Origin of the sequence: Mesorhizobium sp. WSM3864, from assembly GCF_002294955.1 — a bacterium.
Classification (GTDB): Bacteria; Pseudomonadota; Alphaproteobacteria; order Rhizobiales; family Rhizobiaceae; genus Mesorhizobium.
On record NZ_NSGD01000011.1, the window covers coordinates 1 to 57,401 of the forward strand.

Annotated in this window: 48 protein-coding genes and 3 pseudogenes (1 of these 51 running past the window's edge); 34 read left to right on the top strand and 17 right to left on the bottom strand. The window is 63.7% G+C overall.

What is annotated here, in order from left to right:
- The 5 genes from CK215_RS21105 to CK215_RS21125 form a co-directional block, all read left to right on the top strand.
- A partial coding sequence (locus CK215_RS21105) for a translocation/assembly module TamB domain-containing protein (protein ID WP_141245508.1) occupies positions 1-5,916 on the top strand: 5,916 nt, incomplete at its 5' end.
- A gap of 270 nt (positions 5,917-6,186) precedes the next feature.
- Positions 6,187-7,845: an ABC transporter substrate-binding protein gene (locus CK215_RS21110; protein WP_095779087.1), complete on the top strand. Its 1,659-nt coding sequence runs from the start codon at positions 6,187-6,189 to the stop codon at positions 7,843-7,845.
- 149 nt (positions 7,846-7,994) lie between these two features.
- Positions 7,995-9,029, top strand: a complete 1,035-nt coding sequence (locus tag CK215_RS21115) for an ABC transporter permease (protein WP_066990563.1) — start codon at positions 7,995-7,997, stop codon at positions 9,027-9,029.
- A gap of 13 nt (positions 9,030-9,042) precedes the next feature.
- Complete coding sequence (locus CK215_RS21120; protein ID WP_066990564.1) at positions 9,043-10,200, top strand: ABC transporter permease; 1,158 nt, start codon at positions 9,043-9,045, stop codon at positions 10,198-10,200.
- Positions 10,201-10,250: 50 nt separating this feature from the next.
- Positions 10,251-12,461: an ABC transporter ATP-binding protein gene (locus CK215_RS21125; protein WP_066990565.1), complete on the top strand. Its 2,211-nt coding sequence runs from the start codon at positions 10,251-10,253 to the stop codon at positions 12,459-12,461.
- Between the two features lie 20 nt (positions 12,462-12,481).
- Here CK215_RS21125 and CK215_RS21130 read toward each other — a convergent pair whose 3' ends face one another.
- Positions 12,482-13,072 carry a transglycosylase SLT domain-containing protein gene (locus CK215_RS21130; RefSeq protein WP_095832125.1) on the bottom strand — a complete coding sequence of 197 codons (591 nt, stop codon included), beginning with the start codon at positions 13,070-13,072 and terminating at the stop codon, positions 12,482-12,484.
- 212 nt (positions 13,073-13,284) lie between these two features.
- On the opposite strand from CK215_RS21130, the gene CK215_RS21135 reads away from it, so the two are divergent.
- Together CK215_RS21135 and CK215_RS21140 are read left to right on the top strand one after the other, a co-directional pair.
- The gene (locus tag CK215_RS21135; RefSeq protein ID WP_095832048.1) at positions 13,285-14,823 is read left to right on the top strand and encodes a trimethylamine methyltransferase family protein; all 1,539 of its coding nucleotides are present in this window, start codon (positions 13,285-13,287) and stop codon (positions 14,821-14,823) included.
- Positions 14,824-15,041: 218 nt separating this feature from the next.
- Positions 15,042-17,468, top strand: a complete 2,427-nt coding sequence (locus CK215_RS21140) for an FAD-dependent oxidoreductase (protein ID WP_095832049.1) — start codon at positions 15,042-15,044, stop codon at positions 17,466-17,468.
- Between the two features lie 27 nt (positions 17,469-17,495).
- Here the strand turns inward: CK215_RS21140 and CK215_RS21145 are convergent.
- Positions 17,496-17,889, bottom strand: a pseudogene (locus tag CK215_RS21145) (DoxX family protein).
- A 201-nt stretch (positions 17,890-18,090) separates the two neighbouring features.
- Here CK215_RS21145 and CK215_RS21150 point away from each other — a divergent pair.
- Positions 18,091-18,579 carry a hypothetical protein gene (locus CK215_RS21150; RefSeq protein WP_067328944.1) on the top strand — a complete coding sequence of 163 codons (489 nt, stop codon included), beginning with the start codon at positions 18,091-18,093 and terminating at the stop codon, positions 18,577-18,579.
- Positions 18,580-18,703: 124 nt separating this feature from the next.
- On the opposite strand, the gene CK215_RS21155 is transcribed toward CK215_RS21150, so the two are convergent.
- A complete protein-coding gene (locus tag CK215_RS21155) occupies positions 18,704-19,480 on the bottom strand; it encodes a VOC family protein (protein WP_095832050.1) in 777 nt (258 codons plus the stop codon).
- 173 nt (positions 19,481-19,653) lie between these two features.
- Here CK215_RS21155 and CK215_RS21160 point away from each other — a divergent pair.
- The 8 genes and pseudogenes from CK215_RS21160 to CK215_RS21190 all read left to right on the top strand — a co-directional run.
- Positions 19,654-19,908: pseudogene (locus CK215_RS21160) on the top strand (gamma-glutamylcyclotransferase); the annotation flags it as partial.
- 112 nt (positions 19,909-20,020) lie between these two features.
- Positions 20,021-21,385, top strand: a complete 1,365-nt coding sequence (locus CK215_RS21165; protein WP_095832051.1) for an NAD(P)-dependent oxidoreductase — start codon at positions 20,021-20,023, stop codon at positions 21,383-21,385.
- Positions 21,386-21,387: 2 nt separating this feature from the next.
- A complete protein-coding gene (gene preA, locus CK215_RS21170) occupies positions 21,388-22,701 on the top strand; it encodes an NAD-dependent dihydropyrimidine dehydrogenase subunit PreA (protein WP_067329150.1) in 1,314 nt (437 codons plus the stop codon).
- A gap of 110 nt (positions 22,702-22,811) precedes the next feature.
- On the top strand, positions 22,812-23,336 hold the full coding sequence (locus CK215_RS21175; protein WP_095832126.1) for an Rrf2 family transcriptional regulator: 525 nt from the start codon (positions 22,812-22,814) through the stop codon (positions 23,334-23,336).
- Positions 23,337-23,340: 4 nt separating this feature from the next.
- Positions 23,341-23,799, top strand: coding sequence for a carboxymuconolactone decarboxylase family protein (locus CK215_RS21180; RefSeq protein ID WP_067328952.1), 459 nt, complete (start codon positions 23,341-23,343; stop codon positions 23,797-23,799).
- Positions 23,800-23,862: 63 nt separating this feature from the next.
- Complete coding sequence (locus CK215_RS31845; protein ID WP_245418754.1) at positions 23,863-24,000, top strand: hypothetical protein; 138 nt, start codon at positions 23,863-23,865, stop codon at positions 23,998-24,000.
- A 52-nt stretch (positions 24,001-24,052) separates the two neighbouring features.
- Complete coding sequence (locus CK215_RS31850; RefSeq protein WP_245418755.1) at positions 24,053-24,238, top strand: hypothetical protein; 186 nt, start codon at positions 24,053-24,055, stop codon at positions 24,236-24,238.
- A gap of 100 nt (positions 24,239-24,338) precedes the next feature.
- Positions 24,339-24,833, top strand: coding sequence for a DUF3592 domain-containing protein (locus tag CK215_RS21190; RefSeq protein WP_095783848.1), 495 nt, complete (start codon positions 24,339-24,341; stop codon positions 24,831-24,833).
- A 5-nt stretch (positions 24,834-24,838) separates the two neighbouring features.
- Here CK215_RS21190 and CK215_RS21195 read toward each other — a convergent pair whose 3' ends face one another.
- Together CK215_RS21195 and CK215_RS21200 are read right to left on the bottom strand one after the other, a co-directional pair.
- Positions 24,839-25,555 (bottom strand): SDR family oxidoreductase, encoded by a 717-nt coding sequence (locus tag CK215_RS21195; protein WP_095832052.1) that lies wholly within the window; start codon positions 25,553-25,555, stop codon positions 24,839-24,841.
- Entirely contained in the window at positions 25,552-26,397 is an 846-nt protein-coding gene (locus tag CK215_RS21200; RefSeq protein WP_095832053.1) for an SDR family NAD(P)-dependent oxidoreductase, read from the bottom strand. The genes CK215_RS21195 and CK215_RS21200 overlap by 4 nt, the downstream gene beginning before the upstream one ends.
- Positions 26,398-26,499: 102 nt before the next feature.
- Here CK215_RS21200 and CK215_RS21205 point away from each other — a divergent pair, with 102 nt between their 5' ends.
- Positions 26,500-27,372: a helix-turn-helix transcriptional regulator gene (locus CK215_RS21205; protein WP_095832054.1), complete on the top strand. Its 873-nt coding sequence runs from the start codon at positions 26,500-26,502 to the stop codon at positions 27,370-27,372.
- Between the two features lie 12 nt (positions 27,373-27,384).
- Here the strand turns inward: CK215_RS21205 and CK215_RS21210 are convergent, their stop codons facing one another.
- Positions 27,385-28,014 carry a TetR family transcriptional regulator C-terminal domain-containing protein gene (locus CK215_RS21210; protein ID WP_095832127.1) on the bottom strand — a complete coding sequence of 210 codons (630 nt, stop codon included), beginning with the start codon at positions 28,012-28,014 and terminating at the stop codon, positions 27,385-27,387.
- Between the two features lie 254 nt (positions 28,015-28,268).
- Here CK215_RS21210 and CK215_RS21215 point away from each other — a divergent pair, with 254 nt between their 5' ends.
- The 4 genes from CK215_RS21215 (at position 28,269) to CK215_RS21230 (ending at position 32,813) form a co-directional block, all read left to right on the top strand.
- Entirely contained in the window at positions 28,269-29,597 is a 1,329-nt protein-coding gene (locus CK215_RS21215) for an aspartate aminotransferase family protein (protein ID WP_067328959.1), read from the top strand.
- Between the two features lie 69 nt (positions 29,598-29,666).
- Positions 29,667-30,917 carry a Zn-dependent hydrolase gene (locus CK215_RS21220; protein WP_095832055.1) on the top strand — a complete coding sequence of 417 codons (1,251 nt, stop codon included), beginning with the start codon at positions 29,667-29,669 and terminating at the stop codon, positions 30,915-30,917.
- Between the two features lie 64 nt (positions 30,918-30,981).
- On the top strand, positions 30,982-32,433 hold the full coding sequence (gene hydA, locus CK215_RS21225; protein ID WP_095832056.1) for a dihydropyrimidinase: 1,452 nt from the start codon (positions 30,982-30,984) through the stop codon (positions 32,431-32,433).
- Positions 32,434-32,435: 2 nt separating this feature from the next.
- The gene (locus CK215_RS21230; protein WP_095832057.1) at positions 32,436-32,813 is read left to right on the top strand and encodes a hypothetical protein; all 378 of its coding nucleotides are present in this window, start codon (positions 32,436-32,438) and stop codon (positions 32,811-32,813) included.
- Positions 32,814-32,830: 17 nt separating this feature from the next.
- Here the strand turns inward: CK215_RS21230 and CK215_RS21235 are convergent, their stop codons facing one another.
- Positions 32,831-33,241 (bottom strand): cupin domain-containing protein, encoded by a 411-nt coding sequence (locus CK215_RS21235; RefSeq protein WP_170950346.1) that lies wholly within the window; start codon positions 33,239-33,241, stop codon positions 32,831-32,833.
- A 110-nt stretch (positions 33,242-33,351) separates the two neighbouring features.
- On the opposite strand from CK215_RS21235, the gene CK215_RS21240 reads away from it, so the two are divergent.
- The 5 genes from CK215_RS21240 to CK215_RS21265 all read left to right on the top strand — a co-directional run bounded on the left by CK215_RS21240 (position 33,352) and on the right by CK215_RS21265 (position 38,167).
- Complete coding sequence (locus tag CK215_RS21240) at positions 33,352-34,143, top strand: ABC transporter ATP-binding protein (protein ID WP_095832058.1); 792 nt, start codon at positions 33,352-33,354, stop codon at positions 34,141-34,143.
- A 361-nt stretch (positions 34,144-34,504) separates the two neighbouring features.
- Entirely contained in the window at positions 34,505-35,383 is an 879-nt protein-coding gene (locus CK215_RS21250) for an ABC transporter permease (RefSeq protein ID WP_095832060.1), read from the top strand.
- Positions 35,380-36,534: an ABC transporter permease gene (locus CK215_RS21255; protein WP_095832061.1), complete on the top strand. Its 1,155-nt coding sequence runs from the start codon at positions 35,380-35,382 to the stop codon at positions 36,532-36,534. The genes CK215_RS21250 and CK215_RS21255 overlap by 4 nt, the downstream gene beginning before the upstream one ends.
- 39 nt (positions 36,535-36,573) lie before the next feature.
- Positions 36,574-37,545 (top strand): ABC transporter substrate-binding protein, encoded by a 972-nt coding sequence (locus CK215_RS21260; RefSeq protein ID WP_066990642.1) that lies wholly within the window; start codon positions 36,574-36,576, stop codon positions 37,543-37,545.
- A gap of 175 nt (positions 37,546-37,720) precedes the next feature.
- On the top strand, positions 37,721-38,167 hold the full coding sequence (locus CK215_RS21265; protein WP_066990644.1) for a CHRD domain-containing protein: 447 nt from the start codon (positions 37,721-37,723) through the stop codon (positions 38,165-38,167).
- A 51-nt stretch (positions 38,168-38,218) separates the two neighbouring features.
- On the opposite strand, the gene CK215_RS21270 is transcribed toward CK215_RS21265, so the two are convergent.
- The 3 genes from CK215_RS21270 to CK215_RS21280 form a co-directional block, all read right to left on the bottom strand.
- Positions 38,219-39,868, bottom strand: coding sequence for a thiamine pyrophosphate-binding protein (locus CK215_RS21270; RefSeq protein ID WP_095832062.1), 1,650 nt, complete (start codon positions 39,866-39,868; stop codon positions 38,219-38,221).
- On the bottom strand, positions 39,865-41,040 hold the full coding sequence (locus CK215_RS21275) for a CaiB/BaiF CoA-transferase family protein (RefSeq protein WP_095832063.1): 1,176 nt from the start codon (positions 41,038-41,040) through the stop codon (positions 39,865-39,867). Before CK215_RS21275 ends, CK215_RS21270 begins: the two co-directional genes overlap by 4 nt.
- Before the next feature lie 81 nt (positions 41,041-41,121).
- Entirely contained in the window at positions 41,122-42,054 is a 933-nt protein-coding gene (locus CK215_RS21280) for an alpha/beta hydrolase (RefSeq protein WP_095832064.1), read from the bottom strand.
- Between the two features lie 196 nt (positions 42,055-42,250).
- On the opposite strand from CK215_RS21280, the gene CK215_RS21285 reads away from it, so the two are divergent.
- From CK215_RS21285 to CK215_RS21300, 4 genes are all read left to right on the top strand, one after another.
- Positions 42,251-43,261: a ribonuclease gene (locus CK215_RS21285; RefSeq protein ID WP_066990652.1), complete on the top strand. Its 1,011-nt coding sequence runs from the start codon at positions 42,251-42,253 to the stop codon at positions 43,259-43,261.
- Between the two features lie 155 nt (positions 43,262-43,416).
- The gene (gene ettA / locus CK215_RS21290; protein ID WP_066990654.1) at positions 43,417-45,066 is read left to right on the top strand and encodes an energy-dependent translational throttle protein EttA; all 1,650 of its coding nucleotides are present in this window, start codon (positions 43,417-43,419) and stop codon (positions 45,064-45,066) included.
- Positions 45,067-45,104: 38 nt separating this feature from the next.
- Complete coding sequence (gene tam / locus CK215_RS21295) at positions 45,105-45,872, top strand: trans-aconitate 2-methyltransferase (RefSeq protein ID WP_095832065.1); 768 nt, start codon at positions 45,105-45,107, stop codon at positions 45,870-45,872.
- A 118-nt stretch (positions 45,873-45,990) separates the two neighbouring features.
- Positions 45,991-47,112, top strand: coding sequence for a beta-ketoacyl-ACP synthase III (locus CK215_RS21300; RefSeq protein WP_095832066.1), 1,122 nt, complete (start codon positions 45,991-45,993; stop codon positions 47,110-47,112).
- Between the two features lie 6 nt (positions 47,113-47,118).
- Here CK215_RS21300 and CK215_RS21305 read toward each other — a convergent pair whose 3' ends face one another.
- Positions 47,119-47,685 carry an isoprenylcysteine carboxylmethyltransferase family protein gene (locus CK215_RS21305; protein WP_066990664.1) on the bottom strand — a complete coding sequence of 189 codons (567 nt, stop codon included), beginning with the start codon at positions 47,683-47,685 and terminating at the stop codon, positions 47,119-47,121.
- Between the two features lie 180 nt (positions 47,686-47,865).
- Here CK215_RS21305 and CK215_RS21310 point away from each other — a divergent pair, with 180 nt between their 5' ends.
- Positions 47,866-48,495: an MOSC domain-containing protein gene (locus CK215_RS21310; RefSeq protein ID WP_066990667.1), complete on the top strand. Its 630-nt coding sequence runs from the start codon at positions 47,866-47,868 to the stop codon at positions 48,493-48,495.
- A gap of 70 nt (positions 48,496-48,565) precedes the next feature.
- Here the strand turns inward: CK215_RS21310 and CK215_RS21315 are convergent, their stop codons facing one another.
- The 3 genes from CK215_RS21315 to tsaA form a co-directional block, all read right to left on the bottom strand.
- The gene (locus tag CK215_RS21315) at positions 48,566-49,525 is read right to left on the bottom strand and encodes an aminotransferase class IV (RefSeq protein ID WP_095832067.1); all 960 of its coding nucleotides are present in this window, start codon (positions 49,523-49,525) and stop codon (positions 48,566-48,568) included.
- A 97-nt stretch (positions 49,526-49,622) separates the two neighbouring features.
- Positions 49,623-49,937 (bottom strand): DUF2293 domain-containing protein, encoded by a 315-nt coding sequence (locus tag CK215_RS21320; RefSeq protein WP_066990672.1) that lies wholly within the window; start codon positions 49,935-49,937, stop codon positions 49,623-49,625.
- Positions 49,934-50,440 carry a tRNA (N6-threonylcarbamoyladenosine(37)-N6)-methyltransferase TrmO gene (gene tsaA, locus CK215_RS21325; RefSeq protein WP_066990675.1) on the bottom strand — a complete coding sequence of 169 codons (507 nt, stop codon included), beginning with the start codon at positions 50,438-50,440 and terminating at the stop codon, positions 49,934-49,936. The genes CK215_RS21320 and tsaA overlap by 4 nt, the downstream gene beginning before the upstream one ends.
- Positions 50,441-50,581: 141 nt before the next feature.
- Here tsaA and CK215_RS21330 point away from each other — a divergent pair, with 141 nt between their 5' ends.
- Both CK215_RS21330 and metF read left to right on the top strand, forming a co-directional pair.
- Positions 50,582-51,589, top strand: coding sequence for a metalloregulator ArsR/SmtB family transcription factor (locus tag CK215_RS21330; RefSeq protein WP_067328997.1), 1,008 nt, complete (start codon positions 50,582-50,584; stop codon positions 51,587-51,589).
- Positions 51,589-52,506 carry a methylenetetrahydrofolate reductase [NAD(P)H] gene (metF, locus tag CK215_RS21335; protein ID WP_095828949.1) on the top strand — a complete coding sequence of 306 codons (918 nt, stop codon included), beginning with the start codon at positions 51,589-51,591 and terminating at the stop codon, positions 52,504-52,506. The genes CK215_RS21330 and metF overlap by 1 nt, the downstream gene beginning before the upstream one ends.
- A gap of 413 nt (positions 52,507-52,919) precedes the next feature.
- Here the strand turns inward: metF and CK215_RS21340 are convergent.
- Positions 52,920-53,838, bottom strand: a pseudogene (locus CK215_RS21340) (DMT family transporter).
- 216 nt (positions 53,839-54,054) lie between these two features.
- On the opposite strand from CK215_RS21340, the gene CK215_RS21345 reads away from it, so the two are divergent.
- Positions 54,055-55,275, top strand: a complete 1,221-nt coding sequence (locus CK215_RS21345; protein WP_095783861.1) for an alanine racemase — start codon at positions 54,055-54,057, stop codon at positions 55,273-55,275.
- Positions 55,276-55,312: 37 nt separating this feature from the next.
- On the opposite strand, the gene CK215_RS21350 is transcribed toward CK215_RS21345, so the two are convergent.
- Complete coding sequence (locus tag CK215_RS21350) at positions 55,313-56,491, bottom strand: lytic murein transglycosylase (protein ID WP_066990689.1); 1,179 nt, start codon at positions 56,489-56,491, stop codon at positions 55,313-55,315.
- 171 nt (positions 56,492-56,662) lie between these two features.
- Positions 56,663-57,401, bottom strand: the 3' portion of a protein-coding gene (locus CK215_RS21355) for a GH25 family lysozyme (protein ID WP_095832068.1). It continues 53 nt past the right edge of the window; the window shows 739 of its 792 coding nt (coding positions 54-792); the start codon falls outside the window, past its right edge; the stop codon is at positions 56,663-56,665.

The window sequence follows — 57,401 nt, forward strand, 5'->3', positions numbered from 1 at the left end:
TTCGTGCCGCTCGGCACGCTGACGCTGGCCGTTCCCGATGTCGGCCCGCTGGCGGCGCTTGGCGGCCAGACGGCGACCGGCGATATCAACGGCACGATCGCCTTCGCCAAGGATGGCGCGGCTCCGAACCTCACCATCAATGCGGCCAGCACATCGATCGCCCGCGGCGAACTGGCGGCGAAAGCGATCACCGTCAACGCGCTGATCGCCAATTATCTCAAGGGACCGGCAATTTCGGGCACGATCAAGGCCGACAGCGTCACTTCCGGCAAGACAGTGGTCAGCGGTATCGGCATCGACCTGAAGCGCGACGGCGACTGGACCAATTTTTCCGGCGGCGCGACGGCATCCGGAATTCCGGCCACCGCGACCGGGCGCGTGAAGATCGCCGACGGCAAGACCAGCGTCGAGATCGCGTCCGGCGAAGCGACCCTGCGCGGCATCAAGGCGGCGATCGCCGAGCCGTCGCGCCTTGCAATCGCCAACGGCGTCGCCAGCGTCGAGAAGCTTGCGCTCAATCTCGGCGGCGGCTCGGCGACCATTTCCGGCAGCGCCGGCCAGATCCTCGACCTGACGGCCAATTTCGCCGGCCTGCCTGCGGCGCTCGCCAATGATTTCGTGCTGGGCCTGGATGCTGCCGGAACGCTGGAAGGCACGGCACACGTCACGGGGCCGTCGGCCAATCCCGATATCGAGTTCGACGCCAAGCTTGCCGGCGCCGAGACCAGCCAGACCCGCCAGGCGGGACTTGGGCCGCTCAATCTGGATGCCGCCGGCAGCTATGGTCTGGCGAGCGGCCTGGCCCTGGACCATGCAACGCTTGCGGGCGACAAGATTTCCGGCAACGCCGCCGGCACCTTAAATCCGAACGGCGTCAGCGATTTTTCGCTCGATCTGACGTCATCCGGACCCAGCCTGCCGTTGACGATCGGCAGCGCCGAAAGCCCGGTCAAGATCGAGGTCCAGTCCTTGTCGGCAAAGATAGCCGGCCAAAGCACGCAGGCTCGCCTCGAGGCTTCCGCGATCCTGCCTTCGGTTGCCGCCAGCCAGGTGAATGTGGACGGCCTTGCCCTTGCGCTGCATTCGGATGCGTTCGATCTCAAGGGGCGGGCAGGCCCGGTCTCCGGGACGGTGTCGATCGACAGGATCGGCCTGGACAATCCGATGATCGCGCCGTTGGTTGCCGGCAAGGTCACGGCCGAGGTCAACGGCCGTTTGACGAGCGACGCCGTTGCCGTCAACAGCGGCTCGCTCAAGAGCGATGCGCTCAACAGCCAGGTCGCCGGCCGCATGTCGCTGCGCGACGGCGCCGTCGACCTCAATGTGAACGCCAATGTCGCTTCTTCCGCATTGCCGGCAGCGGTGCGCGGCATGCTGGGCGACAGCGCGCAATTGAGCGCCGCGCTGAAACGCGACGCCAACGGCAACGTCAATGTCTCCGGCTTGAAGCTCAACTCGGGCGCGCTGAGCGCCGACGGGCAGGCGAGCCTTGCCGACAACAAGCTTGCCGCCGACATCAGGGGGGCGTTGAACGACGTTTCGCTGCTGTCGAAAGACGCCAAGGGCGCCATCGCTTTTGGCCTGAATGCGCAAGGTCCGATCATGGCGCCCGATCTCTCGCTGACGGTGAACAGCGACAGGCTGTCCGTGGCGGCGCGCGAGATCACCGGACTGAAGCTCACCGCGACAGGCAAGGCCGATGCCGCCAATCCGGCGGCCGATGTGCAACTGACCGGCAATGTCGCCGGACAGCCGCTGCAGGGCAATGCGGTGCTTGCCACCGCCAATGGCAAGAGCGCGATCAACGGGCTTCTGCTGTCGCTGGGACCGAACAAGATCTCCGGCGACCTCGCGCTCGACGAAGCTTTCGTGCCGCTCGGCACGCTGACGCTGGCCGTTCCCGATGTCGGCCCGCTGGCGGCGCTAGGTGGCCAGACGGCGACCGGCGATATCAACGGCACGATCGCCTTCGCCAAGGATGGCGCGGCTCCGAACCTCACCATCAATGCGGCCAGCACATCGATCGCGCGCGGCGAACTGGCCGCGAAGGCGATCACCGTCAACGCGCTGATCGCCAATTATCTCAAGGGTCCGGCAATATCGGGCACGATCAAGGCCGACAGCGTCACTTCCGGCAAGACAGTGGTCAGCGGTATCGGCATCGACCTGAAGCGCGACGGCGACTGGACCAATTTTTCCGGCGGCGCGACGGCATCCGGAATTCCGGCCACCGCGACCGGGCGCGTGAAGATCGCCGACGGCAAGACCAGCGTCGAGATCGCGTCCGGCGAAGCGACCCTGCGCGGCATCAAGGCGGCGATCGCCGAGCCGTCGCGCCTTGCAATCGCCAACGGCGTCGCCAGCGTCGAGAAGCTTGCGCTCAATCTCGGCGGCGGCTCGGCGACCATTTCCGGCAGCGCCGGCCAGCTCCTCGACCTGACGGCCAATTTCGCCGGCCTGCCTGCGGCGCTCGCCAATGATTTCGTGCTGGGCCTGGATGCTGCCGGAACGCTGGAAGGCACGGCACACGTCACGGGGCCGTCGGCCAATCCCGATATCGAGTTCGACGCCAAGCTTGCCGGCGCCGAGACCAGCCAGACCCGCCAGGCGGGACTTGGGCCGCTCAATCTGGATGCCGCCGGCAGCTATGGTCTGGCGAGCGGCCTGGCCCTGGACCATGCAACGCTTGCGGGCGACAAGATTTCCGGCAACGCCGCCGGCACCTTAAATCCGAACGGCGTCAGCGATTTTTCGCTCGATCTGACGTCATCCGGACCCAGCCTGCCGTTGACGATCGGCAGCGCCGAAAGCCCGGTCAAGATCGAGGTCCAGTCCTTGTCGGCAAAGATAGCCGGCCAAAGCACGCAGGCTCGCCTCGAGGCTTCCGCGATCCTGCCTTCGGTTGCCGCCAGCCAGGTGAATGTGGACGGCCTTGCCCTTGCGCTGCATTCGGATGCGTTCGATCTCAAGGGGCGGGCAGGCCCGGTCTCCGGGACGGTGTCGATCGACAGGATCGGCCTGGACAATCCGATGATCGCGCCGTTGGTTGCCGGCAAGGTTACGGCCGAGGTCAACGGCCGTTTGACGAGCGACGCCGTTGCCGTCAACAGCGGCTCGCTCAAGAGCGATGCGCTCAACAGCCAGGTCGCCGGCCGCATGTCGCTGCGCGACGGCGCCGTCGACTTCAATGTGAACGCCAATGTCGCTTCTTCCGCATTGCCGGCGGCGGTGCGCGGCATGTTGGGCGACAGCGCGCAATTGAGCGCCGCGCTGAAACGCGACGCCAACGGCAACGTCAATGTCTCCGGCTTGAAGCTCAACTCGGGCGCGCTGAGCGCCGACGGGCAGGCGAGCCTTGCCGACAACAAGCTTGCCGCCGACATCAGGGGGGCGTTGAACGACGTTTCGCTGCTGTCGAAAGACGCCAAGGGCGCCATCGCTTTTGGCCTGAATGCGCAAGGTCCGATCATGGCGCCCGATCTCTCGCTGACGGTGAACAGCGACAGGCTGTCCGTGGCGGCGCGCGAGATCACCGGACTGAAGCTCACCGCGACAGGCAAGGCCGATGCCGCCAATCCGGCGGCCGATGTGCAACTGACCGGCAATGTCGCCGGACAGCCGCTGCAGGGCAATGCGGTGCTTGCCACCGCCAATGGCAAGAGCGCGATCAACGGGCTTCTGCTGTCGCTGGGACCGAACAAGATCTCCGGCGACCTCGCGCTCGACGATCAATTCGTGCCGGTGGGCACCGTGTCACTCGATCTCCCTGACATAGGGCCGCTGGCGGCGCTTGCGCTAGAAAAGGCGGAAGGCGACGTCCGCGGCGCGATCGCCTTCTCGAAGGCCGGCAACGCACCGAACGTCGCCGTCAAGGCAACCACGGCAGCGATCAGGCGCGGCGACCTCTCGGCCAAAAAAGTCGCCGTCGACGCCCAGATCGCCAATTACCTCGCAGCACCTGTCATCTCCGGCAAGATCCGCGCCGACAGCGTGACCTCCGGCGGCACTGCCGTTACCGGCATCGATGTCGACCTGAAGCGCGATGGCGACTGGACCGCCTTTTCCGGCGGCGCCACCGTGAAGAACATTCCGGCGAAAGCGGCCGGCCGGGTGAAAGTGGCGAACGGCACGACGACCGTCGAGCTCGCGTCGGGCCAAGCGACGGTGCAAGGCATCAAGGCGGCGATCGCGCAGGCCTCGACCGTGACCATCGCCAACGGCGCGACGACGCTCGACCGGCTGGTGCTCAATCTCGGCGGCGGCACGGCGACGGTGACGGGCAAGGTCACGCAGACGCTCGACATCAACGCCAATCTGGCCCGGGTGCCGGTCTCGCTCGCAAACAGTTTCTCGCCTGGCCTCGATGCGGCAGGCTCGATCTCGGGCACGGTCAAGGTCTCCGGCGCGCCGGCCACTCCGACGGTCGCCTTCAATGTCGATGCTTCGGGCGTGCAGACTTCGCAGACGCGGGGCGCAGGCCTCGGCGGCATGAACGTATCCTCGTCGGGAACCTTTGCCGGCAGCAAGCTTGCCTTCGACGCCAACATCAGCGACGGCGCCGGCCTTGGTCTCAAGGGCGGCGGCACGGTGACGACGGCAGGCGGGCCGACCCTGGCGCTCGATTTCAAAGGCAAGGTGCCGTTTTCCTTCCTTGCCTCGAAACTCGCCGTGCAAGGCCTGGCGCTCAACGGAACCGCCAATGTCGACGTGCAGGTGCGCGGTCCTGTATCCGCGCCGGTGATCAGCGGCAAAGTCACGACGTCGGGCGCCCGTCTCATCGACGCGCGCTCCGGGCTGGCGGTCAACGACATCGGGGCCGACGTCTCGATCGGCGGCGGCGTCGCCAGGATCACTCGCCTGACGGGCACGTTGTCGACGCGCGGCAGCCTTTCGGCGAGTGGCACCGTCGGCATCACGCCGGCGCAAGGTTTTCCGGCCGACCTGTCGATAAAACTCACCGACGCCCGCTACACCGACGGCAGGGTGGTGACCGCCAATCTCGGCGGCGACCTGACCATTAAAGGCCCGCTGGTGTCGGCGCCGGTGATCGCCGGCACCATCAATCTGGCGAGGACGGTCATCACCGTGCCGGACAAACTGCCCGGTTCGCTCTCGGAGTTGGATGTGAAGCATAAGAACCCGCCGCGCGCGGTGCGCGCGCAGGACAGGGCTCTGAACCCGCCGACATCCAGCAGCGGCGGCAGCAGCGGCAGCGGCCTTGTCCTCGACGTGACGGTCAACGCACCGAATCAGATCTTCATCCAGGGCAGGGGCGTCGACGCCGAGCTAGGCGGCTCGTTGAAGCTGACCGGCCCGGCATCCTCGCCGCAGGCCGTCGGAACCTTCACCTTGCAACGCGGCCGGCTGACGATCCTTGCCAAGCGGCTGACCTTCACCGAGGGCACCGTCGGGTTCCAGGGTTCGCTTGTGCCTTACCTCAACCTGACCGCGACCACGACGACCAGCAGCGCCACCGTCACCATCGTCGTTTCGGGTGAGGCGACCAACCCGAAGTTCAACTTCTCCTCCGCACCGGCGCTGCCAGAGGACGAGGTTCTGGCGCAACTGATCTTCGGCCGCTCGATGTCCAATCTCTCGCCGCTGCAGATCGCCCAGCTTGCCGACGCGGCCGCGCAATTGGCCGGGGCCGGCGGCACGACCTCGCTGCTCGACAACCTACGCAGCGCGATCGGCATCGACGATCTTGACGTGACGACCGACGAGAAGGGCGGCACCGCGGTTTCGGCCGGCAAGTACCTCAACGACCGTACCTATGTGACAATCCAGAAGGGCGACAAACCGGGCTCCGGCAAGGCGACGATCGATCTCAACGTCGGGAGGGGCGTGAAGCTGCGCGGCGAGGCCAACGACGCGGGCGAAGCCAAGGGCGGCGTCTTTTACGAACGCGAATATTGACGGTGTTGCCCGCCCCGGCGGGCTGAAGCGGACTTTTGGCGCGCCCGCGAGGCCCGGTCCGCCGACAATGTCTTGATTTGATTGCCCTGTTAATTTTTGGAAATGTGCTGTGGACTAACAAATTTGCGTCAAGGCTGTCGCTATCACGCCAACCGGCCCCATTCCAAAGTTGCACATTCCCCACCATGTTCCAATTCCAAACCGGCTTTTGACATCACGGCCTGGATGCGGAATGTTAAAAGGCAGAAAGCCAAACAATGGGAGTCAGTCATGGCAATCTACAAAAGTAACGGTGACCGCGTTCCGGACCACATCCTGGCGATGGCCGAAGCGGCCAAGTCGGGCACGGTGGACCGCCGTGAATTCCTGGCTTTGGCCAGCGTTTTCGGTGCATCGACGGCAATGGCTTACGGCATGCTCGGTCTCGCCGCGCCGACGCCGGCCAAGGCCGAGGACGTGCAGGGCAAGAAGGGCGGCGTGCTGAAGGTCGCCATGTCGATCAAGGATCCCAAGGATCCACGCACCGCCGACTGGTCGGAGATTGCGAATGCCGAGCGCCAGGCGCTCGAGCCGCTGGTGAAGTACACGAAGGAATACACCTTCGCGCCTTACCTGCTGGCAAGCTGGGACATCAACGACGACGCCACCGAATACACGCTGCATGTGCGGCCAGGCGTCGAATGGAATAACGGCGACAAGTTCACCGCCGACGACGTGATCTACAATTTCACCCGCTGGGCCGACAAGGCAGCGGAAGGCAACTCGATGCCTGGCCGCCTCGGCAGCCTGGTCGACGACGGCACCAAGAAGCTGCGCGAAGGCTCCGTGGTCAAGGTCGACGACATGACGGTCAAGCTCAAGCTGAGCAAGCCAGACATCGCGATCATCCCGAACATGTGCGATTACCCGGCACTGGTCGTGCACAAGACCTTCGATGAGAAGGGCGCCAACTTCAAGAATTGCCCGATCGGCACCGGCCCGTTCGAGCTTGTCTCCTACGATGTCGGCCAGAAGGTGGTCTACAAGCGCCGCGAGACCGGCAAGTGGTGGCAGGGCGAAGCTTTCCTCGACGGTGTCGAGTTCATCGATTACGGCACCGATCCGGCGGCGACGGTTTCGGCTTTCGAATCCGGCGAAGTCCAGACCAACCACGAAACGACCGCCGACTACATCAAGATCATCGCTGATGTCGGCGCGCCGGTTTCGGAGGTCGTCACGGCCGCCACCGTGGTGTCGCGCTTCAACATCACCCACAAGCCCTATGACAACCAGAAGGTTCGTCAGGCGATGTTGCTTGCGGTCGACAACGCCACGGTGCTGCAGCTCGGCTACGGCAATGCCGGCACCCCGGCTGAAAACCACCATGTCGCGCCGATCCATCCGGAATATGTCAAGCTGCCCGAGGTCAAGCGCGACATCGCCAAGGCCAAGCAGATGCTGACGGAAGCCGGCGTGATCGATTTCGAGCACGAACTGATCAGCAACGACGAAGACTATCACAAGAACACCACGGACGCGATCGCGGCCCAGCTGCGCGAAGCGGGCATCAAGGTGAAGCGCACCGTGCTGCCGAGCTCGACCTTCTGGAACGACTGGACGAAGTATCCGTTCTCGCAAACCAACTGGAACATGCGCCCGCTGGGCATCCAGGTCATCTCCATCGCCTATCGCTCCGGCGAAGCGTGGAACGAGACGGCCTACGCCAATCCCGACTTCGACAAGAAGGTCAACGAGGCGCTCGGCATCGCCGATGCGGAGAAGCGCAAGGTTGTGATGAAGGACATCGAGCAAACCCTGCAGGATTCCGGCATCATCATCCAGCCTTACTGGCGCAAGCTCTACATCAACATCAAGCCCGAGGTGAAGAACCACTCGATGCACCCGACCTATGAGCACGACTTCGGCAAGGTCTGGCTCGAACAGGCGTGATCCTTTTGCGATAAATATGAGGGGCGTCAGCCCCTCGTATTTGCAGCTTCGTCGCCGTTGCGTATTGTGCAACGGTGGCGGAGCCTCACAAGGTATCCGACACAGGGTTGAACCTATCTGACCCCAACCCGGCCGGCAGGGGAGCGCGCATGTTCTCATTCATTGCCAGACGCATCGGCACGATTCTGCTCACGATGCTATGCCTGACGCTGGTCGTCTTCTTTCTCGTCAATCTCGAGCCCAACTTGAAGAAGCTGGCGATCAGCCAGACCGAGATGCACACGTCGGCCGAACAGCTCGAAAGCTGGCTGGCCAATCACGGCTACCGGCAGAACTTCTTTGCGCGCTACGGCCAATGGCTGGGCGTCCTGCCCAAGCAGCCGATCACCGATCCTGCCACCGGCAAGGTGACGCAGCGCTTCTCCTTCTGCAACGATCCGGTCGAGCCGAAATTCTCCGGCGTGCTGCAGGGCGATTTCGGCTGTTCGACCAAGTTCAAGACGACGGTCGCGGCCAAGCTGTTTCCGGCACTCGGCGCCACCGGCATATTGATGTTCTGGGTGCTGGCCGTGATGGTGCCGATCTCGCTGCTCATCGGCATCCTTGCCGGCATGCGCGAAGGCTCGCGAACGGACCGGACCCTGTCGGTGGCCTCGATCGCCTCGACGGCGACGCCCGAATATGTGTCGGGCGTCATCTTCACCGTCATCTTCGCCTCGTGGCTTGGCTGGCTGAACGGCTCGGCGGCATCCGCCAGCCAGGGCATCACCTTCTACAATTTCACCCTGCCGGTGATCACGCTGGCGATCTACGGCACCGGCTATATCGCACGCATGACGCGGGCCTCGATGGTCGAGGTGATGACGCAGCAGTATATCCGCACGGCCCGCCTCAAGGGGCTCTCCTTCGGCAGTGTGGTGATCAAGCATGCGCTACGTAACGCGCTGATCGCGCCTTTCACCGTCATCATGCTGCAGTTCCCGTGGCTGCTCACCGGCGTCGTCATCGTCGAGGTGATGTTCCGCTACCAGGGCTTCGGCTACACGCTGGTCGAGGCCGCCGGCAACAACGACATCGACCTTCTGCTCGGCTGCTCGCTGGTCTCGGTGTTCATCGTGCTGATCACCCAACTCATCTCGGATGTCGGCTACGCGTTTCTCAATCCGCGCATCAGAGTTCAATAGGGGGGCAGGGCGGATGCAGATCGAATATATCGGTGCCTTCGATGTCGTGCTCGGCGTGCTTTGGCGCTTCTGGCCGGTATGGGTCGCGCTTGTCCTGGTGATGGGCGTTAGCTTTACCTACAAGAAGAAGCTCGGGCTCTACGGCCAGCTCTTTGACAGCGGCGTCGGCATTGCCGGCGTCGGCATCTGCCTGTTCTGGCTGTTCACGGCGATCTTCGCCTCGACCATCTCGCCTTTCGATCCGCTGGCCCAGGTGTCGATCATGAAGGATACGCTGCCCGGCGCGATCGAGCCGACTTCGAAGCTCGTCTACTATTTCGGCGGCGACAAGCTCGCCCGCGACGTGTTCTCGCGCATGGTCTATGGCAGCCAGATCGTGCTGATCATCGCGCCGGCGGCGACCGGTTTTGCGCTGATGGTCGGCATCACGCTCGGCCTGCCGGCCGGTTACTACGGCGGCAAGATCGACACGGTGCTGTCGTTCCTCGCCAATCTGGTGCTGGCCTTCCCGGTGATCCTTTTGTTCTACCTGCTGGTGACGCCAGGCATCATGGATACGCCTATCCCGTACGCCCTGGCGGGGCTGTTCTTCCTGTTCCCGATCATCTTCTTCTGCGTGCTGTTCTGGACCCGCTACAAGAACCGACCGGACCGGCTCTATATCCTGCTCGGCCTGACGCTCGTCATCGGGGGCTGGATCTATACGGGCCTCGTCTTCGACAAGGATCCGCTGAGGATCGTCCACATCGATCCCAACCAGCTCAACATTTTCGTGGCGGTGGTGTTCGCTTCCAGCCCCGGCGTGTTCCGCATCGTGCGCGGGCTGACCATGGATATCAAGACGCGCGACTACGTGGCGGCGGCGCAGACACGCGGTGAATCGCCCTGGTACATCATGCTGTGGGAAATCCTGCCCAATGCACGCGGACCGCTGATCGTCGATGCCTGCCTGCGCATCGGCTATACGACGATCCTGCTCGGCACGCTGGGTTATTTCGGCCTGGGGCTGGCGCCCGAGAGTCCCGACTGGGGCACCGCGATCAAGGATGCCAGCCGGCTCTTGCGCTCCTTCATCCACCCGGCGCTGCCGCCGACGATCGCGCTGATGTCGTTCGTGCTGGGCCTGAACCTTTTGGCGGATTCGCTGCGCGAACAGTCGATGAAGGATTGATGGCGGGGCTTCGGGCCCCATCTTCCAGGAAGCAAGGATTGGAGCGACCCATGAACGAGGCAGTTCGAGATCCAGCCAAGACGACCAATGGGCCGATCATCGAGATCGAGAACCTCTCGATCTCCTTCTTCACCCGCAAGGGCGAGATCCCGGCGGTGATGGACTTTTCCTGCACGGTCATGCCCGGCGAGGCGATGGGCATCGTCGGCGAATCCGGCTGCGGCAAGTCGACCGTGTCGCTCGGCATCATGCGCGACCTCTCAAACATCGGAAAGATCGTCGGCGGCCGCATCAAGTTCCAGGGCAGGGACATGGGCGAGATGTCCGACGAGGAGCTTCGGGCCATCCGTGGCAACAAGATCGCCATGATCTATCAGGAGCCGATGGCGAGCCTCAATCCGGCGATGAAGGTCGGCCAGCAATTGATGGAAGTGCCGCTGATCCACGACAAGGTCTCGAAGGAAGAGGCCCATAATCGTGCACTGGAGATGGTGCGCGCGGTCAAGCTGCCCGATCCGGAGCGCATGATGCGCTCCTATCCCCACCAGCTTTCGGGCGGCCAGCAGCAGCGCATCGTCATCGCCATGGCGCTGCTGTCGAAACCGGCGCTGCTGCTCCTCGACGAGCCGACGACGGCGCTCGACGTCACGGTCGAGGCCGGAATTGTCGAACTGGTCAAGGGACTGGGCCAGAAGTTCGGCACCTCGATGATCTTCGTGTCGCACAATCTCGGCCTCATTCTCGAGACCTGCGACAAGATCACGGTGATGTATTCCGGCGAGGCCGTCGAGACCGGCAAGATCGAGGACGTGTTCGACCGGATGCGCCACCCCTATACGCAAGGGCTGTTCCGCTCGATTCCGCTGCCCGGCGCCGACAAGAATTCGCGGCCGCTGATCTCCATTCCCGGCCAATTGCCGCTGCCGCATGAGCGGCCGAAGGGATGCAATTTCGGACCCCGCTGTCACCATTTCGTCGAGGGCGTCTGCAATGCCGCCGAAATTCCGATGGTTGCCGTCGAGGGGCATGAGGGCCATTTTTCGCGCTGCGTGCGCTTCAACGAGATCGACTGGGAAGCGCTGCCGCCCGGCGCCAAGAAGGTCAACGAAAAGGTCGAGCCCGGCGCGCCGGTGCTCAAGATCGACAATCTCAAGAAGTACTACAAGGTCGGCGGCAGCGAGGTGTTCGGCTCGAGCGAAGGCCGCGTCGTCAAGGCCAACGAGACGATTTCGTTCACCGCGCGCGAGTCCGAAACGGTCGCGATCGTCGGCGAGTCCGGCTGCGGGAAATCGACGCTCGCCAAGGTGCTTTTGGGGCTTGAGACCGCAAGCTCGGGCACCGTGACGCTGGGCAACAAGGAGATCCAGTCTACCGGCATCGAGAGCCGCAATGTCGAGACAGTGTCGTCGATCCAGATGGTTTTCCAGAACCCGTTCGACACGCTGAACCCCAGCCATACGGTCGGCTCGCAGATCATCCGCACGCTGGAGAAGTTCAATGTCGGCAAGACCGTCGCCGAGCGGCGCAAGCGCATGCTGGAGCTGCTCGACCTGGTGAAGCTGCCGCGGGCCTTCGAGACCCGCAAGCCGCGCCAGCTCTCAGGCGGCCAGAAGCAGCGCATCGGCGTGGCCCGCGCCTTCGCTGGCGACGCCAAGGTGGTGGTGGCCGACGAGCCGGTCTCGGCGCTCGACGTCTCGGTGCAGGCGGCGGTGACCGAGCTCTTGATGGACATTCAGCGCAAGAACAAGACGACCATGCTGTTCATCAGCCACGACCTGTCCGTGGTGCGCTACATCGCCGACCGCGTCGTCGTCATGTATCTCGGCTATATCGTCGAGCAGGGCACGACGGACCAGATCTTCTCGCCGCCCTACCATCCCTACACCGAGGCGCTGCTCTCGGCGATACCGATCGCCGACACCAGCGTGGTCAAGAAGCACATCGTGCTCGAAGGCGATATCCCATCGGCGATGAACCCGCCGACCGGCTGCCCCTTTCAGACGCGCTGCGGCTACAAGAAGCTGGTGCCGGACAATCTCTGCGAGACGACGGTGCCGCCGGTGAAGAATCTCGGCAACGGCCATATGAGCCTGTGCTGGCTGTCGGACGATGTCTTGGCGAAGATGGAGCCGGTCATCAAGTTCGACAAGGAGCATGCGGCACATGAAGGCGTGCCGGACGACGCGCCGCACGGCACTGGGCCGGGCTTTGCCGGCACCCCGCCCAAGCGCCCGAGGGGCAAGAGGCCGAAGCCGAACTAAAACTTCGCCGGGCCCCGGCCTCAGTTCCCACATTGCCGCAACTGGGCGGCGTAGTCGCGGGCCATTTGGTCCGTGGCGCGCGCGTAGTTCTGCACGCCGGCATCGCCGCGATTGCCGCGGCCGTAGGCCGACCAGCCGAGATAGTAGGCGAGATAGAGACTGTAGGTGTCGTTGCGGGCGACGCCGAAAGTGTCGACGGTCTTGGAATGATACCATCCGACGAAGTCGATGGCGTCGGCGAAACGGCTGCGGCGCGCCGCCCAGTTGCCGGTCTCCATCTGATATTGCGACCAGGTGCCGTCTAGCGCCTGCGAATAGCCCGCGGCGGTGGAGACATGTTTCCAGGGAATGAAGCCGAGCAGCTTGGTGCGCGGTGGCCGGGCGTTGCTCTTGAAGCCGGATTCCTTGCGCACCGTCGCCATCAGCACCGGAACGGGAATGCCGTATTTTTGTTCGGTGCGCTCGGCGGCGGACTGCCAGTTGTCGAACCAGCCGTCATTCTGGTCGAAGACGGCGCAGACATTGTTGATGTGGCTGGGCGCCGTCGCGCAGGCCGAAAGCGCAAGCAGCACAGAGACACCGACAATTTTACTAAAACTCGACCTAGGCATCGGAAACGAATAGGGCGAAATCATAAAGGGAGTCTTTCGAGCTTTCTTAACTCCGACCGAGGCGCCTCGATCTGGGCTCCTATCGATATTTCGACGTCGTGCGTCGTATTTGTCTTCATCAGAATGAAAAAATGCCGCCTTGGCTAAAATCACGCCGGCAAATGGCGAATTCCTGACAGCTCGCGCCTGAACGTCGGCGCTCTGATAGACGCATGACCGAACCAAGACGAAAACGCGGCGCCGAACGGACCAGCAACCGCGGGCCCGCCGCCATTCCGCAGCTGCCGCCACGGCGCGTGGTCAACCCTTACCCGCCGATGGCGGTGCTTTCGGCCGACCAGATCGAGGCCATTCATCAGGCCTCGATGCATATTCTCGAAAATTTCGGCATCGAGGTGATGAGCCCGCGAGCGCTCGCGCTGTTCGAACGCGCCGGCGCGAAGGTCGATCACAGCTCGATGAATGTGCGCCTCGATCGGGGCATGGTCGACGAAGCGCTGAGGACGACACAGGCCGGCTACACACTTACGCCACGCAACCCGGCTCACGCCGTTTATCTCGGCGGCAACACGATCAACTTCACGCTGGTGGCCGGGCCGCCCAATGTGCACGACATGGAGCGCGGCCGCCGCGCCGGCAATCTCGCCGACTATTGCGATCTCGTCCGGCTGGCGCAGCATTTCAACTGCATCCATATGCTGGGGAACCAGGTCTGCGCGCCGATCGAGCTACCGGCGAATTCGCGGCACCTCGACACCTACTTCGCCAATCTGACGCTGACCGACAAATGCTTCCATGTCTCGGCGATCGGCCGGGGCAGGGCGCTGGACGGCATCGAGATGATGGCGATCGCGCGTGGCTTGACTCTCGACCAGATCGGCCGGGATCCCGGCGTCACCACCATCATTTCCGTCAACTCGCCGCGCCGCTTCGACGAGATGATGGCCGAAGGGCTGATGACCATGGCCGAGTTCGGCCAGTCGGTGGCGGTGACGCCGTTCACGCTGATGGGCGCGATGAGCCCGGTGACGCTTGCCGGCGCGCTGGCGCAGCAAAATGCCGAGGCACTGTTCGGCATCGTGCTGACCCAGTTGGTGCGGCCCGGCGCGCCGGTGATGTATGGCGCCTTCACTTCCAATGTCGACATGAAGTCCGGCGCGCCGGCCTTCGGCACGCCGGAGAACACCAAGGCCAACATCGCCTCCGGGCAATTGGCGCGGCGCTACAATCTGCCGTACCGCACGACGCCGGGCTCGGCGTCCAATGCCGCCGATGCGCAAGGCGCCTACGAGACGCTGATGGCGCTGTGGGGTGCCGTGCTTGGCCACGGCAACCTCGTCTATCATGCCGCCGGCTGGCAGGAGGGCGGACTGACGGCCTCATTCGAAAAACTCATCATCGATGTCGAGATGATGCAGCACATGATGGAATTCCTGCGACCGATCGTGGTCGACGAAGGCGAATTGGCGGTCGACGCATTGGGCGCCGTGCCCACCGGCGGCCACTTCTTCGGCGAGCCGCATACGCTTGAACGCTATGCCACCGCCTTCTATCAGCCGATGCTCTCCAACTGGCAGAACTACGAGGCTTGGCAGGAGGCCGGCGCGCTTGACACGACGGCGCGCGCGACCCGGCTCTGGAAGAAGGCGCTGGGAGAGTACGTTCAGCCGACAATGGACCCAGCCGTGCGCGAGGCACTTGAAGTCTATATGGCGCGCCGCAAGGAAGCGATCGGGCAGGGCGAGCCGTGACGGTTTTGGAACGCTGGCGCCGCCCCTCATCCGCCTTCCGGCACCTTCTCCCCGTGAAGGACGGGGAGAAGGGAAGCGCTACAGCGCTGGCGACCCCTCTCCCCGTTTTTCACGGGGAGAGGGCAAGGTGAGGGGCAGCGCCGACGTTTGAGGAGAGACATGCCTCTCATCCTGAATCCACTCAGTCATCCAACTCACTGAAACAACGAGAAGAACCCATGAAGTCGCATGCAAAGGTCGTGGTCATCGGCGGCGGTGTTGTAGGATGTTCCGTGCTGTTCCATCTTGCCCGCCACGGCTGGACGGACGTGGTGCTTCTGGAGCGCGATGAGCTGACCTCGGGCTCGACCTGGCACGCGGCCGGCGGCATGCACACCATCAACGGCGATCCCAACGTCGCCAAGCTGCAGAAATACACGATCTCGCTCTACAAGGAGATCGAGGAGCTTTCCGGCCAGGCGACGGGGGTGCATCTGACCGGCGGCGTGCTCTTGGCAGCAACCGAGGCGCGGCTCGACTGGCTGCGCGGCGTCGTCTCCAAGGGCCGCTATCTCGGCATCGACCTCGAGGTGATCTCGGCGAAGGAAGCGGCCGAGTTGATGCCGCTCATCGATCCGAAGCAATTCGTCGGCGCCGTGCGCAACAAGGAGGACGGCCATCTCGATCCCTCCGGCGTCACCCACGCTTACGCCAAGGCGGCGCGGAAGCTGGGCGCGGAAGTGGAGCGCTTCACCAAGGTCGAGGACATCGTGCGCCGGCCCGACGGGCTGTGGCGGGTCATCACCAACAAGGGCGATGTGATCACCGAGCATGTCGTCAACGCCGGCGGGCTTTGGGCGCGCGAGGTCGGCCGCATGGTCGGGCTCGAACTGCCGGTGCTCGCCATGGAGCACATGTATCTGATCACCGAGGACATGCCGGAGGTCGCCGACTGGAACAAGAAGACCGGCACGGAAATCATCCATGCGGTCGACTTCGACGGCGAGCTCTATCTGCGCCAGGAGCGCGGCGGCATGCTGATGGGCACCTACGAGAAAGCCAACAAGGTCTGGTCCGAATTCTCCACACCCTGGAATTTCGGCCATGAGCTCTTGGAGCCGGATATCGACCGTATCGCGCCCTCGCTCGAAATCGGCTTCCGTCACTTCCCGGCCTTTCAGAAAACCGGGATCAAGCAGATCATCAATGGCCCGTTCACCTTTGCGCCGGATGGCAATCCGCTGGTCGGTCCGGTGCGCGGCCTGCCGGGCTTCTGGGTCGCCTGCGGCGTCATGGCGGGTTTTTCTCAAGGCGGCGGTGTTGGCCTGGCGCTCTCAAACTGGATGATCGAGGGTGATCCCGGCGCCGATATCTGGGCGATGGACGTGGCGCGCTACGGCGACTGGGCGACGATGGCCTATACCAATGCCAAGGTGCGCGAGAATTACTCGCGCCGCTTCTCGATCCGCTTCCCGAACGAGGAACTGCCGGCCGGACGGCCGCTGAAGACAACGCCCCTTTACGACACATTGTCGGCCAAAGGCGCGCAATGGGGCGTCGCCTTTGGGCTGGAAGTGCCGCTCTGGTATGCGCCCGAAGGCGGCAAGGACGAGTTCACGTGGCGGCGGTCGACCGATTTCGACCATGTCGGCAGCGAAGTGGCCGCCGTCCGCAACGGCGTCGGCCTCTCGGAGATCTCGAGCTTTGCCAAGTACAAGGTGACGGGCGAGGGGGCGGCAGCCTGGCTCGACCGTCTGCTTGCCTGCAGGCTGCCCAAGCCCGGCCGCATGACGCTGGCGCCGATGCTGAAGGAAGACGGCAAGCTGATCGGCGATTTCACGCTCGCCAATGTCGGCGAGGGCGACTGGTTCGTCGCCGGCTCCGGCGTCGCCGAGCAGTACCATATGCGCTGGTTCGAGGCGCATCTGCCGAAGGACGGCTCGGTGCGTATCGAGGCGCTGGGGCAGAGGCTCACCGGCCTTGCCATCGCCGGACCGAAGGCGAGGGCGGTGCTGGCCAAGGTCACCCGCGCGGACGTCTCCAACGCGGCATTCTCCTTCATGGCCGTCGCCAGGATCGATATCGGCATGGCGCCGTGTCTTGTCGGCCGCGTCAGCTACACCGGCGATCTCGGCTACGAGATCTGGATGGCGCCGGAGTATCAGCGCGCCGCCTACCAGGCGCTGATCACGGCCGGCGAGGAATTCGGCATCGGCCTGTTCGGGTCGCGCGCGCTCAATGCGCTCAGGCTCGAAAAGAACTACGGCTCATGGGCGCGCGAATACCGGCCGATCTACGGACCGCTCGAGGCCGGGCTCGACCGTTTCGTCGCCTACGGCAAGGAGGCCGACTTCATTGGCAAGGAACCCGCCATTGCCGAGCGCAAGCAAGGTGGCAAGCTCCGGCTGCGCGCCTTCATCGTCGAGGCCACTGATGCCGACGTCATCGGCGACGAGGCGATCTGGCACGACGGCGTCGTGCGCGGTTGGGTGACGTCCGGCGGCTATGCGCACAATGCAAAAAAGTCGATCGCCATGGGCTACGTGCCGAAGGAGATCGCCGACAGGCCCGACGGCTTCGAGATCGAGATCCTCGGCAAGCGCCACGCCGCGCGCATTCAGGCAACGCCGCTGTTCGATGCCAATTTCGAGCGGATGCGCGCCTGAAAAACAGGCGCGCGTCCGCACAGGGCATCAGGCGCTGCGGCGGTTGTCGAGCGCGAAAGCGCCGGGACCGGCAAAGACCAGATAGAGGAAAATGAAGCAGAACGAGATCGCCGCGTCGCCGCCATTGTTGACGGGGAAGAAGTCGCGCGGGAAATGCGCCATGAAATAAGGCGATGGCCATTTCGCCGCAGAGCAGGAACGCCACGGGGCGGGTCAACAGCCCCAGCGCCAGCAGGATGCCACCGGCGAATTCAAGGATTGCGGATGTCAGCGCGAGCCCCGTCAGCGCCCCGGCATGGGCGCCGGCGGGGAAATTGAACAGCTTCTGGGTGCCGTGCTCGGTGAACTGCAGCGCCGTCATGATGCGAAGCACGCCCAGCGCCTGCGGCTGATAGCGGGAGAGACCTTCAAAAAGCTTCATCTAAACTCCATCTTGCCCTTCTCGACCCGCCATAAATTATCGCTCGGAAGCGGACCATTCACTTCCCATGCCCTGCCATCAACAATCGGTGAGTGGGCATGAGTTCACCTCTTCCGGTTCATTCTCGCCGTGGTTGCAATTGTCTCCTATAAGTTGTATTGATGCGTGGATACACCAAACCATCCGGGGAATCCATTCGCCATGAAAAAATTCGCCATCAGCCTCTTCGCATTCCTTGCAGGCACCAGCTTCGCCATAGCTGCCGATGCCGGTTGTGATGCCTTCAAATGGCCGGTGACACGCGAGCAGGCCCTGTTTCCGTCAGCGTCCGCCGCCCAGTCCGGCGCGGCCCTGACAGTCGGGCAAGCGGCGGATTTCTCACTTGCAGCGGTCGACACGATCGGCTTCGAAGTTCCGCCTGGACGTGCACCGGCAGCCGGCACGTTCGGCGCGATGGCAAGCGTGACCGTACCGGCTGAAGGCGAGCTCCAGTTCAGCCTGTCCGATGAGGTCTGGATCGATGTCGTCCAAGACGGCCGCGCCGTGAAGTCGGCGGGCTTCAGCCGCGCAAAGACCTGCCCGGGCATTCGCAAGAGCGTGCGCTTCAAGCTGTCCGCCGGTCCGGCCACCGTGCAGCTCAGCGGCGCCAAGAAGGCCGATCTCAAAGTGGCGGTGCTGACGCCGGAGTGACGCCCAAGAGGGCGACGCCGGCGCCGGGCCAGCGCTCCCCTCTGCCCGGCCCGACCTCCGCGCAGCTGCGCCGCGGCTGCGGAGGATGGACCGGACATCTGCCCCACAAGGGGGGCGGCAGTTTCTATCGCCCAGGCGCCAGCAGCGCGAAATGCGCGCCCTGCGGGTCCTGGCATTGGATGATCCACTGCGCGCTCGGCACCTCCATCGGTCCCATCAATACCTTGCCGCCATTGTCGGTGACGCGCTTGGCGGCGGCGTCGATCGCGTCGACGTTGAAATAGAACTGCCAGACCGGGACCGGGATCTGCGGCGGCTTGTTCATCATGCCGCCGCCGGATTCGGGGCCGGCGCCGAAGGTCTGGTAGATGCCCATCTCGCCCATGTCGAACTGACCGGCGCTCTCCCAGCCGAACTGGCTGGAATAGAAGTCGAAAGCGGCTTTCCAGTCCGAGGTGTAGAGCTCGTGCCAGCCAACATGGCCGCGCGTGGTAGCGGGTACCGGCGGCTGCTCGGGCTGGTTGGGCTGCAGGAACATGAAGGTCGCGCCCTGCGGGTCGGCGACGACGGCGAAGCGACCGACGCCGGGAATATCATCCGGCGCGCGATGAACGGCACCGCCAGCGTCCTTGAGCGCCTTCGTCGAGGCATCGACGTCCTCGGTGTAGATGTAACCGAGCCAGGCCGGCGGCATGCCCATCTTGGCGGCATCCTCCGGCATCGTCATCAATCCGCCGACGCCGCGCAGGCTGGAATTCACCACGATATAGCGCGGCATGCCCGGCGCCTTGTCGAAGGGCTCGGCCCGCCAGCCGACGACAGCAGTATAAAAAGCCTCGGCGGCGTCGAGGTCGGTGGTCATCAGTTCGTACCAGAAGAAGGGTTTTGCGGCATTCGGCATGGTCGGTCTCCTCACCGGTTCAGGCAGCGATCGCGGTTCCGATCCATCATAGGACGATCTCGGCGACAGAAATCCGACATCTGGACTAGAAATCGAGAACGGCAAGGCGCTCATGCATGTCACTCAAAAATGCGCAGCGGTTTTGGGCGACCGACACGCATCAAATACGGAGCTTCTGGATCGGGGTGACGGGTAGGGGCACGTCGCTCAGGCAGCCGCTCGAAAGGGTGGCAAAGACACTGGCACGCGCATGCGGCCATGTCGGTTCCGGCGCCGAATATCTTTACAACACCGTCAGCCACCTCGAAACATTCGGCATCCATGACCGCAATCTGTGGCGCCTGCAGGAACTCGTGGCAGACGAGATCAGGTCGATCCATCCCTCCAGGATTGAAAGCGCGACAGACATCGGCGTGGCGATAACATGACTGATATTATCATGTTTTTATGCAAGCAATACAGCAGCTTGGCCGAAAATTGACCAATTGATAAAAAAATAAAACGTGCTAGCCTTCCTCAAAACAAACAAGGGGAACTGGAATGGCGACTGGTCATTTCATCGAAGGCATAGCCGGCGGCCGGCTGTCTGCCGAGCAGTATGCCGATAACTTTTCCGACCTGCACCCGCCGCTCGATCATCACGAGGCGCTGGTCGAGTCCGATCGCTGCTATTTCTGCTACGATGCGCCGTGCATGAATGCATGCCCGACCTCGATCGATATCCCGATGTTCATCCGGCAGATCGCGACCGGCAATCCGCTGGGCTCGGCCAAGACCATTTTCGACCGGAACATTCTTGGCGGCATGTGCGCCCGCGTCTGCCCGACGGAGACGCTGTGCGAAGAGGTCTGCGTGCGCGAGGTCGCGGAGGGCAAGCCGGTGCAGATCGGCCGGCTGCAGCGCTATGCGACCGATGTCGCGATGGATGAGGGCAAGCAGTTCTACAAGCGCGCCGAACCGACCGGAAAAACGGTCGCCGTGGTCGGCGCCGGGCCAGCGGGCCTGGCGGCGGCGCATCGCTTGGCCCGCCACGGCCACGATGTGACGATCCTCGAAGCGCGGCCGAAGGCCGGCGGCCTCAATGAATACGGCATCGCGGCTTACAAGAGCGTCGACGATTTCGCTCAGGCCGAGGTCGACTACGTCACCGCGATCGGCGGCATCGACATCCAGAACGGCAAAGCGCTCGGACGGGACTTCCAGCTTTCCGACCTGATCCGCAACTACGATGCGGTGTTCCTTGGCCTCGGGCTCGGCGGCGTCAATGCGCTGCGCGCCGAAGGCGAGGATACGGATGGCGTCGCCAACGCAGTCGAGTTCATCGCCGAACTCAGGCAGGCAAACGACCTTTCCAGCCTGCCGGTCGGCCGCCGCGTCGTCGTCATCGGCGGCGGCATGACGGCGATCGACGCCGCGGTGCAGTCGAAGCTGCTCGGCGCCGAGGAGGTGACGATCTGCTACCGGCGCGGCCAGGAGCATATGAATGCCTCCGGCTTCGAGCAGGATCTGGCCGCCGCGAACGGCGTCACGATCCGCCACTGGCTGCAGCCGAAGCGCGTCATCGCCGAGAACGGCAAAGTGTCGGCGATCGAGCTCGAATACACAGCCATGAATGGCGACAAGCTCGCCGGTACCGGCGAAACGCTGAGGCTCAACGCCGACCAGGTGTTCAAGGCGATTGGCCAGAGCTTTGTGCCGGCTCATCTCAACGGCAGCGTTGCCTCCATCGAGCTCGATGGCGGCCGCATCAGGGTCGATGCCGAGGGCCGCACCTCGCTGGCGAAAGTCTGGGCGGGCGGCGACTGCATCTTCGGCGGCGACGACCTGACGGTCTCGGCCGTGGCGCAAGGCCGCGACGCCGCCGAATCCATCCACCGGGCACTGACCTCTAACGGGAGGGCATGAGCATGGCAGACATCCGCAACACCTTCGTCGGCATCAAGTCGCCAAATCCGTTCTGGCTGGCTTCGGCGCCGCCGACCGACAAGGCCTATAATGTCGAACGCGCCTTCAAAGCCGGCTGGGGCGGCGTGGTCTGGAAGACGCTTGGCGAAGAGGGCCCGCCGGTCGTCAACGTCAACGGCCCGCGCTACGGCGCGATCTGGGGCGCCGACCGCCGGCTGCTCGGCCTGAACAATATCGAGCTGATCACCGACCGCGACCTGCAGACCAATCTGCGCGAGATGAAGCAGGTGAAGATGAACTGGCCGGATCGGGCGCTGGTCGCCTCGATCATGGTGCCTTGCGAGGAGGAAAGCTGGAAGGCGATCCTGCCGCTGGTCGAGGAGACCGGCGCCGACGGCATCGAGCTCAATTTCGGCTGCCCGCACGGCATGAGCGAACGCGGCATGGGCTCGGCGGTGGGTCAGGTGCCGGAATATATCGAGATGGTGGTGCGCTGGTGCAAGCAGTACACGCGCATGCCGGTCATCACCAAGCTGACGCCGAACATCACCGACATCCGCAAGCCGGCGCGCGCCGCCAAGGCCGGCGGCACCGACGCGGTGTCGCTGATCAACACCATCAACTCGATCACCGGGGTCGACCTCGACAGTTTCGCGCCGCAGCCGACCATCGATGGCAAGGGCTCGCATGGCGGCTATTGCGGCCCGGCGGTGAAGCCGATCGCGATGAACATGGTGGCCGAGATCGCGCGCGATCCGGAAACGCACGGCCTGCCAATCTCGGGCATCGGCGGCATCACAACCTGGCGGGATGCTGCCGAATTCATGGCGCTCGGCGCCGGCAACGTGCAGGTCTGCACGGCGGCAATGACTTATGGTTTCAAGATCGTGCAGGAGATGATCGCGGGACTGGAGAACTGGATGGACGAGAAGGGCCACGCCTCGCTCTCCGACATCATCGGCCGCGCCACACCCAATGTCACGGACTGGCAGTATCTCAACCTCAACTATGTCGCCAAGGCGCATATCGACCAGGACGCGTGCATCAAATGCGGGCGCTGCCACATCGCCTGCGAGGACACCTCGCACCAGGCGATCACCAGCATGGTCGACGGCGTCAGGCATTTCGAGGTGATCGAGGCCGAATGCGTCGGGTGCAATCTTTGCGTCAATGTCTGCCCGGTCGAGGGCTGCATCACCATGGAACCGCTGGCCGCCGGCGTGCTGGATCAGCGCACGGGCATACCGGTGTCGCCGGTCTACGCCAACTGGACGACGCATCCGAACAATCCGATGGCCAAGGTGGCCGCGGAGTAGGGAACACTTTTGAAAGAAATGCGGCGCCTTCGGGTGCCGTTTTTCGTTACCTATATTGCAGATAAGAATTATCCATGATAGGTACTATCCATGAATTGGAGCCAAAGATCGTGAAGCTGGGAGAGGGCGTCGAAGCGGCGATCCACTGCGCCGCCATGCTTGCCGGCGTCGACGGCAACAGCACCATGTCGGGCGCGGCCATGGCCGAGGCGTTCGGGCTGTCGCCGAGCTATCTCTTGAAGCATCTCAATCAGCTGACAACGGCGCGCATCCTGGAATCGGTGCCGGGGCCGGCAGGCGGCTACAGGCTGGCGCGGCCGGCCGAGCGGATCACGCTGCTCGACATCGTGCTTGCGGTCGAGGGCAGGGAGCCTGCCTTCCGCTGCGGCGAGATCCGCCAGCGCGGCCCGGTCAAGCTCGACGCGTCGGCCTATGTCAAACCGTGCGGCATCAATGCCGCGATGCTGAGGGCCGAGCGCGCCTATCGTGCCGCCCTTGCCGAGGCAAAGCTCTCCGACATCGTCGCCGATTTCATGAAAGACGCCGATCCCCGCACCGTCGCCGCAAGCTGCGTCTTCGTCGAACGCCATCAGCGGCTGCAAAAGTTCAACAACCAAGCAAAGCGTGAAAGGTAAGAGAATGAAACAGAGGCTGCAGTTCTTCGCCAAGGCGCCTGAAATCATGAAGGCGGTGATGGCGCTCAACAAGGCCGTCGAGGAGTGCGGGCTGGAAGAAAGCCTGATGCACCTGGTCAAGCTCAGGGCTTCTCAGATCAATGGCTGTTCCTATTGTGTCGAGATGCACAGCCGCGAGGCAAGGCGGGATGGCGAAACGGAGCAGCGGCTTTATCTGGTCGCCGCCTGGAAGGAGTCGCCGCTGTTTTCCGAGCGCGAGCGCGCCGCGCTCGCCTGGACCGAGAAGGTGACGAACATCTCCGACAATGGCGTTCCGGACGATCTCTACGCCAGGACGCTGGAGCAGTTCTCCGAGGAAGAGCTGGTCAAGCTGACAGTGGTGATCGGCATGATCAACACCTGGAACCGGCTCTGCGTGTCGTTCCACGCCATCCATCCGATGCCGGCCGCCAAGGCTGCCTGATCATCCAAAGCCGCGCGGATCCGAAGACGGTTCCGCGCGGCTTTCATTTGCGAGATCAATGACATGTTTGAGAATCTTCAAAGCGAGATTCTGTTTGCCGCGCGCCTGCTGCTCGGCGGCGCCTTCGTCATTGCCCGGCCTGCGCAACGTCCAGCACAAGATCTGCTCATCCCGATGATGGCGGTACGCGGCGTGCCTTAGGCAGAGCCGGCATTGTGGCTGGGCATGTCCTGCAGGTCGCGCCGGACGGCTGGTGATTGGCGGCTTATGGACCGCGCTGGCGGCGGCAAGCCTGACCCTGTTCCTGATCGTCGCGACGCCGATGTTTCACAATTTCTGGAATCATCAGGGTCCGGATCGCACCTCACGCATCAACGGCTTCGTCGGCAATGTCGCCTTACCCAGCGGCATTCTGGCACTGACCACGCACTATGCCTGACAACCGCACTCGGATTCCGCACAATTGAGTGGCGCCGCGTTAATCGGTTTGTCGCGATTGTCCTGTATTGGCAAAAAACAGGTTCGCCGTCGGAGCGTTCATGGAGCAGAGCTGGACTGCATTCTGGGCACGCGTTTCGGATGCCTTCCACCAGACGCTGTTGCCGTTCCGTGCAGTCGCGGGAGCCTTCGGCCAGCATCCGAGCGACATTCAGATATGGTGCTTTCTGTGCGGCGTCTTCTTCCTGGCGGTCGTCGCCATACAGACCTATGGCGACATCATGCTCAGGCGACGCGGCGCCTTTGCCACCGGCAAGGTGATCGGCATCGACAAGTCGAGCGACGGGCCGGACACGCCGATCATCGAATTCGCCGACCGACTGGGCAAGACCTGGCGTTTCGGATCGCATCTGCCGGTCAACGGAACGACCGGGAACGTCGGCGCAGTGGTCGAAGTGATTTATGACCCTCTCCACCCGAAGCGGGCGCGGGAAGTCGGCCGCCCGCTGATGAAGGCCGTCCACCTGGCTGTCTGGTATGCGGTCGTCGCCGGGCTGATGGTGCTGGCCTTCTTGCCCGGCCTCTTTTCCAATTGATCCATTCAGGCGGCGAAGCGCAGGCCGCCGTCGCAGGTCAGCACCTGGCCGGTCATGAAACCGTTGGACACCAGGAAGGCGATCGCGTCGGCGACGTCCTCGGCGCGGCCGATGCGGCCGACCGGCGTCTTTCCGGCGTACTCGGCAAAGACCGCCTGCTGCTCTTCGCCCGATAGAAAATCCCACCAGGGCGTATCGATGACGCCGGGGGCCACGACGTTGACGCGCAGCGGCTTCAGTTCGACGGCCAGGATCGGGACTACGGTCAAAAGCATGCCGTTGATGGCGCCGATGCCGGCAATGCCGGGTGCTGCGATCTGCGCCGAGACGGCCGAAATGAAAGTGACCGATCCGGCTTTGTTCAAGGTCGGCAGGGCCGCTTGCAAGCAGCCTAGCTGCGGCTTGATCTTCTCGTCGACGCCGCTGCCGATGTCGGCAAGGTCGAGGGTCGCGAACGGCCCAAGGCCCCTGCCGCCGCTTGCGGCGAGAACGAGATGGTCGAATGGGCCGAGACCATCGAAGAAGTGCCGGACCGCGTCCGGCTTGGTCGCGTCGAAAGCGGCCTTGCCGACGGTGCCGCCGAGGCTCTTCCAGGCGTTGTTCAGCTTGTCCTCGCTGCGGCCGGTGATCGTCACCTTCATCGTGGGGCTGAGCAGCCGTTTGGCTGTGGCAAGGCCAATGCCAGACGAGCCGCCGATGATGACGCAATGTTCGATGCTCATGAATGCTGTTCCCTGGATGTCGCGGAAGATTGTCCGGTCAGTTCGAGGCTGAGCGCCCGCAACCGGCTGCGGGCTCTTTCGTCATAGGCCTGGGCATCGGCGCGCGCTTCCCGCTGGCCATCGAAATAGAGGCCGCTGCGCCCTTCGAGCGCCGGAGATATTGCCAAGTTGAGGATCGCGTCGGCGCCGGTCTCGACCGAGCTCCACGGTGTGATGCCGGCCTGCCGGACCATGGTGGTATCCATGTAGCTTGCCGGATGGAGTGCATTGACGGTGACGCCGCTGCCTTCGAGCTGCTCGGCCAGATCGATGGTGAACAAGATCTGCGCCAGCTTGCTCTGGCAATAGGCGCGCACGCCGCTGTAGCCGCGGGCCAGATTGACATCGTCGAAATCGATCGCCTGCTGGCCGGCGGAGGCGACATTGACGATGCGCGCCGGCGCGCTTGCCTTCAGCAAGGGCAAAAGCTCCGACGACAGCAGGAAGCCTGCGAGATAGTTGACGGCGAAGCGCATTTCGTAGCCGTCGGCGCTCACTTGCCTTTTTGCGCCTTCGCCGCCCGTGCCGACGCCGGCATTGCTGATCAATATGTCGAGCCGGTCGGTTCCTGCCCGCACGGCGTCGGCAAGGCGGCGCACTTCGGCGAGCGACGAAAGATCCGCAAGCAGAAATTCGGCGTTGCCGCCCTCGGCTTCGATGGCAGCGACTGTCGCCTTGGCGCGAGTTTTGTCGCGGCCATGCACCAGCACGCGGGCGCCGGCAGCGCCGAGCCTTTCAGCGACCACGCGGCCAACCCCGTCGGTCGAGCCGGTGACGAGAACGGTCTTGTTCTTAAGTTCCATGTTCAGAGCCTCCTTATGCTGCTCTGAACGCAAGATGGGGCGCGGCGCGCAGGCCAAACAGTTCAAATTTTATCCTGGTATCGATACTGCTATAATAGCTGCATGGATGCCGTGCCCCATTCCCCTGACGACAGCCGCCGCCGCGAGCTCGGCGCTTTCCTGCGCTCGCGCCGGGAGCGGCTCTCGCCTGCCGACATTGGGATTGCGAGCGGCGCCAGGCGGCGTACGCCCGGGCTGAGGCGCGAGGAAGTGGCAATGATCGCCGGCGTCGGCACCACCTGGTACACCTGGCTGGAGCAGGGGCGGGACGTGCGGCCCTCGGTCGAAGTGCTGACCGCGCTCTGCGAGGCGCTGCGCCTGGACGCCGTCGAGAAGCGGCATCTGTTCATCCTTGCCGGCCGCCAGCAGCCGGAGCAGCGCGCGGCGACGTCTGAAAAGGTCGACGCCACACTGCTCCACATGCTGGGGAGCCTCGTCCTGCAGCCGGCTTATGTGGTTGGCCGGCGTTGGGACGTGCTCGCCTGGAATCCGGCGGCGGTCGCCGTGTTCGGCGACTATGGCCTGCTGGAGGGCGATGCCCGCAACATCGTCCATCTGGTGTTCACAAGCCCGCATCACCGCCGGCTGCTGGTCGATTGGGAAGAGCTTGCCCGCGTGGTGCTCGCTTCGTTTCGCGCGGAGAGCGCCAAATATGTCGGCGATCCGGATTTCGAGCGGCTGATCGCGCTGATGATGCGCTCAAGCCCGGAGTTCCGTGATTGGTGGCCGCGGCGGGACGTGGCGAGAAGGCTGACGGGCGTGAAACACGTCCGCCATCCCACAGCCGGCCCGATGGCTTTCGAGCATATGAGCCTGTCGATCGACGACGGCTCGGACATGCGGCTGATCGTCTACACGCCGTTGCCCGAGCAGAATACGATCGCCAAGCTCAAGAAGCTGCTGGAAGAGAAGCCCACCGAACGGCGCAGCGCCTGATCTTCGCCCGACCTAAGCTTTCGGCTTCAGCCCATCGAGGAACAGTTGCTCCAGGAACCGGGCAGCATCCTCGAAGCGGCCGTCGCCGCCGCGGGCGGGGCCGAGCACGGCGCGCACCTGGACATCGAAATCGGCGTAATGCTGCGTCGTCGCCCAGATCGAGAAGATCAGATGCCAGGGGTCGGTGCGGGCTATCTTGCCGGCGCGCATCCAGCCCTTGATGACGGCGGCCTTCTCCTCGACCAGCGTTTTCAGCTCGCCCTCGAGCATCGGCATGATGCGCGGCGCGCCCTGCAGGATCTCGTTGGCGAAGAGCCGGCTTTCGCGCGGAAAATCGCGCGCCATTTCGAGCTTGCGGCGGATGTAGCTTCTGAGCTCGGTCATCGGATCGCCGATATCGTCAAGCTCGCGGAGCGGCGCCAGCCAGGTGTCCAGGAGCCGCTGCATCAACGTCTCGTGAATGTCCTCCTTGCGGCGGAAGTAATAGAGGAGATTCGGCTTCGACATGCCGGCGGCTTCGGCGATCTGGTCGATGGTCGAGCCGCGAAAACCGTTGGCGGAGAAGACTTCGAGCGCGGCTTCCAGGATAAGCTCGCGCTTTTCCTGCTGGATGCGGGTGCGGCGTGGAGCTGAGCCTTCCATCGTGTCCGTCATCCTTGCCGGCTGCTGCCGTGTAGGCACTCTGGACCAATTCTCTGGACCAGTTTTTCTCTGAGCCGTGGAGCGCGCTTTCGATGCCGCATTTCCGTTAGTAGTCCCTTGACCGCCGACAGGGCGGTGCTAACGTTTGTCCAACCGGTCAAAATTTTGCGTAGCACGAAAACGCAACGAAGACCAAGCCTTGGGAAGACCAAGCGTTAGCGCACAGAAACAGGTTACAAGGGGAAATCTTGGTCATGTCCAACCGGCTGAAAGTCACGCCGAACGATCTCAGCGCATTCTGGATGCCGTTCACGGCAAACCGGCAGTTCAAGCAGGCGCCGCGCATGTTCGTGTCCGCCAAGGACATGCACTACACGACGAGCGATGGCCGCAAGGTGCTCGACGGCACTGCAGGCCTCTGGTGCGTCAACGCCGGCCATTGCCGGCCGAAGATCACCGAGGCCATTCAGCAGCAGGCCGCCGAACTCGACTATGCGCCGGCCTTCCAGATGGGCCACCCGATCGTCTTCGAACTGGCGAACCGCCTGGTCGATATCGCGCCGAAGGGCATGGACCATGTGTTCTTCACCAATTCCGGTTCGGAATCGGTCGAGACCGCGTTGAAGATGGCGATCGCCTATCACCGTGTCCGCGGCGAGGGTTCGCGCACCCGGCTGATCGGCCGCGAGCGCGGCTATCACGGCGTCAATTTCGGCGGCATTTCGGTCGGGGGCATCGTCGCCAACCGCAAGATGTTCGGCACGCTGCTCGGCGGCGTCGACCATCTGCCGCACACCCACCTGCCGGAGAAGAACGCCTTCTCGAAGGGCGTGCCTGAGCACGGCGCCGAACTGGCGAACGAGCTGGAGCGTCTCGTCACCCTGCATGACGCCTCGACCATCGCTGCGGTCATCGTCGAGCCGGTCGCAGGCTCGACCGGCGTCATCCTGCCGCCGAAAGGCTACCTGCAGAAGCTTCGAGAAATCTGCACCAAGCACGGCATATTGTTGATCTTCGATGAAGTGATCACCGGCTTCGGCCGTCTTGGCGCGCCATTCGCCGCCGATTATTTCGGCGTCACGCCGGATATCATGACGACGGCCAAGGGCGTCTCCAACGGCGTCATCCCGATGGGCGCGGTTTTCGTGAAGAAGGAAATCCACGACGCCTTCATGAACGGCCCGGAGCACATGATCGAGTTCTTCCACGGCTACACCTATTCGGGCAATCCGATCGCCTGCGCCGCGGCTCTCGGCACTTTGGACACCTACAAGGAAGAAGGCCTGCTAACCCGCGGCGAGGAGCTGGCGCCTTACTGGGAAGACGCGCTGCATTCGTTGAAGGGCGAGCCGCATGTCATCGACATCCGCAATATCGGCCTGATCGGCGCGATCGAGCTGGCGCCGATCGCCGGTAGCCCGACCAAGCGGGCCTTCTCGGCCTTCGTCAAAGCGTTCGAACGCGGCGCGCTGATCCGCACAACCGGCGACATCATCGCGCTGTCGCCGCCGCTGATCATCACCAAGGGCCAGATCAACGAACTGATCGACCATGTTCGCGATGTTCTGCGCTCGATAGACTAACTGCTCAAACCGCTCGGGCGGCGACGGGAACCGCCGCCCGACCGGAGACCTGAAATGAGAGGACTTTGAATGGCCGCCCCCGGCGAGAATCTGCGAATCAATTCAGACCGTTTGTGGGATTCCATCATGGAGATGGCGAAGATCGGCCCCGGCATCGCCGGGGGCAACAATCGCCAGACGCTGACCGATTCCGACAAGCAAGGCCGCGAACTGTTCAAGTCTTGGTGCGACGAGGCCGGGCTCACGATGGGCGTGGACCAGATGGGCACCATGTTCATGACGCGGCCCGGCACCGATCCGGACGCGCTGCCGATCTATGTCGGTTCCCATCTCGATACACAGCCCACCGGCGGCAAATATGACGGCGTGCTCGGCGTGCTCTCTGGCCTCGAGGTCGTGCGCTCGCTCAACGATCTCGGCATCAAAACCAAACATCCGATCGTCGTCACCAACTGGACGAACGAGGAGGGAGCCCGTTTCGCGCCGGCCATGCTCGCCTCCGGCGTGTTCGCAGGCGTTCACACGCAGGACTATGCCTATGCCCGCAAGGATCTCGACGGCCTGAGCTTCGGCGACGAGCTGAAGCGAATCGGTTGGGTCGGCGACGAGACGGTCGGCGCGCGTAAGATGCACGCCTATTTCGAGTACCATATCGAGCAGGGGCCCATCCTCGAGGCCGAGAACAAGCAGATCGGCGTGGTGACCCACTGCCAGGGCCTGTGGTGGCTGGAATTCACGCTGACCGGCCGGGAGGCGCATACCGGCTCGACCCCGATGAACATGCGCATCAATGCGGGGTTGGCCATGGCCCGCATCCTGGAGATGGTGCAGACGGTCGCGATGGAGAACCAGCCTGGCGCCGTCGGCGGTGTAGGCCAGGTGAAGTTCTCGCCCAACTCCCGCAACGTTTTGCCGGGCACGGTGATCTTCACTGTCGATATCCGCTCGCCCGATAAGGCGAAGCTCGACGGCATGCGCGCGCGCATCGAGAAGGAGGCGCCGAAGATCTGCGAGCCGCTCGGCGTGAAATGCGCGGTCGAGGCGGTCGGCCATTTCGATCCGGTGACCTTCGATCCGACGCTGGTCGGCCGTGTCCGCACCGCCGCCGAGAAGCTGGGCTACAGCCATATGAACATCATCTCCGGCGCCGGCCACGACGCCTGCTGGGCGGCCAAGGTCGCGCCGGCGACCATGGTCATGTGTCCCTGTGTCGGCGGGCTCAGCCACAACGAGGCCGAGGACATCTCCAAGGAATGGGCGGCGGCAGGCGCCGATGTGCTGTTCCACGCGGTGGTCGAGACGGCAGGAATCGTCGAATGACCGAGTAGAAATCACCTCGAAAAAGCCGCTCGCAAAGAAGCGCGAAAAGATCAGGGGAACAGATATGACCAAAGTCATCAAGAACGGCACCATCGTCACCGCCGACCGCACGTGGAAAGCCGACGTGCTGATGCAGCACGGCAAGATCATCGCCATCGGCTCGAACCTGCATGGCGATCACGAGTTCGACGCCACGGGCTGCTATGTCATGCCGGGCGGCATCGATCCGCACACCCATCTCGAAATGCCCTTCATGGGCACCTATTCGGCCGACGATTTCGAATCCGGCACGCGCGCGGCGCTTTCCGGCGGCACGACCATGGTCGTCGATTTCTGCCTGCCGGCGCCGCAGCAGTCGCTGCTGGAGGCGCTGCAGATGTGGGACAACAAGACCTCGAAGGCTGCCTGCGACTATTCCTTCCACATGGCGATCACTTGGTGGGGCAAGCAGGTCTTCGACGAGATGGCGACCGTCGTCGACAGGGGCATCACCTCGTTCAAGCATTTCATGGCCTATAAGGGCGCGCTGATGGTTGACGACGACGAGATGTATTCCTCGTTCCAGCGCTGCGCCGATCTCGGCGCGCTGCCGCTGGTCCATGCCGAGAATGGCGACGTGGTCGCGGCACTCTCGCAGAAGCTGCTTGCCGCCGGCAATAACGGCCCCGAGGGGCATGCCTATTCGCGTCCGCCCGAAGTGGAAGGCGAGGCGACAAACCGCGCCATCATGATCGCCGACATGGCGGGCGTGCCGCTCTATGTCGTGCACGTCTCCTGCGAGCAGAGCCATGAAGCCATCCGCCGGGCACGCCAGAAGGGCATGCGCGTCTATGGCGAGCCGCTGATCCAGCACCTGACGCTCGACGATAGCGAATATTTCAACAAGGACTGGGACCATGCGGCGCGGCGCGTGATGAGCCCGCCTTTCCGCAGCAAGTGGCACCAGGATTCGCTTTGGGCGGGCCTGCAGGCCGGATCGCTGCAGGTGGTGGCGACCGACCACTGCTCCTTCACCACCAAGCAGAAGCGCAACGGCGTCGGCGACTTCACCAAGATCCCGAACGGCACCGGCGGCCTCGAGGATCGTTTGCCCGTGCTTTGGACCAGCGGCGTCAACACCGGTCGGCTGACGATGAACGAGTTCGTCGCGGTGACCTCGACCAACATCGCCAAGATCCTCAACATGTATCCGAAGAAGGGCGCGATCGTCGAAGGCGCGGATGCCGACATCGTGGTCTGGGACCCGAAGCGCAAGAAGACGATCACGGCCAAGAACCAGCAGTCGGTGATCGACTACAACGTCTTTGAGGGCTTCGAGGTGACGGGGCTGCCGCGCTTCGTCTTTTCCCGCGGCGAACTGTCGATCGAAGAAGCGGACGTCAAGGCCAAGGTCGGGCACGGCGAGTTCGTGGCGCGCGAACCGAACGCCGCCGTCAACCGCGCGCTTTCGACCTGGAAGGAGATCAGCGCGCCGCGCAAGGTGGAGCGCACGGGCATTCCGGCGACCGGAGTTTGAGCGTGCGCGCAACTCACCTTCTCGTCGGGGCAGCCGTGCTGCTGGCCGCCGGTCAGGCTTTCGCCGCCGGCATCGATCTCTCCAAACCCTGGGGCAACAAATCCGGCTGCATCAACAACAACGGCCAGGAGGTCTATGCCGAGGACATGCTGCTGTTGACCAGCGAGGCGTTCGTCACGGTCGCCAGCGCCTGCAGCTTTACCGACAAGAGACCCCAGGCGAATGGCTCCCTTGTGGTGACGGCGCAGTGCGAGGCGGAAGGCGAGGAGGGGCAGACGCCGGCCCAGTTCATCATCAAGCGCAGCGCCAAGAACGCCAAGAGACTGGTGATCGCCGACAAGGACGGCAACGCGATGGGAGAAGTCTCCCGGTGCAAATGACGGCGGTCCCGTCGACCTCAGGCAACCAACGCATCCAGTTCCGGCATCAGGACCACGCTTTCCTGCTCGTTGGGATCGGTGCGGGCGATGACCGCCGAAGAGGGCGCTCCGCTCAGATTGGCGGGCAGATGCGGCACGCCCGCCGGAATGTAGAACAGGTCGCCGGCCTTGACGACTTCGTGATGCTCGAGCCGGTCGCCATACCAGGTGTGGACCTCGCCGGAGAGCACATAGATCGCGGTCTCGTGGTTCTCATGCATATGCGCCTTGGCGCGGGCGCCGGGCGGCATGGTGAGAAGATGCATACAAATGCCGGAGGAGCCGACGGTTTCGGCGGCTATACCGGCGAAATAGCTCAAGCCTTGCTTGCCTTCATAAGTGCTTTCAGGGCGAATAAGGTGGCATGTGGGTTTAGGCGACATCGGCAAGGCTCCGGGCGTCGATCAAGTGGGACTAGACGAGTGGAAAGCAAGGCAATCGTAAAATCAACCGGATTCCGGCCGGCGCGGCAGCGGCTGCGAAAGACAGGTTTCTGCCGATGAGCGGACAGTCGCCAGCCGTCGTTTCGGCAAGCAAGCTCGGCCTCACCTTCCAGACCAATGACGGTCCGGTGCAGGCGCTGTCCAATGTCGATCTCACCATCGGCAAGGGTGAGTTCGTCTCCTTCATCGGCCCCTCCGGCTGCGGCAAGACAACCTTGCTGCGCGTCATCGCCGATCTGGAGAAGCCGACCTCGGGAACGATCTCCGTCAATGGGATTTCGCCGGAGCAGGCGCGCGAGAAGCGGGCTTACGGCTATGTCTTCCAGGCGGCGGCGCTGTTTCCTTGGCGCACAATCGAGCGGAATGTGGCGCTGCCGCTGGAAATCATTGGCCTCAGCCAGGCCGAGCAGGCGGAACGCATCAAGCGAACCCTCGAACTCGTCAACCTCTCCGGCTTCGAGAAGAAGTATCCCTGGCAGCTGTCCGGCGGCATGCAGCAGCGCGCCTCGATCGCGCGCGCGCTCGCCTTCGACGCCGATTTGCTTTTGATGGACGAGCCGTTCGGCGCGCTCGACGAGATCGTGCGCGATCATCTGAACGAACAGCTTCTCGAACTCTGGGATTCGACCAACAAGACGATCTGCTTTGTCACTCACTCGATCCCCGAGGCGGTCTATCTGTCGACCCGCATCGTGGTGATGTCGCCGCGGCCGGGCCGCGTCACCGACGTGATCGAATCTCCCTTGCCCAGGAAGCGGCCGCTCGACATCCGCGAGACGCCGGAATTCCTTGCGATCGCCGCGCGCGTGCGCGACGGGTTGAGGGCGGGGCACAGCTATGATGATTGAGGGTGCTTGCCAGCGGACGGACACCCGCTGCTTCGACATCCTGGGGCGGAGCAAGCGCGAAGCCGCGCGCGTGGCGGGAGCCGACCGCCGTGATTTCGTTATCCTAGGGTGGAGCGACGCGAAGCGGAGCGCAGACCCTAGGATCCATGCCGTGACGTCGACCGAAGGCCGTAAGCGGCTCAGAATACCCGACGAGCTGAGCGCGGCGCAGGGAGCCGCATTCTGCGCCACAGCGGAGCGTCGAGATAACGGCATGGATCCTAGGGTCTGCGCCGCGTCGCTTCGCTCCTTGCTCTGCTCTAGCATGACGAAAAACGCGCAGCGCCGCGTGCTGCCGTTGCGCCGGGGGAAGGCCTGCTAAATGGACTCCTTCCGTTCCAAGATCATCCCGGTCACCTCAATCCTCGCCGGCGTGGTGGTGCTCTGGTATGTCTTCGCCGTCATCCTCAATGCGCCGTTCCAGCGCGATCTCGACGCCAGAGCCAACGAAACCCCCGGCACGGTCGAATTCATCGGCAAGACATTATCGCAGCCGAAGCCGACGCTGCCGGCGCCGCACCAGGTGGCGGTGAACTTCTTCGAGAACACCTTCCTGCGCGGCATCACCTCGAACCGCAGCCTTGTCTACAATGCCTGGGTGACGCTGTCCTCGACGCTGCTCGGCTTTGCTTTCGGCACGGCGCTCGGCATCGTGATCGCCGTCGGCATCGTGCATGTGACGACGCTCGACCGCAGCCTGATGCCGTGGATCATCGCCTCGCAGACCATTCCGATCCTGGCGGTGGCGCCGATGATCATCGTGGTGCTGGCGGCCATCGGCATCACCGGGCTGATCCCGAAGGCGCTGATCTCGACCTATCTGTCGTTCTTCCCGGTTGCGGTCGGCATGGTGAAGGGATTGCGCTCGCCCGAGCTCATGCATCTCGACCTGATGCACACCTATAATGCCAGCGCCTCGCAGACCTTCTGGAAGCTGCGCGTCCCGGCATCGGTGCCGTTCCTGTTCACGTCGATGAAGGTGGCGGTGGCGGCGAGCCTGGTCGGCGCCATCGTCGGCGAATTGCCGACGGGTGCTGTCGCCGGCATCGGCGCCAAGCTGCTTTCCGGCGCCTATTACAGCCAGACGATCGACATCTGGTCGGCGCTGGTTGCGGGCTCGGTGGTTGCCGCGCTTCTGGTCATGGTGGTCGGCATCGCCGGCCGCCTGGTCGACCGCGCCATGGGCGGGAGGCCGGCATGACCTGGCTGAAACCATCCTGGCAAGCGGTGCTGGCGATCCTTCTTTGCGTCGTCGCCTTCGCGCTCGACGCGATGTCGACACCGGAAGCGGCTGCGCTGGCCGAGCCTGCCGCGACGGTTGCCTACCCGTATATGGGCACCAAAGGTCTCATCCTCGGATTGCTGCTGATCGCGGCGCTGGTTTCGACGGTGAGACTCGCGCCACTTCTCGAAGCCGTTGTCTTGTTCGTCGGCGCACATGTCGCAGCGTGGCTTCTGGTCAAGGGCATTGGAGGCTTCGAGGGCACGGCACTGGCGCCGTACTTTCTGGTTCTCGCGGCCGCCTGGTTGCTTGCCTGGCGCTGCGTCGCGCTGTTGTCCTCGCTACGGCCTGCAGCCAGTGGGGCCAAAACGGCGCTGCGGCTGATCATTCCGGCGATCTTCGGCGCCTGGATCCTGATCATCTGGGAAGCGGTGACGCGCGGCGCCGGCATTCCCTTCATCCTTTTGCCGCCGCCGAGCGCCATCGGCGCGCGCATCGCCAACTCGCTGCCGATCCTGGGATCGGACGTGCGGCAGACGATCTTCAAGGCAGTGCTGATCGGCTACATCGTCGGCAATCTCGCCGGCTTCGTCGTCGCCATCCTTGCCGACCGTGTGCCGTTCCTCAGACGCGGGCTGCTGCCGATCGGCAACATGGTATCGGCGCTGCCGATCATCGGCGTCGCGCCGATCATGGTGATGTGGTTCGGCTTCGACTGGCCGTCCAAGGCGGCGGTCGTCATCATCATGACCTTCTTCCCGATGCTGGTGAACACCGTCGCGGGGCTTGCCGCCTCCGGCCACATGGAGCGCGATTTGATGCGCACCTATGCGTCGGGCTACTGGCCGACCTTGCTGAAGCTGCGGCTGCCGGCGGCCATGCCGTTCATCTTCAATGCGCTGAAGATCAACTCGACGCTGGCGCTGATCGGCGCCATCGTCGCGGAGTTCTTCGGCACGCCCGTGGTCGGCATGGGATTCCGCATTTCGACGGAAGTCGGGCGGATGAACATCGACATGGTCTGGGCCGAAATCGCAGTTGCAGCACTTGCGGGTTCGGTCTTTTATGGCGTGGTCGCTCTTGTCGAGAGAGCCGTCACGTTTTGGCATCCCTCTGTCCGTGGTGGATAGGGGCGGTGGGTTTGGGTGCTAACTTCAGAGGGTAAAAACATGAAAAGACTGGTAATTTCTGCTCTGGCCGGGGCGATGTCGCTGGCCGCTTTCCAAGCGATGGCGGCCGACAAGGTGACGCTGCAGCTGAAATGGGTCACGCAGGCCCAGTTCGCCGGCTACTACGTCGCCAAGGCCAAGGGCTTCTACGAGGCCGAAGGGCTCGACGTCGACATCAAGCCGGGCGGGCCGGATATCGCGCCCGAGCAGGTGATCGCCGGCGGCGGCGCCGATGTGATCGTCGACTGGATGGGCGGCGCGTTGGCCGCCCGTGAAAAAGGCGTGCCGCTGGTCAACATTGCCCAGCCGTTCAAGAAAGCCGGCATGGAGCTGGTCTGCCCGAAGGACGGCCCGATCAAGACCGAAGCCGACTTCAAGGGCCACACCCTCGGCGTCTGGTTCTTCGGCAACGAGTACCCGTTCTATGCCTGGATGAACAAGCTCGGCCTCAAGACCGACGGCGGCAAGGACGGCGTCACCGTGCTGAAGCAAAGCTTTGACGTGCAGCCGCTGATCCAGAAGCAGGCGGACTGCATCTCGGTCATGACCTATAACGAGTACTGGCAGCTGATCGACGCCGGCTACAAGCCGGAGCAGCTCACCGTCTTCAACTATTCGGCCATGGGCAACGACCTGCTCGAGGACGGCCTCTACGCGCTGGAGAACAAGCTCAAGGATCCGGCCTTCGAGGACAAGATGGTGCGCTTCGTGCGCGCCTCGATGAAGGGCTGGAAATACGCGGTCGACAATTCGGATGAGGCGGCCGAGATCGTCATGGATAATGGCGGCCAGGACGAGAACCATCAGAAGCGCATGATGGGCGAAGTCGCCAAGCTGATCGACAATGCCGACGGCAAGCTCGATCCGGCCACCTATGAGCGCACCGCCAAGGCGCTGCTCGACCAGAAGATCATCGCCAAGGAGCCGTCGGGCGCCTACACGACCGCGATCACCGACAAGGCGATCAAGTAAGGTCGACCTCGCCAAGTCGAGACTTAACGGGGGCGGGTGACCGCCCCTTTTGCTTGGCTGTGGTAAAATATCCGTGTGCAGGGATACAAGCGCCCTGCCAACCGTTGCAGTGGGGCATCCGCGCGCCGGGGGAGCCGCGGCAGGGCGGATGCGCGCCAGCCAAGGAGGTTCTCCAATGCGCATCCAATCATGGCCGATGCTTTCGGCCTTTGCTGTCTCGACTGCTTTGCTGCTCGCATCTCCGGCCTTGGCCGAAACTGTGAAGTACAATGCGACGCTCGACGGTAGCCAGCAGAGCCCGCCCGTCACCACCAAAGGCAAGGGAACCGCCACATTCACCTTCGACACCGCCAAGAAGAAGCTCAGCTGGAACGTCAAATATTCCGGCCTCAGCGGACCTGCGACGGCTGCTCACATTCACGGGCCGGCCGCGTCGGGTGAAAACGCACCTCCGGTGATCCCATTCAAGAAGCTCAAAAGCCCGATCAAGGGATCGGCGACGCTGACCGACGCGCAGGCGGCCGACCTCGAGGCCGGCAAGTACTACGTCAACGTCCACACCAAGGCGAATCCGGACGGCGAGATCCGCGGCCAGATCGAGAAAGCCGGCGGATCGATGTAGCGGAGTTTCCTCAGGCAGCAACGAGGGGGGCGACCGCCTCGTTCTGCCTGATCAAGACTTGTCGCGTATCTGTGTCAGCGTGCGGGTCGGCGTGATGGCCTCGGGATCGAGCCTGATCTCGACGATCGCCGGTTTGCCGCTGGCGCGTGCGCGTTCGAAGGCCGGCGCAAAGTCTTCGGTCTTTTCGACGGTCTCGCCATGGCCGCCATAGGCGCGGGCGAGGGCGGCGAAATCCGGGTTCTTGAGGTCGGTCGCCACGACGCGGCTCGGATATTCCCGCTCCTGATGCATGCGGATCGTGCCGTAGATGCCGTTGTTGACGACGACCACGATGATCGGCAGGTCGTATTGCACGGCGGTCGCGAACTCCTGCCCGTTCATCAGAAAGCAGCCGTCGCCGGCAAACGCGATGACCTCGCGATCCGGGTACAGGGCCTTGGCCGCGACCGCGGCCGGCGTGCCGTAGCCCATCGAGCCGGAAGTCGGCGCCGCCTGCGTGGCGAAGCGGCGGAAGCGGTGGAAGCGATGCACCCAGGTGGCGTAGTTGCCGGCGCCGTTGGTGAGGATGGCGTCTTCCGGGAGCGCCTTTTCCAGATAGGTCATGATCGGCCCCATCTGGACGGCGCCGGGGCCGGTCTGAGGCGGCGTCGACCATTCGAGATAGGCGGCATGCAGCTTTGCCGTCTCCGCCGCCCAACCGGGCGCGGCCGAAACTTTGCGTCTGGCGAATGCCCGCACGAAGGCGGTGGGGGAGGCGTTGATCGCCAGGGTCGGCCGATAGACGCGGCCAAGCTCGCCGGCGTCGGCGTGGACATGCACCAGCATCTGGTCCGGGTAAGGGCTTTTCAACAGCGTATAGTCCGAGGACGGCATCTCGCCCATGCGGCCGCCGATGAGCAGCACCAGGTCTGCCTGCTTGATCGCTGCAGCCAGCTTCGGATTGATGCCGATGCCGACATCGCCGGCATAGTTCGGATGCAAGTGGTCGAACAGCATCTGGCGGCGGAACGAACAGCCGACCGGCAGTGACCACGCCTCGGCGATCCGGGTGACGTCCTGAACCGCCTGAATATCCCAGCGCGTGCCGCCCAGGATGGCAATTGGCCGTTTGGCGGCATTGAGCAGGGCCTCAAGCCGGTCGAGTTCGGCTTCACCGGGGCTTGTTTCGACCGGCGTATGAGCCAGCGCCGGTGGGGCCTCGACCTCGCTGGTCAGCATGTCCTCGGGCAGCGAGATGACGACCGGACCAGGTCGGCCCGACGTCGCCACCGCGAAGGCGCGGGTGACGAATTCCGGGATGCGCGAGGCATCGTCGATCTCGACCACCCATTTGGCGATGTCGCCGAAGAAGCGCTTGTAGTCGACCTCCTGAAAAGCCTCGCGCTCCTTGGCGTGACTGGCGACCTGGCCGATGAACAGGATCAGCGGCACCGAATCCTGCATGGCGATATGAATGCCGGCCGAAGCGTTGGTGGCGCCGGGGCCGCGGGTGACAAAGCATATCCCGGGCTTGCCGGTCAGGCGCCCCTGGCAGTCGGCCATCATCGCCGCTCCGCCTTCCTGACGGCAGACGATGGTGCGGATCGGCGAGTCATGCAGCGCGTCGAGCACCGCCAGATAGGATTCGCCTGGAACGCAGAAGATGCGGTCGGTGCCGTTCGCTTCGAGCGCCTCGACGATCAATTGTCCGCCGGTCTTCATTTTGCTGATCTCTCCAGTTCGGCAAGGATTTCCTCAGTGTGCTCGCCGAGACGCGGCGAGGGGCGCTCATAGACGAGCGGCGTGCCGGACATCACCATCGGCGCACGTACCGTAGGCAGCAAATTGCCATGGCCGTCGTCGAGGTTGAGCTTCATGCCGCGCGCGATCGTCTGCGGGTCGGCGAACATCTGGCCGATCGTGTTGATCGGGCTTGCCGGCACGCCGGCCGCCTCGAGCTTCGCCAGCAGCGGATCGCGATCCCACGTGCTCAGCGACTCGATGATCTGTTCGCGCAGCTTGGCGCGATTGGCGACGCGCGCCGGATTGGCGGCGAAATCCGGATTGGCTGGCAACTCGGTCAGCCCGACCACTGCGCAGAACTTGATGAATTGTCCGTCATTGCCGACCGCCAGAATGATATGGCCGTCCCTGACCGGCAGCACCTCGTAAGGCGCGATGTTCATATGCGCGTTGCCCATCTGCACGGGCGACTTGCCGGAGACCAGATAGTTGAGGTTCTGGTTGCCGAGCGCCGAGATCTGGCTGTCGAAGAGCGCCATGTCGATATGCTGGCCTTCACCGGTCCTTTCTGCGTGGCGGAGCGCCGCCTGGATGGCGATCACCGAATAAAGCCCAGTGAACAGGTCGGAGATGGCGACGCCCGCCTTCTGCGGCTCGCGGCCGACCTCGCCGGTGATCGACATCATGCCGGCCATCGCCTGGATGATGAAATCGTAACCCGCGCGGGGCGCGTAGGGCCCGTCCTGGCCAAAGCCGGTGATCGAGCAATAGACGAGACGCGCGTTGATCCTCTTCAGGCTTTCATAGTCGAGCCCGTATTTCTTGAGACCGCCGAGCTTGAAGTTCTCGATCAGCACGTCGGCCGTGGCGACGAGGCGGCGGAGCGTGTCGGCGCCTTCGGGCTTGGAGAAATCGATGGCGATCGAGCGCTTGCCGCGATTGCAGGAATGATAATAAGCCGCCGAAAGGTTCTCGCCGTCATGGCTCATGACGAAGGGGGGGCCCCATTTGCGGGTGTCGTCGCCGCCGTCCGGGCTCTCGACCTTGATGACATCGGCGCCGAGATCGGCGAGCAACTGCCCGGCCCAGGGGCCTGCCAGGATGCGAGCGAGTTCGATGACGCGGATGCCTTTCAGCGGGGGTTCAGCCATGGATCACCGTGAAGGGTTGAAAGCGCAGCGTCTACCAACAGAGGTCGCCCCTGTCACGACCCATGCAATGGGCCAATGCCGCTAGGGTTTCAGCGTATGATCCGCCCAGGCGGCGAAATCATTCATGATGATGTCGCGGTTGACCTCGTTCAGGCTTTCGTGGCGGGTGTCGGCGTAAACCTTTGAAACCAGATTCGAAAAGCCCATTTTGTCCATCCGCCGGGCAAGGTGGTGAACCGCTTTGCCGTGGTCCGATGCCGGATCCTTCTCGCCGCCGATCAGATTGACGAAGAGGTCGCGGCGCACGCCGGCGAAGCTCGAATCCCTGCCGGCGTAGAGCGCGAGGTTGACCACATCGCGCCACATGGAGACGGAGGCATCCCAGCCGCAGAGCGGGTCGGCGATGTATTTGTCGACCTCGACCGGATCGCGCGACAGCCAGTCGAACAAGGTCCGGTGATTGGGCACGGCCTTGCCCCAGGCCTGGAAGGTCAGCTTGGGCAGCAGCCGAGATGGCACGTCGGAGCCCAGCCGCATCCTTTCCCAGCCCAGGATGGCCAGGGCCAGCCGGCCGAGCAGGCCTTGCGAGAAATTGCCGTTCCAGATCGCTGCGGCATGGACGCGATCGGAATGGCGGAGCACGAAATTCAGCGCGATCGAGGCGCCGAGCGAATGTCCAAAAGCGATGACCGGCAATCCCGGATGTTCAACGGCGATCAGATCATGCACCGCGCCGACATCGGCAATCACTTTGGCGATGCCGTAGGTATCGGCGAACCGGCCGAGCGGCGCATCGGGCGCCTTTGTCGCGCCATGGCCGCGATGGTCATGGGCGTAGACATGGAAGCCGCGCGCGCCGAGGAAGTCGGCAAAGCGGGCGTAACGCGCCGCATGCTCGGCCAAGCCGTGATTGATCTGGATGACGGCGCGCGGGGATATTTGCGCATGTCTCACATAGAGGTTGAGGTCGGCCCCGGTCGGTGAGGCCAGCCTGGTCTGCTTGTCGAATGGCATGTCTCGCTCCCTTGGCGACTGATGGGCGAGGGCTTCGGCTGCGTCAAGAGAGCGCGATCCTTTCGAGCCATGTGGAGTGCGCTTATCGCTCTCCTGGGGATTATTTTCGCGCGACGACAAAGATCGCAATTCTGACACGTCGCCTGTTCTAATGTGGCGAATCCGATACGGTTCGATGATCGCCGGGAGAGCGGGAATGCGGGTTTGGGCAGTATGGGGTTCGGTTGTTCTGGCCCTGGTTGGCGCCGGCGCGGCTCAGGCCGATGTGAAGATGAGCGGCACCTTCGTGGCCGACAGCGCCTGTCCGGCAACGCAAGCCATCAAGAGCGGCAAGAACTCCGGCAACGTGTCTACCCAAGCGGGACAGACCTATCAGCTTCTGGCAGGCAACAAGGACGAGCCTACCCATTATCTCATCCAGGTTCCTGGCGCCGATCCGGAGCGACGCTGGGTGAAGATCAACTGCGGCCATGTCATCGGCGGCAGCGCGTCCGCCACGCCCTCGCCGGCCGATCCGATGAAGCCGTCGCAAGCCGGTTCCGGCAAGCCTGAATATGTGTTCGCGCTGAGCTGGCAGCCCGCGTTCTGTGAGACCAAGGCCAGCAAACCCGAATGCAAGGCGCAGAATCCCAACGAATTCGACGCTTCGCACTTCACGCTGCATGGGCTGTGGCCGCAGCCGAACGGCAATTTCTATTGCCAGGTGTCGGCGGGCGACAAGGCCAACGACAATCCCGCGCATTGGGGAGATTTGCCACCCGTCGAACTCGACGCCAACACGCGCGCCGAGCTCGACCAGATGATGCCGGGCACGGCGTCCAAGCTGGAGCGCCATGAATGGATCAAGCACGGCACCTGCTACGGCAAGAGCCAGCAAGAGTATTTCTCCGACGCGCTCAATCTGATGCGCGCGGTGAACGCCTCGCCAGTGCGCGATCTCTTTGTCAAAAACATCGGCAAGCAGCTGACATCGGAGCAGATCCGCAATGCCTTCGACCAGGCCTTCGGCAAGGGCGCCGGCGACCGCGTGCGCGTCTCCTGCCTTGTCGATCCGTCGAGCGGAAGGCGGTTGATCGGCGAGCTGACGCTCGGCCTCTCCGGTCCGATCGGCCCCGACAGCAAGCTCGCCAGCCTGCTGATCGCCTCGGCGCCGACGAGCAAGGCGGGCTGCCCGAAGGGCACGGTCGACGCGATAGGGTTCCAATAGGACGTGCCACCGCCCGGATTCGGCCACCGAACCGAGCATGATTGCCGGCCGGTAGAGTTCACGACGCGGCGAAAGCGATTGCCGTTCGGCGCTTCATCGCCTACATAGCGCGCAACTCCACCCAATTCGACAGTTCAGTTTCAGGGAAAGCGCGCGTGGCTCGCCAGTTCATCTATCACATGTCAGGCCTGTCGAAGGCCTACGGCACCAAGAAGGTGCTCGACAACATCCACCTGTCCTTCTATCCGGACGCCAAAATCGGCATTCTCGGCCCCAACGGCTCGGGCAAGTCGACCATCCTGCGCATCATGGCCGGGCTCGACAAGGAGTTTCAGGGCGAGGCGTGGCTGGCCGAGGGCGCGACCGTGGGCTACCTCGCGCAGGAGCCGCAGCTCGACAACAGCAAGACCGTGCGTGAAAACGTCATGGACGGCGTCGCCAGGAAGACTGCCATCATCGAGCGCTATAACGAGCTGATGATGAACTATTCCGACGAGACGGCGGACGAGTCGGCCAAGCTGCAGGACGAGATGGACCGGCTGAACCTTTGGGATCTCGAGCAGCAGGTCGAGATGGCGATGGACGCCCTGCAGTGCCCGCCGGCCGATTCCGAGGTGACGAACCTCTCGGGCGGCGAGCGCCGCCGCGTGGCGCTCTGCCGGCTGCTGCTCGAGCAGCCCGACCTTTTGCTGCTCGACGAGCCGACCAACCATCTCGACGCCGAGACCACGCAGTGGCTGGAAAAGCACCTGCGCGACTATCCGGGCTCGGTGCTGATCATCACCCACGACCGCTACTTCCTCGACAACGTCACCGGCTGGATTCTCGAGCTCGACCGCGGCCGCGGCATTCCCTACGAGGGCAACTACACCAAATATCTCGACGCCAAGGCCAAGCGCCTGATCCAGGAAGGGCGCGAGGACGACGCCCGCCAGAAGGCGATCTGGCGCGAGCGCGAATGGATCCAATCCTCGCCGAAGGCGCGCCAGACCAAGTCCAAGGCACGCATCAAGGCCTACGAGGAATTGGTCGAGCAGTCGCAGAACCGCAAGCCGACCGACACGCAGATCGTCATCCCGTCGAGCGAGCGCCTCGGCAATGTAGTCATCGAGGTCGAGGGCCTCAACAAGGGCTTTGCCGACGAGCTTTTGATCGAGGACCTGTCGTTCAAACTGCCGCCGGGCGGCATCGTCGGCGTCATCGGCCCGAACGGCGCCGGCAAGACGACGTTGTTCAAGATGATCACCGGCCAGGAAACACCGGATGCCGGCTCGATCCGCAAGGGCGAGACTGTGAAGCTCGGCTATGTCGACCAGAGCCGCGACGCGCTCGACCCGAACAAGACGGTTTGGGAAGAGATCTCGGGCGGCGCCGAGGTCATCAAGCTCGGCAAGCACGAGGTCAACAGCCGCGCTTACTGCTCGTCCTTCAACTTCCGCGGCGGCGACCAGCAGCAGAAGGTCGGCAATCTTTCCGGCGGCCAGCGCAACCGCGTGCATCTGGCCAAGATGCTGAAGGGCGGCGGCAATGTGCTGCTGCTCGACGAACCGACCAACGATCTCGACACCGAAACGCTGGGCGCGCTCGAAGATGCGCTCGAAGCCTATGCCGGTTGCGCGGTGATCATCAGCCACGACCGCATGTTCCTCGACCGCATGGCGACCCACATGCTCGCCTTCGAGGGCGACGCGCATGTCGAATGGTTCGAAGGCAACTTCGAGGAATATGAGAAGGACAAGCTGCGCCGCCTGGGCGCGGAAGCGGCAACCCCGCACCGCATGACGCACAAGCGGCTGACGCGGTAGCAAAGTCCATGGGCGGCGAACAAATATGAGGTTCTGAAATGGCTGACTGGTCCGCCGCCCAATATCTGAAGTTCGAGGATGAGCGCACGCGGCCCGCGCGGGACCTGGCAGCACAAGTCCCGGTCGACTTCCCGCGCCGCGTCGTCGATATTGGCTGCGGTCCGGGCAACTCGACGGAGCTGCTGGTTGAGCGATGGCCAGATGCGGAGGTCAGCGGTTTCGACACCTCACCCGACATGATCGAGAAGGCGAAGGCGCGGCTGCCCAACGTGAATTTCGCGCTAGCCGATGCTTCCGCCTGGCAGCCGGCACAGCCCGTCGACGTGATCTTCGCAAACGCGGTCTTTCAATGGCTGCCGGAGCATCCGGCGGTGTTCCAGCGGCTGATCGGGCTGCTCGCGCCGGGCGGCGCCTTGGCCATCCAGATGCCCGATAATCTTGGCGAACCCTCGCATCGGTTGATGCGCGACACTGCGGCCGAGATGCCGTTCTCGGCCAAGCTCAGGAGCGCCGCCCGCGCGCCGCTGCCCGCGGTTTCCTTCTACTACGATCTTCTGTCGCCGCTCGCCGATCGCGTGGATATCTGGCACACGATCTACAATCATCCGTTGGCCGATGCCGAAGCGATCGTCGAATGGGTCAAGGCGACGGGGCTGAAGCCGTTCCTCGATCCGCTCGACGCGGACGAGAGAAAGACATTCCTCGAAAGCTACACCGCAAAGATCGCAACGGCCTATCCGAAGACGGCGACCGGCAAGGTGCTGCTGCGCTTCCCGCGCATCTTCATCATTGCCAAGCGGGCCTGACCGTTTCCGGTCAACTCATCGCGATAGCCGGAACTGCGATTTAGGCTGGCATAAACCGGGCAAATGCGACAAGGGTAGCGCGCTCCGGCACAAAGGCCGTGCCTCGGACGGATTGGACATGCATCGCGTCATCATCAGCGGCATCGGCGCCGAAATCCCCGAGCCTGTCATCACCAATGAAGAGCTGGTCGAAAGCTTCAACAGCTGGGTCGACACAGAGAATGCGCGCCGCACCGTCACGGGCGAGACGCTGCTGCAGAAGTCGGACAGCGACTTCATCGTCCATGCCTCGGGCGTGCAGACCCGCCATGTGATCGAACGCGAAGGCATCCTCGATCCGACCCGCATGGCGCCGCGCATTCCGGCCCGGCCGGACGACGTACTGTCGCTGCAGGCGGAGTTCGGCATCGCTTCGGCCAAAAAAGCCATCGCCCATGCCGGCGTGGAAGGCTCGGACATCGATCTGGTGATCTGCTCGGCCTCGCATCATCAGCGGCCTTATCCGGCGATCGCCATCGAGATGCAGCAGGCCCTGGGCACCAAGGGCGCCGGCTTCGACATGGGGCTCGGCTGCTCTTCCGCCGCGGCGGCGCTGCACATCGCGGTCAACCTTGTCAGGGCAGGGGCGCACAAGCGCATCCTGGTGTCGACGCCCGAAATCATCACCGGCCATCTCAACTTCCGCGACCGACAGACGCATTTCATCTTCGGCGACGCCTCGGTCGCCATGATCGTCGAAGGGCTCGACCAGGGCGAGAAGCGGCCGGGACGCTTCGAGGTGCTCGACACGCGCACTTGGACGCAAATGTCGAACAACATCCGCACCAATCTCGGCTACCACACCCGCACTGCCCAGGACGATCCCTACCAGATCAAACTCGAGGGCAATCTGATCAAGCAGGTCGGCAACAAGGTGTTCAAGGAAGTCACGGTCGCGGGCCACAAGTTCATCGTCGAGTTCCTGGCCGAGCATGGTCTGACGCCGCAAGGCATCCGCCGCTTCTGGCTGCATCAGGCCAATGCGCGCATGAATGCGATGATCCTGAAACTCGCCTTCGGCCACGATGTCGACCACGACCGCGCGCCGATGGTGCTGGAACGCCTCGGCAACACGGCGGGCGCCGGCGCCATCGTGGCACTCTCCGAAAATCATGCGGACATGAAGGCCGGCGATTTCGGCCTGCTCTGCGCCTTCGGCGCCGGCTATTCCATCGGCGGCGCGCTGCTGAGGATGTTGTAAACCGGCTCAGGCGGGGACGAACGGCACAAGCATCGGCACGCGCCTGGCATAGTCGTCATATGCGGGGCCGAGCTCGCCGCGCAGGAAGCTCTCTTCCAGCCTGGCCTTGACGACGATGCCGACGAGCAGCAGGGCAGTGCCGGCAACACCCCAGACAGTGCCCTTGGCTGCCATGGTAGCGAGGATCGACACCAGCAGGCCGGTGTAGATCGGGTGGCGGACCAGCCGATAGGGACCGGTGTCGACCACGCGGTGATCGGCTTTGGCGGTGACGGTGCCCGACCACAGCCGACCGAGATGCAAGCGCGCCCACCAGGCGAAAGCGATGCCGATCGCGATCAGGGCGACGCAGATCCAGCCCTCGGCAAGCGTCGGCGTCCACAGCCGCAATCGGCCGACATAGCCGTGCGCCGGCGCGAACAGCAGAAAGGTGCCGGCCAGCCAGAGAACCCGGTAACGGGCCTCAGCCTTGAAGTCCGCGCGCTTTTGCGCTGGATCGGCCCACGCGGCGGCCAGCACCCAAGACACCACCCAGGCCAACCAGAGCGCGGCGATCGCATGTTGAACCTGCATGATCTGAACCCTCCCAAGTTCGCGCCGCCATTTACGCCGCCGGCGCGGGCGGCAATGCGGCGGAACGTGAAAGCGTGCGGCGTCTTCAGGTAAGAAAGTCGTGATCGCCATCAAGCGCTGTGATCGGATCATCAGCGCTTTCGACTGGACCGAGTAGCCGAGCGTCTCTAGACCAACGCTATGCAGGAAACGAACCTAGAGCTTTTTCCGTCGGCGGAGCCGACGGCCGACATCGTCGCCGGCCGCAAGCTGACAGCATTGGCAGCGGCACTCTATGCCGCGCCGTCCGATCATTTCGAGACAAGGCCAGTGGACGAATTGCGCCTTGGCTTCGACGGGATCGAGGGTGACTTCCATGCCGGCGCGACGCGGCGCTCCGGCGGGCGCGAGCCCTGGTACCCGCGCGGCACCGAAATGCGCAACGAGCGGCAATTGTCGCTCGTCGCCGCAAATGAGCTCGCCATCGTCGCCCACCGCATGGGCCTCGAGGAGATCAAGGCGGAATGGATCGGCGCCAACCTGATGATCGAAGGCCTGCCGCATCTTTCGATGCTGCCGGCGGGGTCGCTGTTGTTCTTCAAGGGCGGCGTGACGATCAAGATCGACGGCCAGAACAAGCCCTGCCGGGTCGCCGGGCAATCGATCGCCGAACATGTCAACGCGGCGGATCGCGACGCGACGGCCTTGCTGTTTCCGAAGACGGCGAAGAGGCTGCGCGGTCTGGTCGCCTGGGTCGAAAAACCCGGCATCATCAGGACCGGCGAAGAGATTTCGGTGCGGGTGCCGGAGCAGTGGATCTATCGCGCGTGATCGGGCTTCGGCTTTGGATATCGCCGGTTCAAGTCTCGCTCTGAGTGAACTGTTGGAGTGGCTTTGGTCGTCATCCGTAGCGCACCGCGCTCGACCAAGCCGGATCCTCGTGCTTTTGCCAGTAGAGGCGCATCAGACGCTCAGTGATCGCCCCGACCTTGCCATCGGCAACCGGAGCACCGTCGATCATCGTGACGGGCATGATGCCGCCGGCCGTCGAGGTGATGAAGACTTCGTCGGCTGACTTGAGCGCGGCCACGCTGACATCCGCGGCAACCGCGGACAGTCGCGCCTCGGCGCACAGGTCAAACACGGTGCGGCGCGTTATGCCGGGCAGCACGCCGACGGCGGGCGTGGTCAATTTGCCTGCCCTGACACAGAACACGTTGAAGCCTGGACCTTCGGCGAGGTTGCCGTTGAAGTCGAGGACCAGCGCGGTGTCGGCGCCGCGGTCATAAGCGTCGTAGAGCCCGCGCACCAGGTCCAGCCAATGGTAGTTCTTGATCGAGGGATCGATCGAGGCAGGTGGGATACGGACCTTGTCGCTGATCGCGACGTGGAGGCCGCTTCGCAACTGTTCGGCATTGGCGACCGAGCCGAAGGGGACGGCGAAAGCCATGAACCGGTTGATCGCCTGACGCGGATCGCGGCTGAAGGTCGGCGAGGCACCGCGCGTGCACAGCATCTCGACATAGGCGGCGCGATGGCCGGACAGCGCGACGCAATTGTGCAGGATTTCGGCAACGCCGTCGCGGTCGAACGGGATGGTCATGCGAAGCTTTTCCAGCCCGCCGAAGAAACGGTCGAGATGCAGATCGAGACGGAAAAAGCGGCCGTCCCAGACATGGACCGTGTCGTAAGTGGCGTCGGAATGCAGAAAGCCCCAGTCCAGCACCGACACCTTTGCCTGCGACATCGGCAGATATTGTCCATCGAGGTAAGCGACGCCGTTGGGATAGGCATGCGGATCGAGATGACGCTCTGACAGAACGGGTAGTGGCGCGGCAGGCGCGGGGGCGGCTTGGCTCATTTCGCTCCTTCTTCGTCGTTGTGGAAAGGCAGGCTAGCGTCCCGCTTCGAATGAAGTAAGAGCCAGGCCAACGGCGCTGTCTAGCCTAGCCTGTGCTTTACTCGTCCTCGTCATCCTCTTCCAGCAGCCGCGTCGCGCGCCAGCGGGTCAGCACCTCATTGGTCTCGTCGATGACAAAGAAGCGTGCCGAGTCGCGGTCATAGCCTTCGGCCAGCAGTTTGTCATAGTCGGTATGGGTGTGGCGGACATGCGCGATGGTTGCCAGCCACACCGCGATCGTCGGCGGCAAGCTCTTCATATGCACGGCTCCGGCATCGGCGCGGATTTTTTCCATGTCGGAATAGGGGGCGAGCGGCAAGAGCGCGGTGAGCGCCTTGGCAATCGCGCGGCGGCGGCCGGTCGGCGCGCTCATTTCTCCTCGCGTCCGGCAATGGCCGCCTCAGGGAAGGCATCGGTCGACGCATAGTAGGGCTTGATGTCGACGACCGGCGTGCCGTCGAGCACGTCGATGGCGTCGATCTCGATCCGGCCTTCCTCGATATCGAGCGCGACGAGCTTCGCGATGTGCAGGCCGACAGGGTTCGGCCGGGCAGGGGAGCGCAGCGAGAAAACGCCTTTCGGTTCAGCCGCATGGCGCGGTTTCTGCACAATCAAATTCCGTGGGGCATGATCGAGCCAGGACAGGATGACGATGTGGCTGGCGCGATCGAGGTTCTGCAGCCCCCGGCGGTAGGGCTTGTCGATCAGGATGGCCGCAGTCCGGCCGGTCTCGCGGGCGGCGCGCATGTTCTTGGGACAATCCTCGCGGCTCGTCCAAGGCGAGGCGATCCGGCCGATGAAGACGACATGGCCGTCCGGCGGCAGATCGGCCGGGTCGTTTTCCAAGAGCGTCTCGTCCTCGCGTCTCTCGAACATCGTTCAATCAATCCGCGGACGCATGGCCTGCAATGCGCGGATCATGGCTGCGCCATTTTCTTGTCAGGGAGCGACATAGCGCTTGCCAGGCTTTCAAATTCGACATAAACATATCTTTATATCTTTCAGCGAGAACCTTTCATGCATGTCACGCTCGACACGATGGTAGATACATTGAAGGCGGCTGCCGAATCCAGCCGCCTGCGCATTCTGGTGCTGCTGTCGCGCGGCGATCTCACGGTCTCCGACCTCACCGAAATCCTTGGCCAGTCGCAGCCGCGCGTCTCACGGCATCTGAAGCTGCTGCTCGATGCCGGGCTGATCGGCCGCTACCAGGAAGGGTCCTGGGCCTTTTTCAGGCTATCGGACACAGACAGCTCGCGCGATTTCGTTCAGCGGCTGGTCTCTGGCGTGCGCGAGGCCGACCCGCAGGTGGTGCGCGACCTGGAGCGGCTGGCCGCTGTCAAGCGCAAGCGGCAGGACCGGGCCGCGGAGTATTTTTCGGAGAACGCCGCCAGCTGGGATCGCATCCGCTCGCTGCATGTGCCGGATCGCGCGGTGGAAGCGGCACTGCTCAAGCTTGTCGGCAAACGGCCGTTCCAGTCGATGCTCGACCTCGGCACCGGCACGGGCAGGCTGCTGGAGATCTTCGCGCCGCTCTACCGGCGCGGCGTCGGCATCGACATGTCGCGCGAGATGCTGACGGTGGCGCGCGCCAATCTCGACAAGGCCGGCGTCGCCAATGCGCAGGTGCGCCAGGGCGACATCTTTTCGCCGCCCGTCGAGCGCAACGCCTTCGATCTCGTCACCATCCACCAGGTTCTGCACTATCTCGACGATCCGGCCCGCGCCATTGGCGAGGCGGCGAGGCTGTTGCGTCCGTCCGGCAGGCTGGTGATCGTCGATTTCGCGCCTCACAATCTGGAGTTCCTGCGCGACCAGCACGCGCATATGCGGCTCGGCTTTTCCGACCGGCAGATCGCCGACTGGTTCGAGGAGGCAGGACTTGACCTCGAAGAGAGCCAGGAATTCGAGCCGCGCGGCCAGGCCGAGGCGAGACTCACCGTCAAGCTCTGGTTGGGTCGCGATCGCCGCCTGCTGATCGCCGATCCGTCCAACGACACACTTCCAGCAAGGGAAACAGCCTGATGAACCAGTTCCGCTTTTCCCGCCGCCCCGATATTGGCGACAAGGTCCGGGTTTCGTTCGAGTTCTTCCCGCCCAAAACGGATGAGATGGAAGCAAGGCTCTGGGACACCGTCACAAGGCTCGAGCCGCTCAAGCCGCGCTTCGTCTCGGTGACCTACGGTGCCGGCGGCTCGACCCGAGAGCGCACGGCGCGCACCGTGAAGCGCATTCTCAACGAGACGACGCTGACGCCGGCGGCGCATATGACCTGCGTCGACGCGGCCCGGCATCAGGTCGACGCCGTCATCCAGGAATTCGCCGACTTTGGCGTCACCCGTTTCGTCGCCTTGCGCGGCGATCCGGCCGCAGGCGTGGGGACCGCCTATCGTCCGCATCCCGATGGTTATGCAAACGGCGCCGAACTGGTCGGGGCGCTGAAGAGCGTCGGCGATTTCGACATCTCGGTCTCGGCCTATCCGGAAAAGCATCCGGAAAGCCCGGACTTCGCCACCGACATCGACATGCTCAAGCGCAAGGTCGACAATGGCGCGACGCGGGCGATCACCCAGTTCTTCTTCGACAACGACCTCTACGAGCGCTATGTCGAGCGCGCGCGCCGCGCCGGCATCTACATCCCGATCGTGCCGGGCATCCTGCCGGTGCACAACTTCACCCAGGTCGCCAATTTTTCCTCCCGCTGCGGCGCGCTGGTGCCGGCCTGGCTGGCCGAGCGCTTCGAAGGGCTGGAGAACGATCCGCAAACGCATGCACTGGTGGCCTCAGCGGTCGCGGCAGAGCAGGTCCATGATCTGGTCGAGCGCGGCGTCGGCGATTTCCATTTCTACACGATGAACCGTGCCGATCTGGTCTTCGCCGTCTGCCACATGATCGGCATCCGCTCGCATGAGGCGGAGGCGGCCGGCTCGGCCGCGGCCTGATGAAGTGTGCAGCGGTTTTGCGAAACGACATGCATCCCAAACAATGATTGAAACGGAAAAGGCCGGGCGGAACCCGGCCTTTTCGAATCGGTTGGACTCATCCTCGGTGCTGGTCTTCCCGGCTTCGGCGGGTCAGGGAAGAACGCCCATGATAAGGGCGCCGATGAATGCAAACGCAGCACAAATCATCAATGCGTTGATTGGCCTCGTCAGTCCCATGCCATAGCCTCCTCTTAAGAGCTATGGCCGGAATCTAGAGTCATTTGGGTCACAGGCAAGCGGAAAATGTGCTGCATTGCGACGCGATTGTGGAATTTGCGACCTCGAATTTGCCGTTAGCCATTGAAACTCTTCGGCAAAAATCGAACCAAGGGTTTGTGAATAAATTATGGCGAAGCCGTGGCATGGCACCGCTACCATCGGCCGAACAGGCGCCCGTCAGGTGATCAGACCGACTCCGATCAGCGCCATGCCGCCCATTTCGAAGAGCTGCAGCCGCTCGCCCAGAAACAGGAATCCGAGCAGCACGGCACTCACCGGTACGATCAAAGTGACCAGCGAGGCGTTGGTGGCGCCGGCCGAGGCAACGAGGTTGAAATAGAGGATGTAGGCAAAGGCTGTGGAGAGCAGGGCCAGCCCGAGCACCGCGGCCCAGACCGGCGGCGAGACCGAAAACAGCCCGGCCGGGCCGTAGGCAATCAGCACGACGGGGATCATGATGATGGTCGATGCGGTCAGTTGCCCGGTGGCGATGACCGGCGCAGGCACCCCCTTGAAGCGGCGCGCGATCATCAGGGCAATCGCGTAGGACACCGAGGCGCCGATCAGCGCGAACTTGGCCCAGACCGGCTCGCCGAGACCGACAGCCAAACCAGGACCGATCATGACAGCTGTTCCTGCAACGCCGAGCGAGATACCGGCCAGCTTGTTCCAGGACAGTTTTTCGTCAGCGGTGAGCGCATTGGCGAGGAGCAGCGTCCAAAATGGCGTCGTGGCATTGAGCGCAGAGGCAATACCGGCGCCGAGCTCGGTCTGGCCGGCGAAGATCAGCGAAAACGGAATGACATTGTTGGCCAACGCCAGCAGGAAGAACAGGCCGGCGTGGGGAAAGGCGAGACGGAAGGACGGGCCGCGGATCGCCAGATAGAGCTGAAGCGCGGCCGCCGCGATGGCGACGCGAAACAGCACCAGCGCCAAAGGATGGATCTCCGCCACGGCAATGCGGGCAAAGAAGAAGGAGCCGCCCCAGATCGCGCCGAGCAGCAGGAGCTGCGCCCAATCCCTGAGCGTCATCGGTCCGGGTGTCGGCGCGGCGCCAGCCGCCATCGTCATGTCGTCACCCCTCCCATGCCGATCGCTCCCTCAATCCGCCGAACCAGCTCCAACCGATATACGGTTCGGTGGCAAGGGCCACCCGAAACCTGCACAATGGTTTAGCGTGACGCAAAAAAGGGGTGCGGCCGCTCGCAGGCGAAGGCGAGACACAGAACTGTTTTCTTTGGCGGCTAGCTAGGATTAGTTGTGCGCGCCGAGATCAAGGATTCGTCCATGCAGCGATTCGAAAATGCCCGCGAGGCGGCACTGGCGCTTCGTCCGGACGATCCGGTCTATTGCTTCCGCCCGCAGGTGCTTAAGGCCGATGCTTTGCAGTTCATGGGCATGTTCCCGGGCAAGACCGCCTATGCGGTCAAGACCAATGGCGAGCAGATCGTGCTGAAGACGCTGGTCGAGGCCGGCGTGAGCGCCTTCGACGTCGCCTCGCCCGGCGAGTTCGCCGCCGTGCGGGCCGTCTCGCCCGAGTCCGAAATGCTCTACATGCATCCGATCAAGGCGCAGTCGGACATCAAGCTGGCGCTGGAGAAATACGGCATCCGCGTGATTTCGCTCGATCATGAGGACGAGATCACCAAGCTGACGCGCGTGGTGCGTGCGCTCGACATCGATCCCGGCGCTCTCACCGTCTTCGTGCGCATCCAGACCAAAGGCCACGCGGCCTATGAGCTGTCGAAGAAATTCGGCGCCGGTCCCGCCAATGCGGTGGAGCTTGCCGAGCGGCTCAACCGTACCGGCTACAAGGTCGGGCTGTGCTTCCATGTCGGCAGCCAGATCGAGGACCCCGACACCTACGAGCGCGCGCTGGCCTCTGCGGACTGGGTGCGCAACCGGCTGACCTTCGACATTGCCGGGCTCGACGTGGGCGGCGGCTTTCCGGCCGAGTACGGCCACGATCCCAACCGCAAGCACATCGAGATGCCGTCACTCGGCCAGCTCATGTCGCGGCTGGCCGGCGACCTCAAGGAATACCAGTTCGACGAGATGCCGCTGGTCGCCGAACCCGGCCGCGTGATCGTGGCGCGCTGCCTGTCGCTGATCGTGCGCGTGCTCTTGCGCAAGGGCAAAAGGCTCTACATCAATGACGGCATCTGGGCGTCGCTCTCGGATTCATGGACCGGCAAGATCACGCTGCCGGCGCGCTTCATTCCCGATCCGGCGATCCGCACGCGCAATGGCAGCGACAAGACGGTCGTGCCGTTCAAGGTTTGCGGCGCAACGTGCGATTCCGTCGACATATTGTCGAGGCCGTTCTGGCTGCCGGAAACGGTCGACACCGGCGACTGGATCGAGATCGGCCATATCGGCGCCTACTCGCTGTCATTGAGGACGCGATTCAACGGGTTCTATCCCGACACGTTCGTGGAGGTGACGACGCCGTTCGACGAGGGCGACGCGCCGCAAGGTTTCGCAAGCCTGGAGACGATGGCGGATTGAGCTCCCCCTTCTCCCCTTGTGGGAGAAGGACAGGGCGCTACAATTTCGCCAGCAATTCCGGCGTCGGCCAACCGTCCACGGCCATGCCCAGGCGCATCTGCTCCTTGCGGATCGCTTCGCGGGTATTCGTGCCGAGGATACCGTCGACCGTGCCGACATCGTAGCCCTTGGCCTCAAGCTTGGTCTGCAGGGCCTTCATCTGGTCACCGTTGAGGCCGGGCTCGGGCGTGCGCGGGTCGAATTGCGGCGCCCCGGCCAGACGGGTCGCCAGCACCGCAGCGGTGAGCGCGTAAGTGAAGGACTGGTTCCATTCCAGATAAACGTCGAAATTGTCGTAGGTCAGGAAGGCTGGACCCTTGCGACCCATGGGCAAGGCGAGCCCGGCCTTCAGGCCGTTGTCGACGAGCGGCGTGCCGTCCGGATTGGTCACGCCCCATTGGGCCCATTGCGACAGCGGCAGCTTGTTGGTGCGGCCGGTCTGGTCCCAGGGCATGTCGTCGGGAACACGCACCTCCTCGACCCAGGGCTGGTCGCGCTTCCAGCCGCGCGACAGGATTTTGTCGGCCGTGGTCATGATCACGTCCGCCACGCTGTTCCGGAGATCGACCTTGCCGTCGCCGTCGCCGTCAACGCCGCGGGCGAGATAGTCGGTCGGCAGAATCTGCGTCTGGCCGATCTCGCCGGCCCAGGCGCCCTTGACATCGGCCGGCAGCACGCCGCGGTCGATCAAGGTCAGCAACGGCACCAATTGCGGCCGGAACAACTGAGGGCGGCGGCAGTCGTGCGCGAGGGTGACCAGCGCGTCCAGCGTGTGGAAATCGCCCTGTACGGCGCCGAAATCCGTCTCCAGTCCCCAGAACGCTGTGATGACGGCCGGCTGCACGCCGAATTCCTTGTCGGCGCGCGCGAAGACGTCGGCATATTTCTTGAGGTTGGCCGCGCCCTGCTTCAGGCGATAGGCCGAGATCATGCGGTTCGAGAATTGGGTGAAGGTCTGGGCGAACACCCCTTGAGCGCGGTCGCGCGACAGCACCTTCTCGTCGATCGCGGCATTTTCCAGCGCCTCCAGGCCAACGGCGCCGACGCCGGCTGCCTTGGCTTCCGCGGCCACGCCCTGTTTCCACGCTTCGAAATCGCCGCCGCATTCCTGCGCCGCCGCAGGCCAAGCGAAAGCGCCGACCAGCAGCGCCGCCAGGATTTCAACGCGCAATCGCATCGCTTCCCTTACGAGACCGGGGCATGATCACGGCCGGGTGCGGACGCATCATGCGTAGATTTCAAAATTCAGGAGCGCCGTGCGGCACCCCGGTGGGGTGCGCCGCTCCGCATCGCCAGCGGTTGCAACTATCACCGCCCGCCATGTCGAAAGCAGGCAAGGGGGCCGATGTCAACGGGTGTTCTGCCGCAGCCACTTGTTCCAGGCGGCTTCCGAGCCGTTGAAAACATTGATGTCGGACTTGCCGGTCATGCCGGGCACGATGCCGGTTCCGGTGTACTGCCAAAAGGTGAAAGGATGGCTGCCATACTTCTGGCGCGGATGGCCGGCGACCGAGCGCAGCCAGTAAGGATAGCCGCGGAACGTCGCCAGGTTATTGTCATCGAAGAAGTCGAGCGACGTATAGATGATCGGCTTCTTGCCATAATGGCGCTCGACGATCTCGAGAAAGGTGGTCATCTCGCTGCGCACCGTCGCGGGATCAGGGCGCAGTCGGCAGGTCGGCGACTTCGGGTTCCATTCCATGTCGAGCACCGGCGGCATCGCCGACGGATCTTTCGGAACATTGGCGATGAACCAGCGCGCCTGGGTGGCGGCCGGGGTGCAGAAATAGAAGAAATGATAGGCCGCGCGCGGGATTCCGACGGCCTTGGTGCGTGCCCAGTGCTCGTTGAAATAATCGTCGAAGCGATCGCCGCCCTCGGTCGCCTTGATGAAGGCGAAGGAGATGCCGCTGGCCTTGGCCGTCGGCCAGTCGACAGAGGTCTGGTATTTTGAGACGTCGGTGCCGTGGACCGCATAATTCCACGGCGCGCCGCTGTCCCATTCATGCGGCTTGGAATCTTCGAAACGGGGCGCGCGCAGGGCGATCGTCTGCGATGACGGCGCCAGCGGCGATAGATCGTCCACG

Excerpts from the sequence above, each read along its gene's own strand:
- CK215_RS21110 (WP_095779087.1), top strand. The coding sequence starts at position 6,187 with ATGGCAATCTACAAAAGTAACGGTGACCGCGTTCCGGACCACATCCTG.
- CK215_RS21115 (WP_066990563.1), top strand. The coding sequence starts at position 7,995 with ATGTTCTCATTCATTGCCAGACGCATCGGCACGATTCTGCTCACGATG.
- CK215_RS21120 (WP_066990564.1), top strand. The coding sequence starts at position 9,043 with ATGCAGATCGAATATATCGGTGCCTTCGATGTCGTGCTCGGCGTGCTT.
- CK215_RS21125 (WP_066990565.1), top strand. The coding sequence starts at position 10,251 with ATGAACGAGGCAGTTCGAGATCCAGCCAAGACGACCAATGGGCCGATC.
- CK215_RS21130 (WP_095832125.1), bottom strand. The coding sequence starts at position 13,072 with ATGCCTAGGTCGAGTTTTAGTAAAATTGTCGGTGTCTCTGTGCTGCTT.
- CK215_RS21135 (WP_095832048.1), top strand. The coding sequence starts at position 13,285 with ATGACCGAACCAAGACGAAAACGCGGCGCCGAACGGACCAGCAACCGC.
- CK215_RS21140 (WP_095832049.1), top strand. The coding sequence starts at position 15,042 with ATGAAGTCGCATGCAAAGGTCGTGGTCATCGGCGGCGGTGTTGTAGGA.
- CK215_RS21150 (WP_067328944.1), top strand. The coding sequence starts at position 18,091 with ATGAAAAAATTCGCCATCAGCCTCTTCGCATTCCTTGCAGGCACCAGC.
- CK215_RS21155 (WP_095832050.1), bottom strand. The coding sequence starts at position 19,480 with ATGCCGAATGCCGCAAAACCCTTCTTCTGGTACGAACTGATGACCACC.
- CK215_RS21165 (WP_095832051.1), top strand. The coding sequence starts at position 20,021 with ATGGCGACTGGTCATTTCATCGAAGGCATAGCCGGCGGCCGGCTGTCT.
- preA (WP_067329150.1), top strand. The coding sequence starts at position 21,388 with ATGGCAGACATCCGCAACACCTTCGTCGGCATCAAGTCGCCAAATCCG.
- CK215_RS21180 (WP_067328952.1), top strand. The coding sequence starts at position 23,341 with ATGAAACAGAGGCTGCAGTTCTTCGCCAAGGCGCCTGAAATCATGAAG.
- CK215_RS31845 (WP_245418754.1), top strand. The coding sequence starts at position 23,863 with ATGTTTGAGAATCTTCAAAGCGAGATTCTGTTTGCCGCGCGCCTGCTG.
- CK215_RS21190 (WP_095783848.1), top strand. The coding sequence starts at position 24,339 with ATGGAGCAGAGCTGGACTGCATTCTGGGCACGCGTTTCGGATGCCTTC.
- CK215_RS21195 (WP_095832052.1), bottom strand. The coding sequence starts at position 25,555 with ATGAGCATCGAACATTGCGTCATCATCGGCGGCTCGTCTGGCATTGGC.
- CK215_RS21200 (WP_095832053.1), bottom strand. The coding sequence starts at position 26,397 with ATGGAACTTAAGAACAAGACCGTTCTCGTCACCGGCTCGACCGACGGG.
- CK215_RS21205 (WP_095832054.1), top strand. The coding sequence starts at position 26,500 with ATGGATGCCGTGCCCCATTCCCCTGACGACAGCCGCCGCCGCGAGCTC.
- CK215_RS21210 (WP_095832127.1), bottom strand. The coding sequence starts at position 28,014 with ATGGAAGGCTCAGCTCCACGCCGCACCCGCATCCAGCAGGAAAAGCGC.
- CK215_RS21215 (WP_067328959.1), top strand. The coding sequence starts at position 28,269 with ATGTCCAACCGGCTGAAAGTCACGCCGAACGATCTCAGCGCATTCTGG.
- CK215_RS21220 (WP_095832055.1), top strand. The coding sequence starts at position 29,667 with ATGGCCGCCCCCGGCGAGAATCTGCGAATCAATTCAGACCGTTTGTGG.
- hydA (WP_095832056.1), top strand. The coding sequence starts at position 30,982 with ATGACCAAAGTCATCAAGAACGGCACCATCGTCACCGCCGACCGCACG.
- CK215_RS21240 (WP_095832058.1), top strand. The coding sequence starts at position 33,352 with ATGAGCGGACAGTCGCCAGCCGTCGTTTCGGCAAGCAAGCTCGGCCTC.
- CK215_RS21250 (WP_095832060.1), top strand. The coding sequence starts at position 34,505 with ATGGACTCCTTCCGTTCCAAGATCATCCCGGTCACCTCAATCCTCGCC.
- CK215_RS21255 (WP_095832061.1), top strand. The coding sequence starts at position 35,380 with ATGACCTGGCTGAAACCATCCTGGCAAGCGGTGCTGGCGATCCTTCTT.
- CK215_RS21260 (WP_066990642.1), top strand. The coding sequence starts at position 36,574 with ATGAAAAGACTGGTAATTTCTGCTCTGGCCGGGGCGATGTCGCTGGCC.
- CK215_RS21265 (WP_066990644.1), top strand. The coding sequence starts at position 37,721 with ATGCGCATCCAATCATGGCCGATGCTTTCGGCCTTTGCTGTCTCGACT.
- CK215_RS21270 (WP_095832062.1), bottom strand. The coding sequence starts at position 39,868 with ATGAAGACCGGCGGACAATTGATCGTCGAGGCGCTCGAAGCGAACGGC.
- CK215_RS21275 (WP_095832063.1), bottom strand. The coding sequence starts at position 41,040 with ATGGCTGAACCCCCGCTGAAAGGCATCCGCGTCATCGAACTCGCTCGC.
- CK215_RS21280 (WP_095832064.1), bottom strand. The coding sequence starts at position 42,054 with ATGCCATTCGACAAGCAGACCAGGCTGGCCTCACCGACCGGGGCCGAC.
- CK215_RS21285 (WP_066990652.1), top strand. The coding sequence starts at position 42,251 with ATGCGGGTTTGGGCAGTATGGGGTTCGGTTGTTCTGGCCCTGGTTGGC.
- tam (WP_095832065.1), top strand. The coding sequence starts at position 45,105 with ATGGCTGACTGGTCCGCCGCCCAATATCTGAAGTTCGAGGATGAGCGC.
- CK215_RS21300 (WP_095832066.1), top strand. The coding sequence starts at position 45,991 with ATGCATCGCGTCATCATCAGCGGCATCGGCGCCGAAATCCCCGAGCCT.
- CK215_RS21305 (WP_066990664.1), bottom strand. The coding sequence starts at position 47,685 with ATGCAGGTTCAACATGCGATCGCCGCGCTCTGGTTGGCCTGGGTGGTG.
- CK215_RS21310 (WP_066990667.1), top strand. The coding sequence starts at position 47,866 with ATGCAGGAAACGAACCTAGAGCTTTTTCCGTCGGCGGAGCCGACGGCC.
- CK215_RS21315 (WP_095832067.1), bottom strand. The coding sequence starts at position 49,525 with ATGAGCCAAGCCGCCCCCGCGCCTGCCGCGCCACTACCCGTTCTGTCA.
- CK215_RS21320 (WP_066990672.1), bottom strand. The coding sequence starts at position 49,937 with ATGAGCGCGCCGACCGGCCGCCGCCGCGCGATTGCCAAGGCGCTCACC.
- tsaA (WP_066990675.1), bottom strand. The coding sequence starts at position 50,440 with ATGTTCGAGAGACGCGAGGACGAGACGCTCTTGGAAAACGACCCGGCC.
- CK215_RS21330 (WP_067328997.1), top strand. The coding sequence starts at position 50,582 with ATGCATGTCACGCTCGACACGATGGTAGATACATTGAAGGCGGCTGCC.
- metF (WP_095828949.1), top strand. The coding sequence starts at position 51,589 with ATGAACCAGTTCCGCTTTTCCCGCCGCCCCGATATTGGCGACAAGGTC.
- CK215_RS21345 (WP_095783861.1), top strand. The coding sequence starts at position 54,055 with ATGCAGCGATTCGAAAATGCCCGCGAGGCGGCACTGGCGCTTCGTCCG.
- CK215_RS21350 (WP_066990689.1), bottom strand. The coding sequence starts at position 56,491 with ATGCGATTGCGCGTTGAAATCCTGGCGGCGCTGCTGGTCGGCGCTTTC.